General features: G+C 37.2%; 46 protein-coding genes and 1 tRNA gene (2 of these 47 cut by a window edge). 28 read left to right on the top strand and 19 right to left on the bottom strand.

The annotated features are described in order from the left end of the window. The 9 genes from BM084_RS05365 to BM084_RS05325 form a co-directional block, all read left to right on the top strand. A protein-coding gene (locus BM084_RS05365) for a ribulokinase (RefSeq protein WP_093303411.1) crosses the window boundary here: on the top strand, window positions 1-1,454 show its 3' portion. The gene continues 238 nt to the left of window position 1, outside the view; only the last 1,454 of its 1,692 coding nucleotides appear in the window; the start codon falls outside the window, past its left edge; the stop codon is at window positions 1,452-1,454. Next, a complete protein-coding gene (locus BM084_RS05360) occupies window positions 1,444-2,148 on the top strand; it encodes an L-ribulose-5-phosphate 4-epimerase (protein ID WP_075325813.1) in 705 nt (234 codons plus the stop codon). The genes BM084_RS05365 and BM084_RS05360 overlap by 11 nt, the downstream gene beginning before the upstream one ends. Before the next feature lie 77 nt (window positions 2,149-2,225). Then, window positions 2,226-3,734 (top strand): L-arabinose isomerase, encoded by a 1,509-nt coding sequence (araA, locus tag BM084_RS05355; RefSeq protein WP_093303409.1) that lies wholly within the window; start codon window positions 2,226-2,228, stop codon window positions 3,732-3,734. 23 nt (window positions 3,735-3,757) lie between these two features. Beyond that, window positions 3,758-4,942 (top strand): aldose epimerase family protein, encoded by a 1,185-nt coding sequence (locus tag BM084_RS05350; RefSeq protein WP_075325815.1) that lies wholly within the window; start codon window positions 3,758-3,760, stop codon window positions 4,940-4,942. A 3-nt stretch (window positions 4,943-4,945) separates the two neighbouring features. Beyond that, the gene (locus BM084_RS05345) at window positions 4,946-6,565 is read left to right on the top strand and encodes a sodium:solute symporter (protein ID WP_075325816.1); all 1,620 of its coding nucleotides are present in this window, start codon (window positions 4,946-4,948) and stop codon (window positions 6,563-6,565) included. A 155-nt stretch (window positions 6,566-6,720) separates the two neighbouring features. Next, window positions 6,721-7,668, top strand: a complete 948-nt coding sequence (locus BM084_RS05340) for an alpha/beta hydrolase (RefSeq protein ID WP_075325817.1) — start codon at window positions 6,721-6,723, stop codon at window positions 7,666-7,668. A 190-nt stretch (window positions 7,669-7,858) separates the two neighbouring features. Further along, complete coding sequence (locus BM084_RS05335) at window positions 7,859-9,436, top strand: NADP-dependent glyceraldehyde-3-phosphate dehydrogenase (protein WP_093303406.1); 1,578 nt, start codon at window positions 7,859-7,861, stop codon at window positions 9,434-9,436. Window positions 9,437-9,472: 36 nt separating this feature from the next. Further along, a complete protein-coding gene (locus BM084_RS05330; protein WP_075327901.1) occupies window positions 9,473-10,459 on the top strand; it encodes an aldo/keto reductase in 987 nt (328 codons plus the stop codon). 262 nt (window positions 10,460-10,721) lie between these two features. Further along, complete coding sequence (locus BM084_RS05325) at window positions 10,722-11,612, top strand: SMP-30/gluconolactonase/LRE family protein (RefSeq protein ID WP_245764337.1); 891 nt, start codon at window positions 10,722-10,724, stop codon at window positions 11,610-11,612. 17 nt (window positions 11,613-11,629) lie between these two features. Here the strand turns inward: BM084_RS05325 and BM084_RS05320 are convergent, their stop codons facing one another. From BM084_RS05320 to BM084_RS05295, 6 genes are all read right to left on the bottom strand, one after another. Then, window positions 11,630-12,964: a Gfo/Idh/MocA family protein gene (locus BM084_RS05320; protein ID WP_075325820.1), complete on the bottom strand. Its 1,335-nt coding sequence runs from the start codon at window positions 12,962-12,964 to the stop codon at window positions 11,630-11,632. A gap of 96 nt (window positions 12,965-13,060) precedes the next feature. Continuing rightward, the gene (locus BM084_RS05315; RefSeq protein ID WP_093303401.1) at window positions 13,061-15,913 is read right to left on the bottom strand and encodes a glycosyl hydrolase 115 family protein; all 2,853 of its coding nucleotides are present in this window, start codon (window positions 15,911-15,913) and stop codon (window positions 13,061-13,063) included. Window positions 15,914-15,915: 2 nt separating this feature from the next. Next, entirely contained in the window at window positions 15,916-17,070 is a 1,155-nt protein-coding gene (locus tag BM084_RS05310; RefSeq protein ID WP_093303399.1) for an endo-1,4-beta-xylanase, read from the bottom strand. A 158-nt stretch (window positions 17,071-17,228) separates the two neighbouring features. Next, the gene (uxuA, locus tag BM084_RS05305; protein WP_093303396.1) at window positions 17,229-18,398 is read right to left on the bottom strand and encodes a mannonate dehydratase; all 1,170 of its coding nucleotides are present in this window, start codon (window positions 18,396-18,398) and stop codon (window positions 17,229-17,231) included. Between the two features lies 1 nt (window position 18,399). After that, entirely contained in the window at window positions 18,400-19,143 is a 744-nt protein-coding gene (locus tag BM084_RS05300; protein WP_075325822.1) for an SDR family NAD(P)-dependent oxidoreductase, read from the bottom strand. A 17-nt stretch (window positions 19,144-19,160) separates the two neighbouring features. Beyond that, window positions 19,161-21,305 carry an alpha-glucuronidase family glycosyl hydrolase gene (locus tag BM084_RS05295; RefSeq protein WP_093303394.1) on the bottom strand — a complete coding sequence of 715 codons (2,145 nt, stop codon included), beginning with the start codon at window positions 21,303-21,305 and terminating at the stop codon, window positions 19,161-19,163. A gap of 169 nt (window positions 21,306-21,474) precedes the next feature. Between BM084_RS05295 and BM084_RS05290 the strand changes: the two genes are divergently transcribed. The 7 genes from BM084_RS05290 to BM084_RS05260 all read left to right on the top strand — a co-directional run bounded on the left by BM084_RS05290 (window position 21,475) and on the right by BM084_RS05260 (window position 29,620). Further along, window positions 21,475-23,676, top strand: coding sequence for a glycoside hydrolase family 3 C-terminal domain-containing protein (locus BM084_RS05290; RefSeq protein WP_093303391.1), 2,202 nt, complete (start codon window positions 21,475-21,477; stop codon window positions 23,674-23,676). 21 nt (window positions 23,677-23,697) lie between these two features. Beyond that, the gene (gene uxaC, locus BM084_RS05285; RefSeq protein ID WP_075325825.1) at window positions 23,698-25,113 is read left to right on the top strand and encodes a glucuronate isomerase; all 1,416 of its coding nucleotides are present in this window, start codon (window positions 23,698-23,700) and stop codon (window positions 25,111-25,113) included. A gap of 3 nt (window positions 25,114-25,116) precedes the next feature. Then, on the top strand, window positions 25,117-26,115 hold the full coding sequence (locus BM084_RS05280; RefSeq protein WP_075325826.1) for a sugar kinase: 999 nt from the start codon (window positions 25,117-25,119) through the stop codon (window positions 26,113-26,115). Window positions 26,116-26,215: 100 nt separating this feature from the next. Next, on the top strand, window positions 26,216-26,887 hold the full coding sequence (locus BM084_RS05275; protein WP_075325827.1) for a bifunctional 4-hydroxy-2-oxoglutarate aldolase/2-dehydro-3-deoxy-phosphogluconate aldolase: 672 nt from the start codon (window positions 26,216-26,218) through the stop codon (window positions 26,885-26,887). Continuing rightward, window positions 26,884-27,864, top strand: coding sequence for a TRAP transporter substrate-binding protein (locus BM084_RS05270; RefSeq protein WP_093303389.1), 981 nt, complete (start codon window positions 26,884-26,886; stop codon window positions 27,862-27,864). Before BM084_RS05275 ends, BM084_RS05270 begins: the two co-directional genes overlap by 4 nt. Then, the gene (locus tag BM084_RS05265) at window positions 27,857-28,333 is read left to right on the top strand and encodes a TRAP transporter small permease (RefSeq protein ID WP_075325829.1); all 477 of its coding nucleotides are present in this window, start codon (window positions 27,857-27,859) and stop codon (window positions 28,331-28,333) included. Before BM084_RS05270 ends, BM084_RS05265 begins: the two co-directional genes overlap by 8 nt. Continuing rightward, a complete protein-coding gene (locus tag BM084_RS05260) occupies window positions 28,334-29,620 on the top strand; it encodes a TRAP transporter large permease (protein WP_075325830.1) in 1,287 nt (428 codons plus the stop codon). It begins immediately after the preceding gene. 11 nt (window positions 29,621-29,631) lie between these two features. Here the strand turns inward: BM084_RS05260 and BM084_RS05255 are convergent, their stop codons facing one another. Further along, window positions 29,632-30,702: a LacI family DNA-binding transcriptional regulator gene (locus BM084_RS05255; RefSeq protein ID WP_093303386.1), complete on the bottom strand. Its 1,071-nt coding sequence runs from the start codon at window positions 30,700-30,702 to the stop codon at window positions 29,632-29,634. Window positions 30,703-30,821: 119 nt separating this feature from the next. Here BM084_RS05255 and BM084_RS05250 point away from each other — a divergent pair, with 119 nt between their 5' ends. Further along, window positions 30,822-32,480: a glycoside hydrolase family 43 protein gene (locus BM084_RS05250; RefSeq protein WP_093303384.1), complete on the top strand. Its 1,659-nt coding sequence runs from the start codon at window positions 30,822-30,824 to the stop codon at window positions 32,478-32,480. 157 nt (window positions 32,481-32,637) lie between these two features. Here the strand turns inward: BM084_RS05250 and BM084_RS05245 are convergent, their stop codons facing one another. The 4 genes from BM084_RS05245 to BM084_RS05230 all read right to left on the bottom strand — a co-directional run bounded on the left by BM084_RS05245 (window position 32,638) and on the right by BM084_RS05230 (window position 37,361). Next, window positions 32,638-33,741, bottom strand: a complete 1,104-nt coding sequence (locus BM084_RS05245; protein WP_075325833.1) for a glycoside hydrolase family 43 protein — start codon at window positions 33,739-33,741, stop codon at window positions 32,638-32,640. 427 nt (window positions 33,742-34,168) lie between these two features. Further along, window positions 34,169-34,834, bottom strand: a complete 666-nt coding sequence (locus BM084_RS05240; protein ID WP_075325834.1) for a response regulator — start codon at window positions 34,832-34,834, stop codon at window positions 34,169-34,171. A gap of 8 nt (window positions 34,835-34,842) precedes the next feature. Then, on the bottom strand, window positions 34,843-36,765 hold the full coding sequence (locus BM084_RS05235; RefSeq protein WP_093303381.1) for a tetratricopeptide repeat-containing sensor histidine kinase: 1,923 nt from the start codon (window positions 36,763-36,765) through the stop codon (window positions 34,843-34,845). Between the two features lie 523 nt (window positions 36,766-37,288). Beyond that, a tRNA-Phe gene (locus BM084_RS05230) sits at window positions 37,289-37,361 on the bottom strand. 107 nt (window positions 37,362-37,468) lie between these two features. Here BM084_RS05230 and BM084_RS05225 point away from each other — a divergent pair. The 7 genes from BM084_RS05225 to BM084_RS05195 all read left to right on the top strand — a co-directional run bounded on the left by BM084_RS05225 (window position 37,469) and on the right by BM084_RS05195 (window position 45,115). Continuing rightward, window positions 37,469-38,200, top strand: coding sequence for a type III pantothenate kinase (locus tag BM084_RS05225; RefSeq protein WP_093303379.1), 732 nt, complete (start codon window positions 37,469-37,471; stop codon window positions 38,198-38,200). Beyond that, on the top strand, window positions 38,197-39,450 hold the full coding sequence (locus BM084_RS05220) for a BamG family beta-barrel-assembly machinery protein (RefSeq protein WP_075325837.1): 1,254 nt from the start codon (window positions 38,197-38,199) through the stop codon (window positions 39,448-39,450). Before BM084_RS05225 ends, BM084_RS05220 begins: the two co-directional genes overlap by 4 nt. A gap of 21 nt (window positions 39,451-39,471) precedes the next feature. Further along, window positions 39,472-40,845: a tetratricopeptide repeat protein gene (locus BM084_RS05215; protein ID WP_075325838.1), complete on the top strand. Its 1,374-nt coding sequence runs from the start codon at window positions 39,472-39,474 to the stop codon at window positions 40,843-40,845. A 1-nt stretch (window position 40,846) separates the two neighbouring features. Further along, window positions 40,847-41,419 carry an LPS export ABC transporter periplasmic protein LptC gene (lptC, locus tag BM084_RS05210; protein ID WP_093303376.1) on the top strand — a complete coding sequence of 191 codons (573 nt, stop codon included), beginning with the start codon at window positions 40,847-40,849 and terminating at the stop codon, window positions 41,417-41,419. Further along, complete coding sequence (locus BM084_RS05205; RefSeq protein ID WP_075325840.1) at window positions 41,412-41,609, top strand: hypothetical protein; 198 nt, start codon at window positions 41,412-41,414, stop codon at window positions 41,607-41,609. The genes lptC and BM084_RS05205 overlap by 8 nt, the downstream gene beginning before the upstream one ends. Further along, window positions 41,609-42,898, top strand: coding sequence for a hemolysin family protein (locus tag BM084_RS05200; protein ID WP_075325841.1), 1,290 nt, complete (start codon window positions 41,609-41,611; stop codon window positions 42,896-42,898). Before BM084_RS05205 ends, BM084_RS05200 begins: the two co-directional genes overlap by 1 nt. Before the next feature lie 96 nt (window positions 42,899-42,994). Continuing rightward, window positions 42,995-45,115: a peptidylprolyl isomerase gene (locus tag BM084_RS05195; protein ID WP_093303374.1), complete on the top strand. Its 2,121-nt coding sequence runs from the start codon at window positions 42,995-42,997 to the stop codon at window positions 45,113-45,115. A 121-nt stretch (window positions 45,116-45,236) separates the two neighbouring features. Here the strand turns inward: BM084_RS05195 and BM084_RS05190 are convergent, their stop codons facing one another. Then, window positions 45,237-46,154 carry a GYDIA family GHMP kinase gene (locus BM084_RS05190; protein WP_075325843.1) on the bottom strand — a complete coding sequence of 306 codons (918 nt, stop codon included), beginning with the start codon at window positions 46,152-46,154 and terminating at the stop codon, window positions 45,237-45,239. After that, the gene (locus tag BM084_RS05185; protein ID WP_093303371.1) at window positions 46,151-47,470 is read right to left on the bottom strand and encodes a hydroxymethylglutaryl-CoA reductase, degradative; all 1,320 of its coding nucleotides are present in this window, start codon (window positions 47,468-47,470) and stop codon (window positions 46,151-46,153) included. Before BM084_RS05185 ends, BM084_RS05190 begins: the two co-directional genes overlap by 4 nt. Before the next feature lie 180 nt (window positions 47,471-47,650). Here BM084_RS05185 and BM084_RS05180 point away from each other — a divergent pair, with 180 nt between their 5' ends. The 3 genes from BM084_RS05180 (at window position 47,651) to BM084_RS05170 (ending at window position 52,359) form a co-directional block, all read left to right on the top strand. Continuing rightward, the gene (locus BM084_RS05180) at window positions 47,651-49,822 is read left to right on the top strand and encodes a S9 family peptidase (RefSeq protein WP_093303369.1); all 2,172 of its coding nucleotides are present in this window, start codon (window positions 47,651-47,653) and stop codon (window positions 49,820-49,822) included. A 5-nt stretch (window positions 49,823-49,827) separates the two neighbouring features. After that, on the top strand, window positions 49,828-51,744 hold the full coding sequence (locus BM084_RS05175) for a peptide MFS transporter (protein ID WP_075325846.1): 1,917 nt from the start codon (window positions 49,828-49,830) through the stop codon (window positions 51,742-51,744). A gap of 75 nt (window positions 51,745-51,819) precedes the next feature. Continuing rightward, the gene (locus BM084_RS05170) at window positions 51,820-52,359 is read left to right on the top strand and encodes a thioredoxin family protein (protein WP_075325847.1); all 540 of its coding nucleotides are present in this window, start codon (window positions 51,820-51,822) and stop codon (window positions 52,357-52,359) included. A gap of 80 nt (window positions 52,360-52,439) precedes the next feature. Here BM084_RS05170 and BM084_RS05165 read toward each other — a convergent pair whose 3' ends face one another. The 6 genes from BM084_RS05165 to surE form a co-directional block, all read right to left on the bottom strand. After that, window positions 52,440-52,796, bottom strand: a complete 357-nt coding sequence (locus tag BM084_RS05165) for a hypothetical protein (RefSeq protein ID WP_083634142.1) — start codon at window positions 52,794-52,796, stop codon at window positions 52,440-52,442. After that, window positions 52,759-54,486: a ComEC/Rec2 family competence protein gene (locus BM084_RS05160; RefSeq protein WP_093303366.1), complete on the bottom strand. Its 1,728-nt coding sequence runs from the start codon at window positions 54,484-54,486 to the stop codon at window positions 52,759-52,761. The genes BM084_RS05165 and BM084_RS05160 overlap by 38 nt, the downstream gene beginning before the upstream one ends. Before the next feature lie 48 nt (window positions 54,487-54,534). Then, window positions 54,535-55,074 carry a C40 family peptidase gene (locus BM084_RS05155; RefSeq protein WP_093303364.1) on the bottom strand — a complete coding sequence of 180 codons (540 nt, stop codon included), beginning with the start codon at window positions 55,072-55,074 and terminating at the stop codon, window positions 54,535-54,537. 3 nt (window positions 55,075-55,077) lie between these two features. Beyond that, window positions 55,078-56,193, bottom strand: coding sequence for a lipid-A-disaccharide synthase (gene lpxB, locus BM084_RS05150; protein WP_075325849.1), 1,116 nt, complete (start codon window positions 56,191-56,193; stop codon window positions 55,078-55,080). An 85-nt stretch (window positions 56,194-56,278) separates the two neighbouring features. Further along, window positions 56,279-56,560: a hypothetical protein gene (locus BM084_RS05145; RefSeq protein WP_093303361.1), complete on the bottom strand. Its 282-nt coding sequence runs from the start codon at window positions 56,558-56,560 to the stop codon at window positions 56,279-56,281. After that, on the bottom strand, window positions 56,553-57,335 hold the full coding sequence (gene surE, locus BM084_RS05140; RefSeq protein WP_075325851.1) for a 5'/3'-nucleotidase SurE: 783 nt from the start codon (window positions 57,333-57,335) through the stop codon (window positions 56,553-56,555). The genes BM084_RS05145 and surE overlap by 8 nt, the downstream gene beginning before the upstream one ends. A gap of 146 nt (window positions 57,336-57,481) precedes the next feature. On the opposite strand from surE, the gene BM084_RS05135 reads away from it, so the two are divergent. Continuing rightward, on the top strand, window positions 57,482-57,671 hold the 5' end (the start) of the coding sequence (locus tag BM084_RS05135) for a carboxy terminal-processing peptidase (protein WP_093303519.1). 1,946 nt of this gene lie beyond the right edge of the window; the window shows 190 of its 2,136 coding nt (coding positions 1-190); the start codon lies at window positions 57,482-57,484; the stop codon falls past the right edge of the window.

The raw sequence follows: 57,671 nt of genomic DNA, 5'->3' as shown, positions 1-57,671 counted from the left end.
TAAAAGGAATTTGTATTGATACTACCGGTTCTTCACCAATTGCTGTTACAAAGGAAGGTACTCCGCTGGCTTTTGAAGAAGGTTTGAAGGAGAACCCAAACGCAATGATGGTACTTTGGAAAGACCACACCGCCATTAACGAGGCCAATGAAATAAACGAATTGGCCAGGACCTGGGGCGGGGAAGATTTTACCAAATACGAAGGTGGAATTTATTCTTCTGAATGGTTTTGGGCAAAAATTGCGCATGTTATTCGTGAAGATGAAGCCGTGAAAAACGCCGCCTATTCCTGGATGGAGCATTGCGATCTATTGACGTTTATGCTTATTGCAAATCAGGATTTAGCTTCTTTTAAACGAAGCCGTTGCGCTGCAGGTCACAAAGCGATGTGGCATGAAAGCTGGGGCGGGCTTCCTCCTAAAGATTTTCTAAATAAACTGGATCCTTATTTAGGTGAATTACGGGAAAGGCTATACACCGAGACCTATACTTCAGATGAAGTTGCCGGAAATTTAAGTGCAGTCTGGGCCGAAAAGCTTGGACTTTCTACCGATTGTGTAGTCGCGGTTGGAACCTTCGATGCCCATTCCGGGGCGGTTGGTGCAAAAATAGATAAGCATACCTTAGTTCGCGTTATGGGAACTTCTACCTGTGATATTATCGTTTCAGAACAGGAAAATGTTGGAGATAAAACCGTTCGCGGAATCTGCGGACAGGTAGATGGATCGGTAATTCCTAAAATGATCGGCCTGGAAGCCGGACAATCAGCTTTTGGCGATGTTCTCGCCTGGTTTAAAGATGTGCTAAACTGGCCTTTGGAGAATTTGGTTTTCAATTCAGCTATTATTTCCGAAGAACAAAAAGCAAAACTTAGAGATGAAATTGATAAAGATTTCATTAAAAAACTTTCTGAAGCAGCCGAAGAAATTCCGCTTTCAGAAAGTATTCCTATTGCTTTAGACTGGATAAACGGGAGAAGAACTCCAGATGCTAACCAAGAGTTAAAAAGTGCGATTACCAAACTTTCACTGGGTTCAAAAGCACCTCATATTTTTAAAGCGCTTATCAATGCCATTTGCTTTGGTTCCAAACAAATTGTAGATCGTTTTGAAGAAGAAGGAGTAAAAATAAATAGCGTAATTGGTATTGGGGGAGTAGCAAGAAAATCGCCCTTTATTATGCAAACCCTAGCCAACGTTTTAAATATGCCCATAAAAGTTGCTTCTTCAGATGAAGCTCCTGCTCTTGGTGCTGCAGTTTATGCAGCCGTTGCTGCGGGGCTTTATCCAAATGTAATCGAGGCCAGTAAAAAACTGGGCAGTGATTTTGAAGCCGAATATCATCCTGAACCGGAAGCTTTGGAAACTTACGCCGGTTTAATGGAAGAATATAAAGAATTGGGCGCTTTTGTTGAAAATAATATTAACCGAAAATCTACCGTGAATGAGCTCTAAATATAAAGCACTAAAACAGGAATGTTACGAGGCCAATATGGAACTTGATGCTTTAAACCTGGTGATCTATACTTTCGGAAATGTAAGTGCCGTAGATCGTGAAAAAAAGGTTTTTGCAATTAAGCCAAGTGGCGTTCCCTATGAAGAATTAAAACCGGAAGACATTGTAATCCTGGATTTTGATAATACTGTGATTGAAGGTGAAATGCGGCCTTCTTCTGATACCAAAACCCACGCTTTTCTTTATAAAAACTGGGAAAACATTGGTGGGATAGCCCATACTCACGCTACATATTCTGTAGCATGGGCACAGGCGCAATTAGATATTCCTATTTTTGGAACTACACACGCCGATCATCTTACCGCCGATATTCCCTGCGCACCGCCAATGCGTGATGAACTAATAGAAGGGAATTACGAACATAATACCGGGATCCAGATTTTAGATTGTTTTAAAGATAAAAACCTTTCTTATGAAGAAGTACCTATGGTGTTAATTGGTAATCACGGTCCCTTTACCTGGGGAAAAGACGCCGCCAAAGCTGTGTACAATAGTAAGGTGTTGGAAGAGGTGGCAAAAATGGCATTGCTTACCAAACAAATTAATCCGGAAGCACCAAGAATGAAGGATTCCTTAATCAAAAAACATTACGAACGTAAACACGGCAAAAATGCCTATTACGGCCAAAATTAATATCTACCCTAATAATCACCTCACAGGCTTCAAAAACCTGTGGGGTTTTTTAAAAAACTAAATAATTCTGAATTCAAATGATAAATATAGAAGCAAAAGAAATATGGTTCGTCACCGGGAGCCAGCATTTATACGGCGATGAAACCTTAAACCAGGTTGCCGCCGATTCAAAGGCAATTGTAAACGGACTTAACGAGTCGAAACATCTTCCGCTGAAAATAGTATGGAAAGACACGGTAAAGACCGCAGATGAGATCACTGATATTTGTCAGGACGCCAATGCCAATAAAAATTGTATTGGAATCGTAGCCTGGATGCATACTTTTTCGCCTGCCAAAATGTGGATTAAGGGGCTAAGCTTACTTAAAAAGCCTCTTTGCCATTTACATACGCAATTTAATGCTGAAATTCCGTGGGGTAAAATTGATATGGATTATATGAATCTTCATCAGTCAGCGCACGGAGACAGGGAATTTGGTTTTATGATGAGCAGAATGCGTAAAAAGCGTAAAGTAATTGTTGGTCACTGGAAAACAGATCGCGTTCAGCAAAAACTTGGGATTTGGTCTCGAGTGGTTTTAGGTTGGGACGAACTGCAGCATCTAAAAGTAGCGCGTATTGGAGATAATATGCGCAATGTAGCCGTTACCGAAGGTGATAAAGTTGCTGCGGAAATGAAATTTGGAATGGCCGTAAACGGTTATGATTCTTCAGAAGTTGTAGCGCATATCGATAAAATTTCAGAAGAAAAAATAAATGAATTACTGAAGAAATATGAAGCTGATTATAACTTAAGCCAGGACCTGAAAGAGGGTGGTTCACAAAGAGATTCTTTGGTGGACGCCGCTAAAATTGAATTAGGATTAAGATCATTTTTAGACGAAGGTGGTTTCAAAGCTTTTACCGATACTTTTGAAAACCTTGGAAAGCTGAAACAACTTCCGGGTATTGCCGTACAACGGCTAATGGCAGATGGTTACGGTTTTGGCGCAGAAGGCGATTGGAAAACCGCAGCGCTTTTACGTGCTATGAAAGTTATGGCTGTTGGATTAGAAGAAGGGACTTCTTTTATGGAAGATTATACCTATCATTTCACCCCACAAAAATCTTATGTTTTAGGCTCGCATATGTTGGAAATTTGTCCTTCAATTGCTGATGCTAAGCCAACCTGTGAAGTTCATCCGCTTGGAATTGGTGGAAAAGAAGACCCCGTTAGATTGGTTTTCAACGCTCCAAAGGGCGATGCTTTAAATGCATCGTTAATAGATATGGGCAATAGGTTTAGGTTAATTGTAAACGAAGTGGAAGCGGTAGCGCCGGAAGCCGATTTACCAAATTTACCGGTAGCGCGTGTGCTTTGGGATGCAAAACCCAATCTTGAAGTTGCCGCTACTTCCTGGATTTTAGCCGGGGGAGCACATCACACGGTGTATACACAGGCATTAACCACTGAGTTTTTGGAAGATTTTGCCGATATAGCCGGGATTGAATTACTGGTTATTGATGACAAAACCAGTATTAGGGAATTTAAAGATAAAATAAACGCTAATGAGGCGTATTACCATATGTTTCAACACGGAATGTAATTTCTAACCTAACGCATCTAATTATGAAAATTTCAAAAAATAATCTTTTCGGCTTCGGGATAGTTTTTCTGTCCTTGTTTTTTATTCAGTGTAAAAATAGCGACAAGGAAGCTGAAACTAAAGAAAATGAAATGAATACCGAAAAAAGCCAAAAAACGGAAATGCAAAAAGAAGACTACGGTACCACATCTGATGGTGAAAAAGTAGCGCAATATACGCTCACCAATGAAAATGGAATGGAAGTAAAAATCATCACTTATGGTGGTAGAATTACTTCTTTAAAAGCTCCCAATAAGAACGACGAATTTGAGAATGTGGTTTTAGGATTTGATTCTTTAGAGCAATACACCAAGGACAATCCGTTTTTTGGAGCTTTAATTGGCCGTTTTGGAAATCGCATTGCAAATGGAAAATTCACCTTAGACGGAGAAGAGTATACCCTGGCTCAAAATGACGGGCAAAATCATCTGCATGGTGGTGAAAAAGGTTTTGATAAAGTGGTTTGGACTGTTGATGATGCCAGTGCAAATTCTCTTAGCCTTTCTTATATAAGTGAAGATATGGAAGAAGGTTATCCTGGAACCCTGAAAACTACGGTGGTTTACACTTTAACTGAGGATAACGCCCTGGAAGTAGATTATAATGCTACAACCGATAAGAAAACAGTATTGAATTTAACCCAGCACGCTTATTTTAACCTTTCAGGAGATTTTTCTGAAACTATTTTAGATCATAAAATTGAAATAAATGCTGATGAATTTTTACCGGTAAACGAAACTTTGATCCCAACAGGAGAATTAAAGGATGTGGCAGGAACTCCTTTTGATTTTCGCGAAGCGAAAACCGTGGAACAGCATATTGAAGGAAAAAATGAACAACTGGAACGTGGCCAGGGTTACGATCATTGCTGGGTGTTAAATGAGCAGGATAGTGGAATGCGCTTTGCAGCTTCCGCTTATCACGAGGAAAGTGGTAGAATGCTGGAGGTTCACACCAATGAACCGGGAATTCAGTTTTATTCTGGGAATTTTCTAGACGGGACACTTCCCCAGGCAGATGGCGAGGGAAACTACGGTCATAGAAGTGGCTTTTGTCTTGAAACGCAACATTACCCAGATTCTCCAAATCAGGAAGGTTTTCCTTCTGTAGTATTGGAGCCGGGAGAGACTTATTCTTCAAAAACCAGTTTTAAATTTTCAGTAAAATAAGTTATGAAAGCATTAGATATTTATGACTGGATTGCGATTAGCCTGTACTTTTTGGTGTTAGCAGGAATTGCCTTTTGGGTAATAAGAAAAAAACAGTCTAATACCGAAGATTATTTTCTTGCTGGGAGAAATGTGGGTTGGTTTGTTGTTGGAGCTTCTATTTTTGCATCCAATATTGGGTCAGAACACGTTGTTGGCCTTGCCGGTGCCGGTGCGGGGAATAAGCTGCCAATGCTTATTTATGAAATACAGGCCTGGGTAGTGCTTATTCTTGGCTGGGTATTTTTACCATTTTACGCCAGGAGTGGTGTTTTTACAATGCCCGAATTTCTCGAAAAACGATTTGATGCCAGGTCAAGATGGGTGTTATCTGTATTTTCTATAATCGCCTATGTACTTACAAAAATTTCGGTAACTATTTATGCGGGAGGTATTGTGGTTTCTGCTTTACTCGGAATCAATTTCTGGACCGGAGCACTTTCTACGGTAATCTTAACCGGTATTTATACCGTTTTAGGCGGAATGCGGGCAGTTGTTTATACGGAAACCCTGCAAGCTATTATTCTTGTGCTTGGTGCTGCCGCCCTTACGTTTATCGGCTTAGATGAAGTAGGAGGTTGGGCAAGTATGAAAGAAACCGTAACGCCCGAATATCTTAATATGTGGCGCTCTGCTTCAGATCCCGATTTTCCCTGGCCATCACTTTTAATTACCAGTACAATTGTTGGTATTTGGTATTGGTGTACAGACCAGTATATTGTACAACGTGCACTTACTGCAAAAAATATTAAAGAAGGAAGACGAGGAACTATTTTTGGCGCTTTACTAAAATTACTTCCGGTATTCTTATTCTTAATTCCGGGTATTATCGCCCTTACGCTTAAGATGCGTGGAGAATTACATTGGGATAGCCCAGATGAAGCTTTTCCTGTTTTGATGAGTAACTTATTACCTTCAGGATTACGCGGACTTGTAGCTGCCGGATTACTTGCTGCATTAATGAGTTCTTTAGCTTCAGTTTTTAATTCTTGTTCTACATTATTTACGGTAGATATTTATAAAAAATTGAGACCAAATACCCCGGAGAAAAAACTGGTGAGAACCGGGCAAATCGCAACTGTGATTATAGTGATCATCGGAATTATTTGGATCCCGATTATGGCGAATATTTCCGGAGTTTTATATGAATATTTACAGAAAGTACAATCATATATCGCACCTCCAATTACCGCTGTATTCTTACTGGGTATTTTCTATAAGCGTATAAACGCACAGGGTGCTTTTGTGACTTTAGTAGTTGGATTTATTGTAGGAGCTCTCAGGATTATCCTGGAATTATTTAAAGATTCCTTAGATCCAGACGGGTTCTTATTCCTGGTAGGAGATATTAACTTTTTAACTTTCGCGGCCTGGTTCTTCCTTTTCTGTGTAGTGCTAATTACCGTGGTAAGTTTCTTAACCAGTATTCCTTCAAAAATTAAAACCGATAATCTTACGTTCCAGACAATTTCTGAAGAAGAAAAGAAAAACAACAAAAACAGCTATAACTGGGTTGATATTGTAGTTTCTATTCTTGTAGTACTATTGGTTATTGGAGTGATGATTTTCTTTAACGGAAGATAACTGCTGAGTAAATAGTAGGCCTAAAATGGAACTTATATAGATATATTAAAATCGACCAGGTTGAGCAGGAAGTATTGGAGATGCGATTAATAATAAGTGAACCTTAAAATGTGAATTATATTTTTTTGAATAACTAACTTTAAAACTAATTTATTATGTCTAACACACCAATTAACTTAGCAAAGTCTGCCATTTGGTCGATTTTATTCCTCGTTGCTGCATCGGGAATGGCGCAAGACGGAACAATCTACCCTCTTGAAACTCCTCAAGAACCTAATGCTATTCCGTTAGAAACAGGTGGGGTTGAAGATCAACCCGCTTCAGAAACCTGGTTTCGCCAGTGGGGAGATCCCATGGCGAGAAATATAACCAAAGCGACTCTTACCCCATTTCTGCCCGATCCTGAAAAAGCCAACGGAACAACTGTAATTGTAGCTCCCGGTGGGGGCTTTAGGTGGCTTTCTTTAGGTAATGAAGGTTGGGAAGTTGCCGAAGCGCTTGCAGAACAGGGAATCACCGCTTTTGTACTAAAATATCGCTTACACCCAACTCCTAAATCTCTGGATGATTTTAGGGCGTCCATGGAAAGACCAGCCACTCCTCCAGCTGAATCTTCAGATGACACGCCGGAAACGCGCCTGGAAAGACCGCGTTCTAACCTTTCTAACCAACTCGAAGATGCCGAGGCTGCTTATGCTATGATCGTTGAGCGGGCTGAAGAATGGGGAGTTGATACAAACAATATAGGTATGATGGGATTTTCGGCCGGTGCCGGTCTTACCATGCATTCAACACTTAATTCCAAAACCATGGATCTGGCATTTATCGCTCCAATTTATGGAGGTTTAAATGAAGTAGAAGTTCCAGAAGATGCTCCTCCTATGTTCAACGTTATTGCTGCCGATGATTTTCTCTTCTACGGAGAATTTGGTTTAATCGAGTCCTGGCATAAGGCCGGAAAACCGGTGGAGTTTCATCTTTATCAAAATGGAGGCCATGGCTTCGGACTTGGAAATCCAGACCGTACCAGTAACCGCTGGTTTGATGCTTTTATTCACTGGTTGAAGGTTAATAAATTTCTTGTATCCAATACTGAAGAATAATGTGAGGTTTTTTTTGTGTAATTTTAAATGCTTGAAGACCTTTTCTTAACCAATTCTGGAGAAGAAAAAAAGTAATAAAACAACTATAACCGGGATGAAACTGTAGCTTTTGTCCCGGTAATTGTTTTTCTAAAAATCAGAAAATATTTTAAAACTAACTTTTATTAAACCAGCTTTTTAAACTTAAATTATGAAAATACCACAGGAATTTCAGATCACAAACTTGCTTCATCAACAACACTACCTTAGTAATGGGGAGTTGATTAAATGGAATGGCCAGACAGATGAGGTTTATTCCACTATTTCTTCCATAGAGAATTACAAACCAACTTTACTGGGTACTATTCCGCATATGGATAAAGATTCTGCGCTAGAAGTTTTAGATTCAGCTTGTAAAGCTTATGCAAAAGGGCAGGGCGATTGGCCTACTATGAAGGTTTCAGAGCGAATTTCCTGTATGCAGAATTTTGTGGCCGAAATGCAAACTAACCGGGAAGAAGTTGTAAAATATTTAATGTGGGAAATTGGTAAATCGCTCCCCGATTCTCGCAAAGAATTTGACCGCACAGTTGAATATATTAATGATACTATTGAAGATTATAAACAATTAGATCGTGATAGTGCGAAATTCTTTAAACGCGATGGTATTCACGCGCATATTCGCCGTGGTCCGCTTGGCGTGGTTTTATGTTTAGGACCGTATAACTATCCTTTAAATGAAACTTTTGCCTTGTTAATTCCCGCCCTTATTATGGGAAATACCGTAATTTTTAAACCGGCAAAAAATGGAGTTCTACTTATTTCTCCACTTCTTGAAGCATTCAAAAACAGTTTTCCACCTGGTGTGGTAAATGTAATTTATGGTCGTGGCAGGGAAGTAGCAGCACCTATAATGGCGGCAGGAAAAATTGATGTGTTAGCGCTTATTGGAAATAGTAAATCGGCTATCGCATTGCAGGATCAGCACCCATATAAAAACCGATTACGACTGGTTTTAGGTTTGGAAGCGAAAAATCCGGCCATTATTTTACCAGATGCCGACTTAGATCTGGCTATAGAAGAATGTATTTCGGGGTCTTTATCCTTTAACGGGCAACGATGTACCGCGCTTAAAATTATTTATGTTCACGAAGATGTCAGGGAGGAATTTAATAAGCGTTTTGCTAAAAAAGTAGATGCATTAAAATTCGGAAATCCCTGGGAAGATGGCGTAAAACTTACTCCTTTGCCTGAAGCCGATAAACCCGATTATATTAAAGAATTAATTGATGATGCCAGGGAAAAAGGTGCTGAAATCTTAAATGAAAAGGGCGGTGAAATTTCAGAAAATTATATCTATCCGGCAGTTCTTTTCCCGGTAAGCAAAAAAATGCGGGTTTACCAGGAAGAACAATTTGGTCCCGTGGTACCAATTAAACCTTTTACAGATATTCAGGAGATTTTAGATGAAATGGCTGATTCCAGCTATGGCCAGCAAGTTAGTTTATTTGGTAAGGATATTCAGGAAATCGCTCCGCTTATAGATACACTGGTAAATTTAGTGTGCCGGGTAAATCTTAATAGTTCCTGCCAGCGTGGGCCAGATGTTTTTCCTTTTACTGGAAGAAAAGATTCCGCGGTAAGTACGCTAAGTGTTCACGATGCCTTAAGATCTTTCTCAATTAGGACTTTTGTAGCTTCAAAAGATAATGATTACAATAATGAGATCTTACAGGAATTATTAAACTCAAAAACTTCCAATTTTGTAAGTACAGATTATATCTTGTAGTGAGGTTTTTGTAAATTGAAAGAAGAAAAAAATTATATGAATTATAGAAAATTAGGAAAAACAGGTTTTGAAATTTCAGAGATTTCCCTCGGAACCTGGCAAATAGGTGGAAAGTGGGGATCCGGTTTTAGTGATAAAACTGCTGAAAAAACCATTAATACCGCCATAGATAAAGGAATTAATTTTATTGATACGGCCGATGTTTACGAAGCCGGTTTAAGCGAAAAAGCTGTAGGCCGCGTGGTTAGATCCAGGTCTGAGCGTGTTTTTGTGGCTACTAAATGTGGAAGACAAATCAACCCGCATACGGCACAGAATTATACGCCTGAAGCACTGACCGCTTATGTAGAAGAAAGTCTTAAAAGAACCGGTTTTGAAGCGCTAGATCTAATCCAGTTGCACTGTCCACCCACCGATGTATATTATCGCCCCGAGATCTTTGAAACCTTTCAAAAATTAAAAGATCAGGGTAAAATATTGCATTTTGGTGTTAGTGTTGAAAAAGTTGAAGAAGCTTTAAAAGCGATTGAATATGATAATGTAGAAACCGTTCAAATTATATTTAATTTATTCAGGCAGCGACCTTCAGAGCTTTTCTTTGAACGAGCTAAAAAGAAGGATATCGGGATTATAGCCCGTGTGCCCCTTGCCAGCGGATTGTTAACCGGAAAGTTTGATAAAGATGCCAGTTTTGATAAAGAAGATCACCGGAATTTTAATCGAAATGGAGAAGCTTTCGATAAAGGAGAAACCTTTTCAGGAATAGACTTCGATCGCGGTCTAAAAGCCGTCGAAGAGCTTAAAAAGTTGTTCCCGGAAGTTCAAAATTTAGCTCCAATAGCTTTACAGTGGATTTTAAAATTCCCGGAAGTTAGTTGTACCATTCCCGGGGCTTCCAAAGAAGAACAATTGCTTTCAAATTTATCAATATATGATAGACCTGAACTTAGCAACGACAAAATTAAAGAAATGAATAAAATTTATGATGAATATCTAAAACAGGAAGTACATCACAGGTGGTAATTTTATTCCTGCAAAGTTTCTAAAACTTTATAGATTTATTTAGAATTTGGAAGGCCAGGGCTGAGGGTTCGTCAAGCTGAACTTGTTTCAGCTTCTAACTTGAAATAATTCTATGAAGCTTAGATTCTGAAATAAATTCAGAATGACGATAAATAACCTTGGAGAAAAGATTTCTACATAAATTTTGCCTTAAAATATAGCAGATTAAATTGCTTTTAAAAGCCTTTCTTTATCTTTAGAGAAAGGCTTTTTTATGGAAACTATGAAATTAAATTTGTTATCGTTTGTAATCCTCGGATTAGGATTTATTTCCTGTAGCTCACAAAAGAATTTGATTAAAGATGGGCAAAAACCCCAGCTTATTTCAAACGAGTTTGAGTTTACTGAGGGGCCAGCTTCAGATGCTGAGGGGAATGTATATTTTACCGATCAGCCGAACAACAGAATCCATAAATGGTCTGCAGAAGATGGTGCTGTTTCGGTTTTTATGGAAAATTCGGGCCGGGCAAACGGACTTTATTTTGATGATGCGGGAAATCTTCTAGCCGCTGCTGATAAAAATTCTGAAATGTGGAAAATTAATCCTGAACAAGAGGTTGAAGTTTTAGTTGATTCTTACCAGGGAAATCGGTTAAACGGTCCCAATGATTTATGGATTGGTCCGGATGGCGGACTTTACTTTACAGATCCTTATTATCAGAGGGATTACTGGGAACGTACCGAAAAGGAAATTGAAGAGGAGCGCGTTTATTATGTGAATCCGCAGGGCGAAATAAATATTGTAGTGGATGATCTGGTACAACCTAACGGAATTATTGGAACTCCTGATGGGAAAACCTTGTACATCGCCGATATAGGTGCTAATAAAACCTATTCTTATAAAATTAATCCTGATGGAAGCCTTTCAGATAAAAAACTTTTCACTGAATTAGGTTCAGATGGAATGACGATAGATAATAAGGGCAATATTTATCTTACCGGTAAGGGCGTGACAGTTTTCGATAAATCTGGAAATAAAATTCAGCATATTCCAATAGATAAAGATTGGACAGCCAATGTGACTTTTGGTGGTAAAGACCAACAAACCCTTTTTATCACTGCTCAACAGGCTCTTTACAGCCTGGAGATGAATGTAAAAGGGGTTCGCTGGTAATTTTGAGACGTGGATTTTTAAACTTTTGGGAGTTTCCAGCCGTTATGATAATTAGCTCTTACCAACGCATCTGCCTCAGCATCTTCGAATGATCCAGATTCAGCATTCCAGTACAGTTTTTTTCCGGTTTTATAGGCGATATTCCCCATATGAGCGGTTATTGCGGCAATACTTCCGGTTTCTACGCCGCAGGTGAGTTTTGAACTATCGTTTACTCGAATAGCTGATACAAAATTTTCGGCGTGATTTTCTAACGCATTTCCTTGTGGAGTAATTAGATCTATTCTTTTAGTTTTGGTCACCCATTCATCATTTTTATTTTCTCCTTCAGGAATAACTTCCCAGCCATCACGGTTTACTACTAAGGTGCCGTTATTTCCAATAAAAGCTATACCCTCGGTTCTTCCGTAGTTTCCGCCATCTATACCCGTGGCGTGCTCCCATAAGAGGTTAAAATCTTCAAATTCATAGACGGTTTGGAGAGTGTCCGGGGTTTCAGAAGCATCATTAGGATAAGCAAATTTTCCGCCTGAAGCTAAAATTGATTTTGGTGCTTTTGCTCCCATAGCATAAAGTGCGATGTCTATCTCGTGGACGCCCCAATCGGTCATTAAGCCACCGGCGTAATCCCAAAACCATCTAAAATTAAAATGAAATCTATTTTCGTTAAACGGCCTATCTGGCGCGGGGCCTAACCACATCTGGTAATCTACACCATCCGGTGGAGTAGAATTGGGTTTAACCGGAACCGGATTCATCCAACCCTGGTAAGCCCAGCATTTAACTAATCGAATTTGCCCAAGTTCACCCGATTGCACATATTTTATGGCATCGTCATAATGTTTTCCGCTTCGTTGCCATTGGCCAACCTGAACCATTTTATTATACTTCCTGCCTGCATCAAGCATTACGTTACATTCTTCAATACTGTTAGCCAGAGGTTTTTCTACATATACGTGTTTATCAGCCTGCAGGGCATCTACCATATTTAAACAATGCCAATGGTCTGGCGTGCCTATAATTACCGCATCAATATCTTTGTTTTCTAACATTTTACGATAATCTTTATACTGTGTTGGTGCCTTGCCGCTTATTTCTTTTATCTGGGCAGATCTTTCATCTAAAACACGCTGGTCTATATCTGCCAGGGCTATACAATTTATATTAGGTAATTTTAAATGTGCCTGTATATTGGCCCAGCCCATACCTTTGCAACCAATTACCCCAAAATTAACCGTATCATTTGCTGAAAAAATAGAAATAGGATTTGCTAAAAGTGATCCAGATAAACTTAAACCGGCTGTGGCCAATGCCGTTTGTTGCAAAAATTTTCGTCTTGGGAGGTTGCTCATCTTGTTTTTAGTTAAATGGTTTTACACTGATGAATATACTATTTTTTAATTGGCTGGAATCAGGTTTTTAAAGCTGAAAATCTTCTTCAATTTTGTTTATTTAGCAGTTTTGCTCTCTGGTGGGCCTAAATAAGATTCTCCTATTTCTCCTTTTCTAATAATTATTTTCTGAAGCGCAATTCCAGAATCTATAGCCCAAATTTTCAACGTATGATTTCCTTTTTCTTCTAGATTTAATTCTGAAGTTACCCTGGTAATATTATTCCCTACCGAAGTACCCCAATCATCTTTAGTATCCTGATGCAGATTAATAATCTGCGGTTCTTTATCGTCAATAGAATACGCAAATCTTAACCCTCCCTTATTATGAAAATCGAGTGTAGGAGAAAGCAGGAATTCTATTTTCATATTTCCTGTGCTTAAATTATGAAAATCATATGCCAGGTATGGATTATTTTCTGACCATTCTCCGTGGGTTGGGGTTTTAGCAAAAGCAGTCATTGTTGAGCGTGTTTTTCCTAAATTCGGCACTAAAGTCCATCCTTTTTCGTTATTGCCTTTTTCGCTATAGTTGGCAGCTTCTATAGCAATATAATTGTTGCTTTCTACAAAACCTTTTATGTTTCCAGGACTGATGTTATGGATTGGAACTTCAATTTTAACTGATTTTCTGCCCTGCTGAATACTAAAATTTCCTGTAGATTTTCCCTTTGGAACTTTGTTCCAATCAATACTAACTGAAATTCTCTTTTGATCTGAAACTGAACCAGATTCTTCTGAAACCTGAATCCATTTATCGTTTTTCTTTACTTTAAAATCGAAAGTTCCTTTTCCTTTATTAAAGATTTCAACATAATATTTTTGATCTGCTACAAAAGTAAATTCTGGCAGTCTTGCCGTTTCATTTGAAGCGGGCCAGGATTCTTTAGAACCTTCAATTGCAACACCCATTTCAGGTTTTTTAGCAACTTCAATGGTTTTAACCTCTGGCATAACCTGTTCTTCGGGTTGTTGCCAGTAAGTATAGCCAATATGATTTTGCGACATCATATGGTTCCATTTGCCATCGGCGATATTGTGATATTCTTCAGTTAATGCTGAATCTATGTTATATAATTCTTTTACTTTTTCAGCATAAGAATTTGCTATAGCACGACCTTGTTCTGCATACAATTGGTTTTTGGCGGTGTCCACATACAATTCATTTAAATTGGCCGATGCTTTTACCGGAAACAAAACCAATTGAAAATAGGCGTCTTTATATTCGGCAGGAAGTCTCTTGTATATTTCTTCTGCTTTTTTAACTAATTTATTATAATCTTTTACTACGTTTTCCGCTTCATTATAATGGATTAAACTATAAGTCTCCGGACTCAGCATTTCAGGTTTTCTGCGACTATTATACTTAGTGTATGTATCTAAGATTTCACCAATTTCCGAAGCATATTCCTCGCCGAATTGCTTTTTGGCCCAATCTTTCGAATAATCTTTAAGATCATTAGCATCTATAGCTTCCGGATCCCAGGCAAAATCTAAAAAGAAACTAATTGGAAATTCCATTGGTTTTAAATCGCCTACGTTTACCACCCATAATTCGGTAGCGTCGTATTGATACGCAAGATTCATTTGTTCCCAAACCCGCTCAATTTGCGTGGTATTTAGCCATTTATAATTCCGCGGCCCACCTACATAATCAAAATGATAGTAAATTCCGTAGCCGCCTTCCCGGGGTTCATCTTCCGGGTCTGGTAATTTTCGTATGTTTCCCCAATTATCATCAGCAAGGAGTAAAGTAACATCATCGGGAACGCGCATTCCCTGGTCGTAATAATCCTGGACTTCTTTATACAAAGCCCAAACCTGCGAGGTTTCACTTGCCGGTTTCCCGGTAACTTCTTCAATAATTTGGCGCTGATCTGCGACAATAGTTTCCAGTAATTCTATAGCGGTGCCCTCGGTCATTGGTTCGTCCCCGTCACCACGCATTCCTATGGTTACGAGATTTTCGTAATTCTGGTTTCTTTCAAAACCGTCTCTCCAAAAGTCGCGTAAACCTTCAGCATTAGTTTGGTAATCCCATTCACCGTTCCCATAATTTTCGCGATGCGTGCCCCATTCTTTTTGCGCCCTAACCATAGGCTCGTGATGAGATGTTCCCATTACAATCCCATATTTATCGGCTAAGACCGGATTTTTAGGATCGTCTTCATTAAAAGCTTTTCCCCACATGGCAGGCCATAAATAATTTCCTTTTAAACGCAGAATAAGTTTAAAAACCTGTTCATACATTTTGCTATTTATGCCACCAAATTTTTCCCGGGCCCAATTTCCAAGTCCAGGTTCTTCATCATTTATAAAAATTCCGCGGTATTTAACTTTTGGGGTTCCCGATGTATAGCTTCCTGGTTTTACATATAATTGCTCTACTTTTTTAACCGGAACATCTGCCCACCAGTGCCACGGAGAAACTCCCATTTTTTCTGAAAGATCAAACATTCCAAAAATAGTTCCTCGTTTATCGCTGCCAGCAATTACCAAAGCTTTTTCTACTCCCGGCGATGGATTTTCAACCACTTCAATTAAGAAGTTTTCCCATTTTCCTTCTATTTCAGAAACGTCCAACTTAGCGCTGGTAATTAACTCATCAATCAATTTACTTTTTCCAATAGTTCCAATAATTACCGGGTACTTTCCATTGATTTCTTCTGAATAAATTTCAGGCTCATTGCCGGTTACTATTTTGAAATCTGTTTGTAGATCTTCAGCAACTAAATGAACTCCCTCGTGATCTTCTGAGTCTAAAAATAGCCTTACAGAATTTAATGGAAAAGCCTTTTCAACCTTCTCAAAACTTACATAATCCTTTTGCGCAAAAGCAATTTGGAGAAAGCCGAAACAAAGAAAAAGAGAGCAAACTTTTTGCAAATTGATAATTGATGGTTTTGGCATTTTTAAGGAGTTTTGGTTTCGGGTTGGGTTTCAAATTCAACCACTTTTTCGTATGCTTTTTTACGTTCAAAATTTTCATCGAATAAAAGCGGATAATTCTTTCGTCCCGCAACAGGGTAGGTGTCTAGCCACGAATATCTGTCTGAAATATTCCAGAAAGTCACCCCGGTAATTACGTCTTTGTAATCTCTAAAAACCCTAAAAAACATATCGTAAACTTCAATTTGTTTTTGTTCCAGTTCTGGAGTAAATTCATCTGATTCACCTTCTTTAAGTTCGCGGCGTTCCTTTTCCCAGGGATAAAGTGAAACATCAAGTTCGGTAATTTGAATTTCCAGGCCTAATGCTGAATACAAATCTAGGGCTTCTCTTAATTCTTCTTCTGAAGGTCCGTGAATAGACCAGTGAGCCTGAATTCCCACACCATCAATTGGAGCATTATTTTCCTGGAGATATTTTAATAATTCAATAATCCGGTCTCTTTTTTCAGGAATAATCGCATTGTAATCATTATAAAATAGCTTCACATTTGGATCTGCTTCGTGAGCATATTCAAAGGCTTTTACCAGGAAATCTTTTCCAGCAATTTTAAGCCATTCTGATTCTCGATATACTTTCGTAGAATCATCTGCCACGGCTTCGTTTACAACATCCCAGGCATAAATAATATCTGAATAACGCGGAACAACCGAATCTATATGATTTTTCATTCGTTTTAACAGCTCTTCTTTATTTACTTTGCCGCCATTTTTGTTTTCAAAAATCCAACCGCCGGTTTGTTGATGCCAAACCAGGGCGTGTCCTCTCATTTTTAAATTGTTTTCTTTTGCAAATTCGGCGAGTAGATCGGCGTCTTCCCAATAGAATTTATCTTTTTCGGGATGAATAGGTCCCATTTTCATCACATTTTCTGGCGTGATACTGTTGTATTCCTTTTTGATCAATTCAGCCGATTTTCCTTTGACAGAATTTGGCGCAACCGCCACACCCATTGGGAAATAGTCTTCATAATAATCTTTAAGTCCCATTTCTGAAGAATCTTCTGTTTGAGCTTTAACTTCTTTTTCTTCAGAATCGGTATTAGATTTGCAAGCGGTAAACGTTGCAGCAATTGCCAGAATAAAAACCGATTTTTTAAATATTTTTAGTGAATTCATAGTTTCTAATGTGTATAAACGTTTGTGTAAATCCTGCAAGGTTTATAAAACCTTGTAGGTATGTCTCTTATTAAAACCTACGAGTTATAAAAAACCTCGCAGGATAGATATGTTCTCCGAAAATTCAGTTTTGTAGAAATATGGAAGCTTCATAGTAATTATTTAAATGATTCCTGTAATCCTAATTCGAGTCCGCGCAATTCAGCGAGCCCTTTTAACCTACCTATAAAAGAATAGCCGGCATAATAGTTTTTATTGACTTCTAAAGTATGCAGGTAGCCGTGGTCTGGACGCATTGGGATACTTTGATTACTTTTTTGCATTGTTTTTATAATGCGTTTCACCACTTCTAACATTGGAACATCACCATCCAGATGGTTAGATTCCATAAATACTCCGGTTACTTTCTTTTTTACATTTCTGAGGTGTAAAAAATGAATTCTTTCTTCAAATTCATCGTAAATCTCAAGAAGATCGTGAGCAGGATTTGCACCTAAAGACCCGGTGCAATAACAGAGTCCGTTGGATTTACTTTTTACGTTTTCAAAGATAAATTTCAGGTCTTCGTGGTTGCTCACTACACGTGGCAAGCCTAATACCGAAAACGGCGGATCGTCTGGATGAATAGCGAGGTTTACATTGCTTTCTTCAGCTGTTGGGGTAACTTTAGATAGAAATTTAACGAGGTTTTTGCGTAATTTTTCATCGTTAATATGTGAATATGATTCCAGGAGATCTTTAATAATTTCGGCTGTAAAATTTTCGGTACTTCCCGGTAATCCTAAAAGAATACTTTTAAAAAGTTCATCTTTTTCTTCAGAAGAAAGATTGTCACCTACTTTTTTGGCTGCAGTAATTTGCTCTTCGGTATAATCTTTTTCTGCATTTTTTCTTTTCAGTAGAAATAAGTCGAAATAGGCAAATTTTAAAGGATCGAATTTTAAAACTGCAGCACCTTCTTCATTTTCATGAAAATGATCTGTGCGAACCCAATCCAGAATTGGCATAAAATTATAAGCGACAACGCGAATACCGCATTTGCCAATATTTTGAAGGCTTACTTTATAATTTTCTATGTATTCTTTATAGTTTCCCGATTCTTTTTTTATGTCTTCATGCACCGGCAGGCTTTCTATCACGCTCCATTCCAGGCCGTGGCTTTCTATGAGATTTTTTCTTTCCAGAATAGCTTCTTTGGTCCAAATCTCACCTACGGGAATTTCGTGTAAAGCGGTAACTATTCCAGTTATACCGGCCTGTTTTAAATCTTTTAGCGATAGTACATCGTTAGGGCCGTACCATCGCATGGTTTGTTGCATTGCAATCATCCTAAAATCCTATTGAATTTCCACCGTCTACCGGTAGAATTGTTCCTGTAACAAATGATGATTCATTAGTAGCAAAATAGTAAACTGCATCAGCAATATCTGAAGGTTGCCCTAATTTACCCATTGGCGTTCTGGATAAAACCTTATTTTTTCTTTCAGGATCGTTGTTTAAAGCTTTTCGAGACATATTAGTCTCAATAAAACCGGGCGCCACCGCGTTTACACGAATTCCAAATTGCGCTAAATCTACAGCCATAGCACGCGTCATCCCATCAACTGCAGTTTTACTGGCAGAATAAGCAATAACTTTAGGAATACCATATTGGGCAGCCATCGAGCTAATATTGATGATACTACCCGAGTTTTGCTTCTTCATTATTTTTACCACTTCCCGACTAATTGCGAAAAGTCCCAAAACATTAGTGTGTAAAATATTCTGAAATTCTTCATTGGTTACTTCCAGGAATTCTTTTTTCATATTAATCCCGGCATTATTAACCAGAATATCAATACTTTCGGCTTCCTGCCCAATCTTTTCTATCGCTGCGGGAATTTGATCTAAATTATTAAGATCCAGAATAAAGGGTATGGCGTTTTCGCCTAATTCTTTACAGGCCTCTTCGGTCTTTTCTTTATTTCTTCCGTTTACGTAAGTTTTAATTCCTTTTTCACAGAATTTTTTGGCTGTTGCAAAACCTAGTCCAGCGTTTGCTCCCGTTACGATTGCTGTTAATTGTTTGGTCATTTTTATAAATTTTTGTGTTACCAGGAAGGATTTATACCTGGTGCATATGGACGTTCTATTGATTTATAATATTCTAAGTTATGTTCTGGTTCAGGTACTCCGGCAGGTAACTCCATTTCAGAGAATTTCTGAAAATAGCTCAGGCATGCATCTCGCCACCATTTTGCTTCTTTTAACTGAATTTCCAGTAACATGGAGGTTTTTTTAAATTCTGTTTCATTTACATATTGTTCCATTTTTTTCCAGGTAGCCTGCATTTCTACAACCTGTTCTACACCTTTTTGATAATGTAGAGCCATATTATCCCAAAGCGTTTTACCATTATCCATTTTGTAGTCCCAGGGAAGATGATGAAACCACAGTAAGTATTTTTCAGGCGTGGTTTCAGGATTGCTATATTTTTCTTCAATAGGTTTAGCGTATTGGGCAAGTGCATTACTGCCAAAACTGGTTCTATCAAACCCTATCCCATTTTTATCAGCTTTATGATAATATACGGGGTTCCATTCTGGCCGGCCAAGATCGTCTACCCAGGGCCCCGGACCGTAATGGTGACTGGTGGCCATAATATGGTGTAGTCCCAAAGGTGTCATGTAATTTACTACCGCTTCGCGAGATTCTATTAAGAGATCGGTCATAGGTTTTATAAAGTCTTCTTCATTAGAAAAATTTATTTTTAACCATTCTTCTGCGATAACTTTAGAATCCATATAAGGATCCCAGGCCAATCTCCCAAAGCCATACCAGTTTGCCTGCCCAAAGGGGTGTCCTGTCCAGTTCTTTTCAGTACCAATATTGGCAACCCCAGCTATTCCGGTTAATTTTTTATTTGAATTTGTGCCGTCAATTACTTTGGCTACCGTAGAGTTTTCACCATCGGCATAAGTGTCTTCGTCTAAAACTTCCTCAAACAGTTTTGGAAGAAAAACCAGGTGAGAGCTGAAGCCTAAATATTCCTGAGTTATTTGAAATTCCATCATTAAAGGAGTATCTGGCATTGCCCCAAATATTGGGTGGAATGGTTCTCTAGGTTGAAAATCTATAGCACCATTTTTAACCTGTACCAAAACATTATCTGCAAATTTTCCATCATAAGGAATAAACTGGTCGTAAGCTTGTTTTGCGCGATCGTCAGGATCTTCTTCAGAATAAACAAAGGCTCGCCACATTATGATTCCGTTATGGGGAGCAACCGCTTCGGCCAACATATTGGCGCCGTCTACGTGGGTTCTATTATACTGAAAAGGTCCTGGTTGGCCTTCCGAATCAGCTTTAACTAGAAAACCTCCAAAATCGGGGATTTCAGCATATATTTCATCAGCAATGTTTTTCCACCACTGCTTCACATCTTCATTTAAAGGATCGGCAGTATCAAGATCGCCTAATTCAATTGGGGCAGAAAATCTTGCCGTTAGGTAAACCTGGATTCCGTAAGGTCGAAAAACTTTGGCCAGGGCTTTTACTTTTTCAATATAATGAGGGGTTAGAATTAGCGCGTTAGAATTTACATTGGTCAAGACCGTACCGTTAATTCCTATTGCAGCATTAGCTCGGGCGTAATCTTTATATTCGGGTTTTATAAGTTCGGGTAAAAGATGCCAATCCCAAATTGAAAAACCGGCGTACCCACGTTCTACCGTGCGGTCTAAATTATCCCAGTGATTTAAAACACGCTTCTGGATTTCCGGTTTTTCTTCAATTTTTAAATCTGAAATATCATTTTTTTGCTGCATTTCGCGAAGCAAGCCGTAAGTTCCATAAAGAAGCGCTATCTCAGAATTTCCACTTACTACAATAGTCTTTCCATTATTAAGAGAAGTGATTTTATAACCTTCTTCTCCCAGGTTTTCAGTATTGACAATGTTTCTTATTGCCGTTGGCAGTTTACTTTGTATTCCAATAATTAATTTTGAATCATTACTGAGTTTTGAATTTTCAAAAGCAAAACCTTCTCGAGCTAGTTGTAACTCTTCCTTTATAGCCTGAATTGTAGAAGAATTACCAATTAATTCCACATTATTTAGAAAAGGTGCATATTTTTTTTCAACACCAGGATCCTGTATTTCTATATAATCTAACCAGAGTTCATAACCTTTCTGGGCTTGAATATTGACTGCGAAAAGGCATAAAAAGGCCAGGGAAATAAATTTCTTTAAATTCATTATAATATTATCAAACGATTGTGAGCTGAAAATTAGACAAAAAAAGCTTGCCGACAAAATTTTGTATGCAATCGGTTGTGTTTATGATAAATTTATGTTTAATTTGTTAAGACATTTTTAAGAAAAAATCGTTTATTTAATGATTTATAAACTTTAAACTCATAAAATTATGAATTATAAAGTATTGGGAGCCTTTCTGTTGGTTTTTGTTTTCGGAAATCTAGGGTCAATTAATGCCCAGGAGAAAGGCATGGATTATGGTTTTAGGAACGAGTCATTAAGTGTAGATGAAAGAGTTGCTGATTTAATCAATCGATTGACTTTAGAAGAAAAGGCGATGCAAATGATGCACGATAGCCCGGCAATAGAGAGATTAAGTATCTCTGAATATAATTGGTGGAATGAAGCATTGCACGGAATTGGTCGTTCTGGTGTCGCCACGGTTTTTCCTCAGGCTATTGGGATGGGTGCTACTTTTGATGAAGATTTAATTTTTAAAGTTTCTTCGGCAATTTCAGATGAGGCCCGGGGAAATCATAATACCGCCGTTGAAAATGGATATAGAAGACAATACAGCGGACTAACATTTTGGACTCCGAATATTAATATTTTTCGTGATCCGCGGTGGGGAAGAGGACAGGAAACTTACGGGGAAGATCCTTTTCTTACTGCAAAATTGGGGGTGGCATTCGTAAAAGGCCTGCAGGGAGATGATGATAAATACCTTAAGACGGCAGCTGCAGCAAAACATTATGCGGTGCATAGCGGTCCAGAGAAATTAAGGCACGAATTTAATGCAATAGCCTCACAAAAAGATTTATGGGAAACTTACCTGCCAGCTTTTGAAGCTCTTGTAAATGCTGAGGTAGAGACTATTATGTGCGCTTATAATGCTACTAACGGGGAACCTTGTTGTGCAAATGAATATTTACTTACCGATGTGCTACGGGATAAGTGGGGTTTTAAAGGCCATGTGGTAAGCGATTGCTGGGCATTGGAAGATTTTTATGGAGGTCACAATGTTGTGGGAACTCCTGAAGAAGCTGCGGCTCTCGGCATAAAAAGCGGCGTTAACCTTAACTGTGGTAGCGTTTATCCTTCTTTGGTAGAAGCGGTAAATCAAGGCTTGGTGACCGAAAAAGAAATAGACAAGCAACTTGCCATTTTGATGAAAACCAAGTTTAAACTTGGTCTTTTTGATTCCCCTACAAATAATCCTTATTCTAAACTTTCTGCAAAAGATATTAATACAAGGGAGCACAGGGCATTGGCCAGGGAGACTGCCCAAAAGTCTATCGTGATGCTTAAAAATGATGATGTACTTCCTTTGAAAAATGACCTGGCGAAATACTTTATTACCGGGCCAAATGCTACAAGTATTGAGATTTTATTAGGTAATTATCATGGTGTTAATCCTAATTTAGTAACTATTATTGAAGGAATTGCCGGGGCTATAGAACCTCAAAGTCAGTTGCAATACCGGCAGGGGACTTTGTTAGATCGTCCAAATGCTAACCCGCAGGATTGGGCTTCGCCGAATGCTGGAAATAGCGATGCTACTATTGCCGTGTTAGGGATTTCCGGCGTATTAGAAGGTGAAGAAGGGGAGTCTATAGCTTCAGAAACTTTTGGAGATAGGTTGGATTATAATCTTCCTGAAAATCAGCTGGATTATTTACGAAAATTGAATGAAGCTGCCGGCGATAACCCGGTAATTGCTGTAATTACGGGGGGAAGCCCAATGAACCTGGAAGAAGTACACGAACTAGCAGACGCGGTATTAATGGTTTGGTATCCCGGCCAGGAAGGTGGTAATGCGGTTGCAGATATTATTTTTGGAGAGGTTTCTCCATCAGGCAGATTGCCAATTACTTTTCCAAAATCCCTGGACGATTTGCCTCCTTACGAAGATTACACGATGAAAGGAAGAACCTATAAATATATGGATGCAGAACCAATGTATCCTTTTGGTTATGGGTTGAGCTATTCAGATTTTGAATTTTCTGATATAAAATTATCTAAAGAAAAAATTCGAAAAGGGCAAAACCTGGAAGCTAGTTTAGAAGTATCTAATGTGGGAGATCGTGAAGCTGAAGAAGTGGTACAACTGTATGTTTCAGATTTAGAAACTTCTGTAGATGCGCCTAAATATCAACTTTACGGAATTAAAAGAGTAAATTTAAAAGCAGGAAGTTCCAAAGAAATAAAATTTGAAATTACCCCAGAGATGATGGAACTTGTAAACCATGATGGGGAAAGTGTAATCGAAAAAGGAGAATTTAAAATTTATATAGGAAGTTCCAGCCCTTCTGCCAGGAGCCTGGAATTAGGTGCAGCCCAGTTTAAAGAAGCCGTTTTTACCCTAAGATAACAACCGAAAAGAGTGAATTAAATGACGAATTTTATTGAAGAAGATTTTCTTCTGGAAAATAGCTTTGCTAAAGAGCTTTACGAGCGCTATGCTAAAGATATGCCTATTATAGATTATCACTGCCATTTGCCAGTTGAAGACATAGCTGAAGACAGGCAATTTAAAAACCTTACTGAAATCTGGATTGCCGGAGATCATTATAAATGGCGTGCTATGCGGGCGCTTGGTATTGAAGAAAAATATATTACGGGAAATAGCAGCGATGAGGAGAAATTTCAGAAATGGGCAGAAACCATTCCTTATACCATGCGAAATCCGCTTTATCATTGGACGCATTTAGAATTGCAACGCTATTTTGGTATTACCGATTTATTGACTGAGAAAAATGCCAAAAAGATCTACAATCAATGTAATTCTTTGCTTGCTACCCAGGCTTATTCTACCAGGAATTTGCTAAAGAAAATGAATGTAAAAGTGGTTTGCACCACAGATGATCCTGCTGATGATTTAAAGCATCATAAAAAGATCGCGGAAGATGGTTTTGAAGTAAAAGTGCTTCCCACTTTTAGGCCAGATGGTTTATTGAATATTGAAAATGATGATTTTGCAGCGTATTTAAAAAGAATAGGAAATCAAACTAAAATAGATATTAAAGATTTTGATTCCCTTATTAAAGCAGTAGCAAGTAGAATAGAATATTTTCATCAACACGGGTGCAGGCTTTCAGACCACGGCTTGGAAAGAATGCTGGCTGAAGATTTTTCTAAGGATGAAATAGATAATTTACTCAAGAAAAAATTAGCAGGAGAAAACCTTACTGTGAAAGAGTCTGATAAATATCAATCCGCTTTATTATTAAAATTAGGTAGTTTGTATGCTGCAAAGAACTGGACCATGCAATTACACCTGGGCCCGGTGCGAGATACCAATTCCAAATTACTCAACCAGATTGGTAAAGATGCAGGAGTAGATAGTATTGGAGATTTAAACCAGGCTAAGCCGCTGGCAAAATTTTTAGATACACTAAATAGAAATGAAGATTTGCCTAAAACCATTCTTTATAACGTGAATCCTTCAGATAATGAAGTGATGGCTACGATGGCCGGGAATTTTATGAGTGATTCCCGGAAGGGAAAAATTCAGCATGGCTCTGCCTGGTGGTTTTTAGATCAAAAAGATGGAATGGAAAAACAGTTGAATTCATTATCAAATATGGGTTTAATTAGCTGTTTTGTCGGAATGTTAACTGATAGTAGAAGTTTCTTATCTGTACCAAGGCACGAATATTTTAGACGCGTTTTATGTAATTTATTCGGAAAAGATATTGAAAACAAAGAACTTCCTGAAGATATAGAATGGATAGGTAAAATAATTCAGGATATATGTTATTACAATGCAGAATCGTATTTTGAATTTCCTGAAATGAACAAAAAGTAATTTATGAAAAAGCTGGTGAGCCTAGGGGAATTATTGATGCGCCTGTCTTGCGAAGATGCGCTAAGGTTTTCGCAGGTAAATAATTTTAAAGTTGTTTACGGCGGGAGTGAGGCAAATGTGCTTATAACTGCAGCAAACTTTGGTTTAAAAACCGAATTTTTAAGTGTCTTACCCGAAAACGATTTAGGGAAATCAGCCATAAATGATTTACGAAATAATAATGTGGGTTTAAATCACATAAAATTTGACGGAAAGCGATTAGGATTATATTTTTTGGAAACCGGGGCTATCAATCGTCCTGGGAAAATAATTTATGACCGGGAAAATTCAGCTTTTTCACAAATAGAACCCGAATGGTTTGATTGGGATGAGATTTTTGAAGATTGTAACTGGTTTCACTGGTCAGGCATTACTCCGGCAATTTCGGCAAAAGCTGCAAAAGTTTGTTTGCATGCAGTTGAGGTGGCCAAAAGTAAGGGGATTAAAATTTCCGGAGATCTTAATTTCCGCGGAAATCTTTGGCAATACGAAGGTGCAAATTCTGAAGGAACCATGACCAAACTAGTGGAACAAAGCGATGTTTTGCTTGCGGGAGCTTATGCCTGTAGTCAGTTTTTCAATATAAAAGATTTTCAGAATAATCACGAACTTTCTAAAGCCTTACAACAAAAATTTCCTTCCTTACAAAGAATCGCCATTACAAATCGTAAAGAATTAAACGCCTCTCATCATAAATGGTCGGCAGATATGTTTACAGGAGCAGAACTATTATCATCTACAGAATATGATATTTATCCAATAGTAGATCGTGTGGGGGCAGGAGATAGTTTTATGGGAGCACTTATTTATGGGCTTCAGCATTTTGAAGATCAAAAAACACTTGATTTTGCCACGGCGGCTTCCTGTTTAAAACATTCTATAGTGGGAGATTTTAATAGGGTAAGTAAAGAAGAAGTATTAGAATTAATTGAGGGTGATGGTTCAGGACGAATTATAAGATGAAATTATGAAACCGGCATGATGCTGGAGGTAATAATGTAGCACATATTGAATTCTTATAAACAAGTGACAATTTTACCCTTTGGGCATAAATTTTAAAAATATGAAAAAAATATCCAGACCAGAAATTGCGATAAAAATGAAAGAATTGGGGCTAGTACCTTTATTCTATCACCAGGACCAGGAATTAGTTAAGCAAGTGCTTAAAGCAGTATATCAAGGAGGAGCACGTTTTTTTGAATTTACACACAGGGGAGAATTTGCTCACGAAGTCTTTGCAAATCTCGTGAAATTTTCAAGAAAAGAATGTCCCGAAATGATTCTTGGCGTAGGTTCTGTAGTAGACGCCAGTACAGCCAGTCTTTATATGAATTTAGGTGCAGAATTCGTAGTGAGCCCGGTAATTAGAGAAGATGTTGCTAAAGTTTGTAACCGTAGAAAAGTGTTATACCTACCCGGTTGCGGTAGTCTAACCGAAATAAGCCAGGCTGAAGAATTAGGCTGCGAAGTAGTAAAATTGTTTCCGGCGGCTGTTTTAGGACCCGGTTTTGTAAAGGCTATAAAAGGCCCGCAACCCTGGACTTCAATTATGCCAAGTGGCGGAGTTAATCTTGAAGAAGAAAATATAACAGCATGGTTTAACGCTGGAGTTACTTGCGTTGGAATGGGGTCAGCACTTATTCCAAAGAATATGGTTGAAAATTCTGATTTTGAATCTATAAAAAACAATGTGGCCAAAGTGCTAAAAATAATTACTGAAATAAGATCTAAATGAGATCAGTTTTCAAACTTTTTATTGTCTTAATTCTTTTTGCTTCCTGTAGCCAGAAAGATGAAGTAAAATCTTTAAAACTTTCCCACGGGTTGAGTCTTGATCATCCTGTTCACCAGGCTTTAGCATTTTTTGCTCAGCGTGTTAAAGAAAAATCTAATGGAGAATTAATAATAGAGGTTTACCCCGGCGGGCAGTTAGGTTCAGAAAGGCAGAGTTTGGAACTTTTGCAACTGGGCGGTTTGGCTATGACCAAAGTGTCATCTGCCGTGATGGAAAATTTTTCCCCTAAACTTCGCGTTTTTGGTTATCCTTATATTTTTAAAGACCGCGAGCATCGTTATAAGCTTTATGATAGCGAGCTTGGAAATGAACTTCTTTTAGACGGCGAGAAATATTGGTTAAGGGGCTTAACCTATTTTGATGCGGGCAGCCGTTCATTTTATACAAAAGACACTCCTATTGAAACTCCGGAAGATTTAAAAGGTTTGAAAATTAGGGTAATGCAAAGTCCTACGGCAATTAATCTTGTGAAAACCCTTGGAGGTTCCCCAACACCGGTTTCCTGGGGAGAACTTTATACTTCACTACAGCAAGGAGTAGTAGAAGGAGCAGAAAATAATTTGCCCAGCTTTTACACGTCAAGACATTACGAAATTTGTAAAAATTTTTCATTAGATGAGCATTCGGCTGTACCCGATATTTTGGTGATAAGTACGCAGATTTATAACAAGCTTTCTTCCGAAGAAAAGAGATGGATCCAGGAAGCTGCTCAGGAAGCTTCAGTAAAGCAAAGGGAATTATGGGAGATTGCCGAAATAGAGGCATTGACGGCAATTAAGAAAGAAGAGGTGAAAGTCACTTACCCTGATAAAGAATTATTCAAAGAAAAAAGTAGCCATATAATTAAAGATTTAGAGAAAACAGAACCTGAATTATATAAAACCATTCAAGAAATTAAAAACTTAGGAAATGAGTAGAAAGCTTAATTGGTTTTTAGAATGGTTGGTTGTTTGCCTGGTAACGGTAATGTTGTTTAGCGTGTTATGGGGTGTTTGTAGTCGTTACCTCCTGGCAGATCAAAGCTCGTGGACAGATGAGCTGGCGCGTTTTATGCTAATTTGGGTTAGCCTTTTTGGGGCTGTTTATATTTCGGGTAGAAATACGCATATCACTATAGATTTACTTCCAAAATCGTTTAGTATCAGGACAAAATTAAAACTCGATCTCCTGGTGCAATTAATAATTATGCTTTTTACCGCTGCAGTTTTTATAATTGGCGGTGGTAGGTATGTGTATGTTTCCTTTAAGCTCGAACAAACTTCTGCAGCTTTAGGTTTACCTATGGGATTTGTATACCTGGTTTTACCTATTTCAGGCCTGATGATAATTTATTTTAAATGGATGCAAATGCGGCAAACCTTGCAGGAATTAAAAGCAAATCGGTAAATGGAAATATTTGTTTTAATATTTAGCTTTATAGTTTTGGTGGGAATTCGCGTTCCCATTGCCTGGAGCATTGGGATAGCTTCGGTACTAACATTGTTATTTAGTGTAGATACTATTCCTGCTTTTACTACTATTTCTCAAAGAGTGGCTACTGGTTTAGATAGTTTTTCCTTACTTGCTATTCCTTTTTTTATACTTGCCGGCCACATTATGAATAGTGGTGGAATAGCCAAAAGATTAATTGAATTTGCAAAATCCCTGGTGGGAGCTTTACCCGGTGGTTTGGCGCACGTAAACATTGTAGCTGCAATGATGTTTGGTGCAATTGCAGGTTCTGCCGGTGCTGCCGCTGCCGCTATAGGTAGTTTTATGTCTGAAAGGATGGAAAAAGAAGGTTATACCAAAGAATATGGTGTTGCTGTAAATGTAACTTCGGCCACCACGGGACTTTTAATTCCACCGAGTAATATTTTTATAATTTATTCTCTTGCCAGTGGTGGGGTGAGTATAGGGGCATTATTTTTAGCCGGTTATCTTCCCGGAATTCTTACTGGTTTAATTTTAATGGCCATTGCTTTAGTTTGGGCAAAAAAGAAAGGTTTCCCTACAGGAAAAAGAAGTTCGTTTAAACATATTCTGCGGTCTTTTTTTGATGCCCTTCCAAGTCTGCTTTTATTAATAATTATTATTGGAGGAATTGTTGGCGGAATTTTTACTGCTACTGAAGCTTCCTCTGTAGCTGTTGTCTATTGCCTCATTCTGGCTTTTCTATACAAAGAATTGAATTTCTCTAAACTTAAAACCGTACTGGTAGAATCAGTAGGGACCATTTCTTTGGTAATGCTGCTTATTGCGATGTCTATTGCAATGTCCTGGGTAATGTCTTACGAAAACATTCCGCAGGAAGTAACTTCAGCTTTATTAGGTTTTAGTGATAATCCTTTTGTAGTGATTATTTTAATAAACCTGATATTATTATTTGTGGGAATTTTTATGGATATGACTCCGGCGGTATTAATTTTCACCCCAATATTTCTTCCGGTTGCAGTAGCTATGGGAATAGATCCGGTACATTTTGGAGTAATAATGATCCTAAATTTATGTATAGGCCTTTGTACGCCGCCAGTAGGTTCCGTTTTATTTATAGGGGTAGGAGTTGCAAATACTACTATTCAAAAAGTGGTAAAACCTTTGCTACCACTTTTTGTGGGAATGTTGATTTCCTTAATATTGGTGATAATTTTCCCGTTTTTGAGCCTTTGGCTTCCTGAATTATTCGGATTCTAATTAAAATCTTTTTACTTTCTTTTACTGGAATTTCTTATAATAATTTCGGTATCTAACATTGTAATTTCTGAAACAGCAGCGTCAAGTTTGCGCGTGGAGTGTTCTAAAATTCTTTTTGTTGATATTTCTCCCATTTTTTGGGCGGGATGCGAAACGGTAGATAGCGTAGGTTCTACGATTCTGGAAATAGGATCATCGTTAAAGCCAATTATAGCGAGTTCCTCAGGAATTTTAACTCCTTTTTCTTTAGCATATAAAATTGCACTTACTGCAGCAGTATCGATAGCAGAAAAAATACCATCTGGAGGATTATCAAGTTTTAATAACTTTTCGGTTGCCTTCTTTCCTTCTTCAAAACTAAGGGTTTTCATATCCATTATGAGTTCTTCGTCAACCTGAAGTCCAGAGTCTATAAGAGCATCCACGTATCCTTTCTTTCTTAAATTATAAACATTAACGTGTTGAGCTCCAGCGAAATGTGCAATTCTTTTACATCCCTGTTCTATTAAGTGTTTTGTAGCCCTGTATCCAGCAGCGTGATTATCAATAATCACACGGTAAGAATTGAAATTTTCAGGTACCCGGTCTACAAATACTATAGGTATATTTTGTTTCACATATTGGTCAAAATGGCTGGTGTCTCTAGTTTCCATTCCTAAAGAAACAATTAAGCCTCCAACTCTAGCGTCGTATAAAGCTTTTACATTATCAACTTCATTTTTGTATTTATCATCAGATTGTGTGATAATTACATTATAGCCTGCTTTTCTGGCGGTTTTTTCAATTCCTGTAATCAAAGAAGCCTGAAATGGATGATTTATCTTAGGAATTGTTATCCCGATGGTTCTGGAAGTGTTATTTCTTAAACTGGCAGCTAAGGCATTAGGGCGGTAATTAAATTCTTCTGCAGTTTTTTGAATCTTTTTTATGGTTTTCTTTCCAATACTTTTATGGTTGTTTAAAGCTCTTGAAATAGTGGAAGGAGAATAGTTTAGCTCTTTTGCTAAATCATAAATTGTAACTTCTTTCTTTTTCATCAAATAGACACTAAAATTAGGTTGTGCAACAATATTACGAAACATTTTTTTATGGTTGCATAAAAATTATAGATTTCCGGTTGAATTCCTATTTTTTAATCATACTTAATTCTTTTAATATGAAAATAAACATATATTTGAGCTAACAATCGATTGCATTTATTATGAGGAAATTATTATTTAGTTTATTGTTATTATTCATCGTATTGGGCAGGGGGGCTGCACAGGAAAATTTTTTAAACCCTATCCTGGCCGGGTGGTATCCTGACCCCGCCATAACCGATGATGGAGAGGGAAACTTTTATATGGTACATTCTACCTTTGCCTTTTACCCCGGCATTCCTGTTTTTCATAGTACAGATTTAGTTAATTGGAAACAAGTGGGAAATGTGATACACAGGCCAGAGCAGGTAGATCTGCATGGTTTTGGTACTTCCCGGGCAGTTTTTGCACCCGATATTAGTTACGATAAGGGTACTTACTATTTAACCTGTACCATTGTTGATGGGAAAGGTAATTTTGTAATGACTGCAGAAGATCCTGCTGGCCCGTGGTCCGATCCGGTTTGGCTTCCGGAAGTTAGTGGAATAGATCCCGGATTATTCTTTGACGATAACGGTAAATCTTACCTGGTTTATAACAGTGAACCGCCAAATAACCTGGCTAAATACGAAGGACACCGTACCATTAGAATGATTGAGTTTGATAAAGAAAATCTAAAAACTATTGGTGAGAACCGAATTTTAGTAGATGGCGGGGTAGATATTTCTACTGAACCCGTTTGGGCTGAAGGTCCCAGGATTTATAAACTAAACGGCTATTATTATTTAATGACAGCTGAAGGTGGAACCGCGGTGAACCATTCTGAAATGATTTACCGAAACACCAATATTGATGATGAGTTTATTCCTTTTGAAGAAAATCCGATTCTAACCCAGCGTCATCTTGATCCAAATAGAGAAAATCCTATTACTTCTGCGGGCCATGCCGATATTGTACAACATCCAAATGGTGATTGGTACGGAGTTTTCCTTGCTGTGAGACCATATGAAGGCGATTTATATAATACGGGAAGGGAAACTTTCTTAACTCCGGTAAAATGGGAAAACGACTGGCCTATTTTCGATTTAGGGGGCGAAGAGATTAAATATTCTTATCCACTGCCAGAGGGAGTTGAACTTAAAAAGAATTTAATTCCGTTAAACGGTAACTTTTCTTTTAAAGAAACATTTGATAAAAAGGAGTTGCCGCTAAACTGGATGATGCTTAGAAACCCAAAAACTAACTGGTATGATCTAAAAAATGGAGCGGAAGGAATTATCCTTAAAACCCGTCCTGAAACTGTAGAAGGCGAGGCTAATCCTAGTTTCCTTGGTCATAGGCAGCAACATATAATTGGTGAAGTTTCTATTTCAGTTGAATTTGACGCAAAGGCTGAAAATGAGAAAGCCGGTTTGCTCGCTTTTCAAAAGGAAACCCATTATTATTACGCAGCGCTTTCTAAAAAGAATGAACAACCTGTTGTGCAATTATATAAGTCGAATGAATTAATAGAAAGCATTTCTTTAGACAATACAATATCTGAAGTTGAATTTAAACTGAAGTTTGAAGAAGATGAATATACTTTCTACTACAAAACCGAAGGTGAATGGCAGCAATTGGGAGAAACACAGGATGGGAAATTTCTTAGTACCCAGGTAGCCGGCGGATTTGTAGGTGTTAACTTAGGGCTGTACACCACTTCTAATGGAAAACCAGGTGATAATGAAGCCTTATTTAATTGGTTTCATTATTCTGGAAATGATGAAGTGTATAGGGACTAATAGTTATAGTTTTAAGGATATATTAAAACCGGTGCATCCAGGCATCGGTTTTTTAGTTTAGATTATTTCAGAAAGATATTCTTCGTTAAAATATGGAATAAAAAAAAAGCTGCTGATAGTTTGAATATCAGCAGCTTTTCAATAATAACAGCTTTCTTTAGTCTAATTCAGTATAAGACTGCATTGTTTTTATTTTACCATTTTCATCGTGTTCAATTTCCATCATTTTCATACTTCTTAAGTAGGTTTTCCCGTCTGAAAGTGAACTATCGTGGTAGAATAAATACCATTTTCCTTCGTATTCAACTATAGAATGGTGATTTGTCCAACCTACAACTGGTTCTAAAATTACTCCCTGATAAGTGAAAGGGCCATAAGGGCTATCGCCAATGGCGTACGCAATATTGTGGGTGTCTCCGGTAGAGTAAGAGAAATAATATTTACCATTATATTGGTGAACCCAGGCTGCTTCAAAGAATCTACGGTCGTTGTCACCTGTGGTAATAGGCTCTCCGTTTTCATCTAATATTTCAACATCTTTTGGTTCTTCAGCAAAACTCAATAGATCATCGCTCATTTTTGCGATTTTAGGGCTAAGTGCTGGTTCATCATCAGCAGGATATTCGTCTTCTTCAACAAATTCTCCCGTTTGCCAACGTTGTAACTGGCCACCCCAAATTCCCCCAAAATACATATAATATTCACCATCGGTATCTTTGTAAACCGCGGGATCTATACTATAGCTGCCTTCAATTGGTTTTTCTTCCGGGGTAAAAGGACCCTCTGGCTTATCAGATGTGGCTACTCCAATTCTAAAAATATCGTCTTTATCTTTTGCAGGGAAGAAAAGGTAGTATTTACCATCTTTTTCGGCCGCATCAGGTGCCCACATTTGACGTTTTGCCCAGGCTACGTCTTCTACGTGAAGAACTTCACCATGATCGGTTACTTCGCCATCAGGGTCTTCCATAGAATACACGTGATAATCTTTCATGTTAAAATGGTTTCCGTCGTCCATTTCAGGTTCTCCGGAATCCCAATCATGTGAAGGGTAAATAAATATTTTATCTTCAAATACGTGAGCGGAAGGGTCTGCAGTAAAATGATCGGTAATTAAAGGCTCTGAGTGATATTTAATAGTATCTTGTTGTGCTATAGAATCTTCAGATGTCTCATCTTTCTCCTCCTGTTTGTTGTTATCCTTACAACCAAAGGCGATAAGCGCCGGTAATAAAATTGGAAGGCTTTGTTTTAATTTCATTTTAAAATTGGTTTTAATGTTTCGGGTAAAAATATAAAAAAATCAATCGTATTCGTAAGTTAAATTAGATAATATCCCCTGTAAAATAGTTTTTTAAGCAAAATATGAGCTTTCAGAATAGGTTTTTTAACACAAACGGTTGCGTAATTAATTTAAAGTACCCTGAATTCTTAATGTAGACTTATTTTTTCCTCATTGCTGCTAAAGTTGCTTATCAAAATTTGGGATAATAATGTATATTTAAACTGCTACAAGTTTGCTAATAAACCCATTAGCCAGTAGTTTAGTAAGTGTATGTTTGAGCCATCTGGTAGCAACGTGCACCGGATGGTTTTTTATTTGAAATAAGCTTGTGGAGTGGGGGAATCTTTTGGAAAGTAGGGAGTATTTTAAATTATCCTATGCTTTTTTATAAAGAGAGATTCTTTTAAATCAATTTAAGGTCTTTCATTATCCCAATGAGATGAGGATTGGTGTTTGCTTTAAATTCTTCGCGTAGCTCTTTTAAACGCTTTTCTATAGCGCTTCTACTGCTGGGTTTAATATTTTTTTTCTTCAACTCTCTTTCAATTTCATCCTGAGTGTAACCGTTGGAAAGATACTTTACAATACTTATCTCAAATTCGTTAAGGCTAAGCAGGTTTTTCTGTTTTAGGGCTTTTTCAATAGAAGGAGAATTGTATTTTTTGTTTTTACTTACAGCTTTAATCGCTTCCTTCAGATCTTTAAGTCCGTTACGGTCTTTACAAACATAAGCATCAATATTACCGGAATTCCATAAATCACGAACGGTTTGAGGATGATCTTCAATAGAGTTTACAATAACCTTTAGGTTGGGGTCTTCGTTTTTTAAGATTGAAATAAGCTCCTGGCCCGAAGTTATTTTTTCATCTCTATAATCCTGTTTAAAAGAGAGGTCGCAAATAAGTAAATCAAAGTGATTGTTGTCCTGGATAGCTCTTTTTGCCTTTAACCACGCCTGGTCACAATATTGAACATGAACAACTTCTGTAATTCCCAGATCTTTTAAAACAAGGGAAACAGCCTGGTTAATACTATCCATATCTTCTGCAACAAGGATCTTTTTAAACATAAGAAAATCTATAGCGGAATACAGATTATAATTTTTAATCCTTTTCCTTTTTCAGTTTCAAAAGTAAGTTTTCCATTTATGGAAAAAATACGGTTTTCCACATTTTGCAAACCATTTCCGGTTTTGATAGCTTGCATAGAACTCCCTTTCCCATTATCTGAATAATCTATTTTAAGCTTTTTTTCTTCTTCATTAAAAATCAAAGCAACAAGACTGGCGTTGCTGTGTTTCTTCATATTCACCATTATTTCCTGTAATACCCTGTAGATTATAAGTTTTTTTTCGGCTTTAATCTTACTCCAGATAATATTCTTTTCTCCGCTTATAATTAGCCGTGTATTTTCAGGACAAATGCTGGAGAGCGATGCAATTAGATGGTTTCGATATCCGGCACCGGTGGTGATATTGCTATTCTCCCTGGAGATATTTCTTGTGCGGTTGTAGATTTGCTCCAGTTTATCCATCGTTTCATTTGGAGCTATAGTCTCCATGCTGCTCATTACATTATAAACATCGTTCGCTAGTTCGTCGTGAATTACCTTTGAAATTCGGGTTTCAGTATTATAAATTTCTGTTATTTTTTCTTTTTTGTGCTTTTGCCTATTATAATAAATGATAAAAATAGCTATCCCAATTACTAAAATGGCAAAAAAGAGCAGCATGTAATTTCTTAGTTTTATTTCCTGGTTTTCCACTGCTTGTACTGCTGCAGAAGCTTCTAAACCTGATATTTGCTGCTGTTTCCTTTCTTCGTCGAACTTAATTTTGGCAAAAATATTTTTTGCCTGTAAATTTAATTTGTTCAAACTATCGTTTAACCGAATATATTCCGAAACGTAATTTGTTTCATCGCCTTTATCGGAATTTAAGTTAATAAGCCTTTTTAGTGCATCTATTTGTGCTTGAAGCTTATTGTTTTTCTTACCGGTTTCTAACCATTTTTTAGCATAATCTATAGCTTTTATTTTATCTCGATTCTCATAAAACTGCGCTAAATTCTCATAGCTTGCTGTGATGCCTATATTATCATTTTGTTCTTTACGCCACCGTAGCGCCAGTAATAATTCTGATGAAATATCCTTTTCTGAATCCTGTAACCATTTATTAAAAGCGAAGTTATCAAGGTAGCGCGCTCTAGATTTATAGTCCTGTTCTGAAACTTTGGAAAGAATCTTTTCAAAAATAAACTCTGCTTTTTCATAATCTTCCTGATCCTCATAAACCAATGCAATATTATTTTGGTATGTGAGACTATCTTCCAGGTTTGTGGCATAGTGAAGTGCATTTTGATATTCTTTTAAAGCATCTTTATAAAAACCCTGGTTGCGATACGCAATAGCAATTATATTATAAGCACTACTGAGATATTGGGCATCTTTTTCTTTGTTAAGATAGCGTAAAGCTTCTGTAGCCGATTCCTGGCTGCCGGTATAATCTTGCATTCGACCTTGAGCAACGGCTATTTCGAGAGTTCTGCGTGCAGCTTTAATACTATCTCCTATTTGAAAATATCTTTTTCGGGATTCGAACGCGTTTTTAAAAACTCCTTCCTGATTTTCCAAATACCGATTAACAACCGCTTTTCGGTAGAAAGACAGGGCAATCCAGTTTGTGTCTTTTTGAAAATTTGCAACACGCTCAAGGCTATCGGCAAAAAAGAGGGCGCTGTCATATTCTTTTAATCGGTTGTGATAATAAATTTTATAGTCTAGCAATAAAGGCAATAAAGTATCAGATTTTTGTTGAACTTTTTGGAGCCCTTCATTCAAAAGAAATATTTTCCGCGGAATAGAATCGGTGGCTTGGGCTTTTTCAAGGAAATAAGAAACTGAATCTGCCGGATGTTTATTCTCCTGGGTATCCACCTCTTTATTTTGGCAGCCTAAGAGTAAAATGGCCAGACTTAAAAATAAGCAGTAATAGTGCTTCATATGCTCAAATTATGAAAAGCTTACGGCCCAGGGCTGAAATCAAATATTTAATTTTTAAAAATATAAAATAAGTAATCCGGAAATTCCGAATTTGAACAGATAGAAAAATTGGAATTTTCACAAAAATAAACAGAGAATTTTTTTATTTGTTTAATAGAAAGAAGAAATTGTATATTTGCCAGCCCTCTTTTAAACCCTCCGGCTATTTTTAAAAGAGATAAACATTAGTAAATGAATTAAGTGTTTACTTATAAAAATAAATTTGGGTTTTAAAACCCAGTACTAAAGAGGATAATTGAACTTTAGTGTTAAAATTAAGTTGTGTTGTTTGCCTTGTTAATTCAGGGCGTGTAGTTAGCCAGTAATATCCTATGTTGTGTGGATTTGGCTAACCAATGAGAAGCTTTTTTCCGTGTATTCGGAAAGAGGCTTTTTTATTTTTAGGGAATTTTAGAATTTTAGGAAACAACCGAGACTAAAATTAAAAAAGCCCGAAAACACTATGTGTATCGGGCTTTTAAGGTGGTGCCTCCAGGAATCGAACCAGGGACACAAGGATTTTCAGTCCTTTGCTCTACCAACTGAGCTAAGGCACCAGTTGCTTATTGTTGTAAGCGGGTGCAAATATATATTCATTTTTATAATCTCGCAAAGGAAAATTTAAAAAAATGCTTTTGTAATTTAGCTGGCACAACTAATTATTATGAATTTAATTATTGATATTGGTAATTCTGCCGTAAAAAGTGCTGTATTTCAGGATGCTAAAATTTTGAGGTCTTATGTGTTTCCATTTGAAAATTTTTCAGAGAATTTTCAGAAAATTAAAAAAGACTACCCGCAAATAGCTTTTTCAATGCTTTCTTCAGTGATAAAAGATACTTTTGAGATCGAAAAAATACTGAAAAGAGAGACTAAACTTTTTGTTCTGGGAGAAAATACCAGGCTTCCGTTTAAAAATAATTATGCCTCTCCTCAAACTTTAGGGAAAGACCGTTTAGCACTTGTGGCAGCCGGTTCTTTAAAATATCAAAACATAAACCTTCTAATTATAGATGCAGGTACCTGTATTACTTTTGATTTTAAAAACGATAAAAATGAATATTTAGGTGGCGCTATTTCGCCGGGTTTACAAATGCGACTAAAAGCCCTTCATAATTTTACCGCCAAACTTCCGTTAGTTAAATTGGAAGAAAATATTACATTAATTGGTGATTCTACTAAAAATAGTATTCTATCTGGAGTATTAAACGGTGTAGCAGCCGAGCTTGATGGAATAATTGATCGGTACAAGGCTGATTATAAATATTTAACAATTATTTTAACAGGAGGGGATAGTCAAATTTTGTCAAAGCGGGTAAAAAATGGCATATTTGCCAACCCGAATTTTCTTTTAGAGGGATTAAACTACATTTTAGAATTTAACAAGACTCAATGATTAAACGATTTATAGTAATCGTAGCTGTTTTTTTTACAGTTGTTGCTACAGCTCAGGAGAATGTATCTTCACCCTATTCTTACTACGGAATTGGCCTTAACACTTTTAAAGGAACTGTAGAAAACAGATCTATGGGTGGCTTAAGTATGTTTTCAGATAGTATTCACCTTAACCTTAGAAACCCTGCAGGCTATGGTAGATTAAGAAGAACAACTTACGCCCTGGGAGGTTCCCACGAGCAATTAACCTTAAACTCAGATGCTGCAGAAGATAAAGCAAAAGTTTCTTCTTTAGATTATTTAGCAATTGGTATACCGGTGGGAGGAAATTTAGGTTTTGCTTTTGGCGTTTTACCTTATACCTCGGTAGGATATCAAATTCTGGATATTCGGGAAGATGTGGCTAGCAGGCTGGAAGGTCGTGGCGGGATGAATAAAGTTTTTCTTTCGGCAGGATATCAGGTAATTCCTTCTTTAAGCTTTGGGCTAGATGTTAATTATAACTTCGGAAACCTTCAAAATCGTAGAACGCTTATTAGAGATGAGGTTCAATTAGGTTCTCGTGATGTAAGCAGGTCAGATTTACTGGGTTTTAGCTATAATTTTGGTGCCGATTTTCAACAGCGATTAAAAAACGGACTTAAACTACACGCAGCGGCAACGTATTCACCAACTACAACTATAGATGCTGAAAATTCCAGACAATTAGCCACTATTGCTTTTTCGCCAAACGGGGGAGAGTCTGTAGTAGAGGAACGCGATCTAAATGTAGCAGACTCAGAGTTAACCCTGCCCGCTAAATATACAATTGGTTTAGGATTGGGAAGGCCCAATAAATGGTTCTTTGGTGGGGAATATGTAAGTACAGATGATAATTCATTTTTAAGTGTAAATGGTGCTGGCGGTGCAAATGCAAATTTTGCAAATGCGGCCCAGTATAAGTTTGGTGGGTATTTTATTCCACAATATAATTCAATCACCAACTATTTTAATCGTATTGTATACCGTGCAGGATTCAGGTTTGAAGAAACAGGTTTAAATATCAATAACCAGGACATTAATGAGTTTGGCATCACTTTTGGAGTTGGACTACCTGTAGGACCAGGATTTTCTAATATAAACCTTGGATTTGAGTATGGACAGCGCGGTACCACAGATTCAGGTTTAATTCAGGAAGATTTCTTCAGGCTTTCAGTAGGGCTTTCCCTTACCGAAGCCAGGAGATGGTTTGAAAGAAGAAAATTTAATTAACCACAATAATAAAACAAGAAAATGAAAGCGAGATTTATAGCATTAATTACGGGAGCCGTTTTAGGTTCAAGTGTTCTAAGCGCACAGTCTAATGATTGTGCAACAATGGCTGCCCTGGCTTATGACGATGCCAAAGCCAAGAATTATGAGGCCGCTTACGAACCTTTAATGAAAGTAAGAGAAGAGTGTCCAAAATATAGTTTGGCTACTTTTCAATATGGTGAACGTGCTCTTAACTATAAAATTGAGAACGCTGAAGGTGCCGAAAAAGAACAATATATAGAAGAGCTTATTAGCCTTTGGGAAGAACGTTTGGAATTGTTTCCAAATAAAACTTCTAAAGGAAAAATCTATTCTGATATCGCTCAGTTAAGATATGACAATAAAATAGGTACTAAAGAAGAATTATATAACGCTTTTGATAAAGTGTATACCGAAGATCGAGAGAACTTTACCAGCCCAAAAGGTTTGTATGCTTATTTTGATCTAATGGTAGAAATGCAAGATGCAGGAGATAGAGAACTTCAGGATGTTTTTGATAATTACGATAAAGTAATGGAGAAGATTGAAGAAGAAGAAAATGATGCTGCAGAAAGATTGGCTCCTTTATTAAAAAAGCAGGAGGAAGGTGAAGAACTTACTTCAAAAGAGAAGAAGCAAATTGAATATGCTGAGATTAACCTGAAAAACTACAACCTTGTAAAAGGAAGTATTAATGCTAAATTAGGTGCTAGAGCAGATTGTGATAATTTAATTCCTCTTTACAAAAAAGATTTTGAAGCTAAGAAATCTGATGTTTCATGGTTGCAGAATGCTAACGCGAGATTATCTGCTAAAGATTGTACTGAAGATCCATTATTCTTCCAGGTTTCTGAAGCATTACACCAGTTAGAGCCTTCTGCAAACTCTGCTTACTCTCTAGGTCAGTTAGCTGAAGCCGATGGCGATAGGGCTAAAGCTTTAGAGTACTATAACGAAGCTGCAGAGTTAGAAGAAGATCCTAACGACCAGGCTAGAATTTACTATAGAATTGCTACTAACTATAAAGAAAGAGGTAGCTTTTCTCAAGCTAGAAATTACTATAGAAAAGCACTGGAAGCTAAGCCATCTTTAGGGAATGCATATTTACAAATTTCGAATATGATTGCTCAAAGTGCTAACAATTGTGGTGAAACTACTTTTGATAAAAGAGCTGTTTACTGGTTGGCTGCAGATTATGCTGCCAGAGCTGCAAGGGTAGACCCTTCTATTGCATCTAATGCAAATCAAACTGCTACTGCTTACAGAGGTAGAGCACCTCAAAAATCTGATGTATTTCAAGGCGGAAGAAGTGCGGGTGAAGCAATACAAATAGGATGTTGGATTGGGGAGACCGTGCGTATCCCACAAATGTAATATGAGATTAACATATAGGGAAATAATAACAGGCATTGTCACGCTAACCGGCGTGACAATGCTTTTTTCATGCCAGGGTAATCTTAATGAGATTAGGGCTCTGGAAATTGAGGGTGATGCACCGCAAGCTATTGCCGAAGGTATTAATCTAAAGTATACCGATTCTGGTAGGATGGTGGCTAATTTAAAAAGCCCTAGGATGATGGATTTTACAAACAAAGAATTTCCTTACCGCGAATTTCCCGAAGGTTTGGAACTGGAGATTTTTGACGAAAATAACGAGAAAAGTACGGTTACTTCAGACTACGGAATTATTTACGATGGTACCAACCTTATAGATTTACAGGGAAATGTGGTGATCTTTACAGCCGATAGTATGCGGCTGGAAGCTTCACAGTTGTTCTGGGATCAAAATATTAACTGGATTTTTACCGATAAACCTAATACCATTAAATTTCCAAATGGAGCGCTTAACGAAGGGGAGGGTTTTGATGCTAATCAAAATTTCGGTAATTTTCGCTCCAGAACTAATGTGGGAGTGCAAATTATAAAAGACAATAAATCAGATGAGTAAATATTTTAAATACTTTGAATACGCTTATTTGTTTATAGCGGTTTTCTTTCTGTACGAGAGTATTCGCATTTGGAATACCGAGCGTAGTAGGGCATATTTATTCATCTTTTTCGTGGTAATATCTATCTTTATGTTCTTCTTTAAAAGAAGATTTAGACGAAAAATAGAAGAGCGTAACAAGCAGGAATAATGGAAGTTGAAATTCTTATCATTGTCCTTTCCTTAATTTTATCTGCTTTCTTTTCCGGGATGGAAATCGCTTATATTTCTTCAAATAAAATCTATATAGAAATAGAAAAGCGCCAAAACGATTTTCTGGCGACCATTCTAAAAAGATTGACCAAAAAACCTTCAAAATTTATCGCTACCATGCTGGTAGGGAATAATATTGCCCTGGTGGTGTACGGTTTTTTTATGGGAGATTTACTTATGATTTGGCTTGAAGGGCTCCAACCTGTAAATAACGCTTTTCTAGAATATCTTATCGTAGATCTAAACTTATTTACCCAAACCGTAATTTCTACACTCGTAATTTTGCTTACTGCCGAGTTTCTTCCAAAGGTGTTTTTTCAAATCTACGCAAATACCATGTTGAAGTTTTTCGCAGTGCCGGCTTATATTTTTTACCTGGTTTTTAGCTTTATTTCCTCTTTCGTAATATGGATTTCTGATGTTATTCTAAAAAGATTTTTTAAAACCGAAGGAGACGAGGTACAACTCGCTTTTAGCAAAGTTGAGCTGGGAAATTTTATAAACGAGCAGATGGAAACCGTAGAAGATGATGATGAAGTAGATTCTGAAATCCAGATCTTTCAAAATGCACTTCAGTTTTCAGATATTAGAGCGCGGGAGGTGATGGTGCCAAGAACCGAAATCATTGCGGTAGACCAACACCAGGCGCCAAAAGATCTTGTAAATACTTTTACCGAAACCGGGCTTTCCAAACTCCTAATTTATAACGAAACCATAGACGATGTAATTGGTTATGTTCACTCCTTCGAACTTTTTAAAAAGCCCGAATCTATAAAATCTATATTGTTACCGGTGGTTTTTGTTCCCGAAACCATGTGGGTAAAAGATGTATTAAATAATCTTACTAAAAAACGAAAAAGTATAGCCGTGGTTATAGATGAGTATGGTGGTACAAGCGGGATGATTACTGTAGAAGATATAGTAGAAGAACTTTTTGGTGAAATTGAAGACGAGCATGATCCCGTTGTACTTACCGAAGAAGATTTAGGAGAAAATCATTATAAATTTTCAGCCCGTTTAGAAGTAGATTATCTAAATGAAAACTATAAATTCAGTATTCCTGAAGGAGAAAATTATGAAACCCTTGGAGGTTATATTGTGAATCACACCGAAGAAATTCCGCAGCAAAACGAAGAATTAGAGGTGGATAATTTTTCATTTAAAATCCTGGAAGTTTCCAATACCAAAATAGAATTGGTAGAGTTAAAAATAAAACCCGCAGATTAATTAGCGATTAGTTAATATTTTGCTAATTATAAGTTTTATAATTAGGTTAAAAACATTATTTTCGCCCACTATATTTCGATAAAATAACAACTACAAATGGCAGTATTAAATAAAATCAGACAACGTTCTGTTTTCTTAATCATCATCATTGCATTGGCACTTTTTTCTTTTGTGCTTGCAGATGTGATTCGTAACGGCGGTTTTTCTTCGCAAAAAGACCAGAATACCATCGCAACTATTAATGATGAAGAGGTGAGTAGGGAAGATTTTGCCCGGCAGGTAGAAGCTTACCAGCGTAACATGGGCTCCAATGCGAGCACTGCCCAGGCAGTAAATCAGGTTTGGGAACAAACCCTTCGTGAAACCATTCTTAAAGAAGAAATGGAAAAGCTTGGTATAAGAGCCGGTAAAGCTCAAATTAGAGAAGTAATGCGTATGCAAATGGGGAATAATCCTGCTTTTAGAAACGAAGCCGGGATGTTTGATGAGAACCGTGTACGTGAATATATTGCCAGTATTAGATCTACCCAGCCTCAAGCTTACGAGCAGTGGTTGCAAATGGAGAGCAATATGGGCGATATGGCCCGCCAGAATATGTATTTCTCTATGGTAACTGCAGGAATTGGTGCAACACTTACCGAGGCCGAGCAAGCTTATCGATTTGAGAATAACAGCGTAGACCTTCGCTTTGTACAATTGCCTTATTCTTCTATTCCAGATGAGGAAGTAGAGGTAAGTAAAGATGAGATTAGAAATTATATAAAAGAAAATCCGTCACAATTTGAAACCGAAGCTTCAAGAAATATTAGATATGTTTATTTTGAAGAAAAAGCTTCAAATGAAGATGTGCAGGAAGCTGAAGATGCTTTAACTTCTTTACTGGACAGCCGTGTAGAATATAATGCGGTAACCAGCAGTAACGATACACTTCCAGGTTTCAATAATACTCAGGATTACGAAGATTTCGTAGAATCAAATTCAGACCTTCCTTACCAGGACAGGTTTATGTTTAAAAACGAATTACCTTCAGAATTTGCCGATGAGCTTTTTAATTTAGAAGAAGGAGAAACTTTTGGACCATATCAGCATAATGGATATTTCAAAATTTCAAAATTAGTTGAAACAAAGCAAATTCCAGATTCAACAAAAGCAAGTCATATTCTTGTAGCTTACCAGGGGCAACAGTTTGCTCCAGATGTTACCAGGAGTAAAGAAGAAGCTGAAGCTTTAGCCGATAGTCTTGTAAATGTGATAAGAGGAAACAAAGAAAAGTTTGCTGAGCTGGCTGCTGAATTCTCTTCAGACCGTTCGAATAGCGAAGACGGAGGAGATCTTGGATATTTTGGTCCTGGAACTATGGTGCCAGAATTTGACAGCTATGTATTTGAAAATAATGCTGGAGATGTTGGTGTTGTAGAAACCGATTTTGGTTACCACGTTATTCATATTGAAGAGCAAACCGAAAGAGAAAAAGCAGTAAAAATTGCGACTATCGCGAGAGAGTTAGAGGCTTCAGAACGTTCCAGAAACAACCTGTTCAACGAAACTACTAAGTTTGAAATCGCGGCAGGTGAAGGAGATTTCACAGAAGTTGCTAAAGAGGGCAATTATAACGTGAGAACCGTTAATAATGTGAAAGCCCTGGATGAAAACATTCCTGGTGTAGGAAACCAAAGAAGAATTGTGCAATGGGCTTTTGAAGATGATGCAAGCGTTGGAGACATAAGACGTTTTGATATTCCTTCAGGATATGTTGTGGCGCAACTTACTGCTAAGAATAAAGAAGGATTGATGACGGCTGAAAACGCTTCGTCTAAAGTAATTCCTATTCTTACTAAGCAAAAGAAAGCTGAAATCCTTAAAGAGAAAATTAATAGCAAGGATCTTCAGGAAATTGCTTCTGCCAACAATACTATGGTACAAACGGCCAATGCTGTAAACCTTTCAAGCCCAACTTTACCGGGAGCAGGAAGAGAGCCTGAAGTTGTAGGTTCGGTTTTCGCTTTAGAGCCCGGATCTGTAAGTAATCCAATTGCCGGAGAAAAAGGAGTTTATGTAGTAGAGCTTGAAAGTAAAAATGAAGCTCCTGCTATGAATTCTTACCGCGGAATTGCCGAACAGGAAACTACCAGCAGAAGACAAAACGCGTCCCAAAGACTTTTTGAGGCCTTGCGTAAAAAAGCAGATATTGAAGATAATAGAGCTAGATTCTATTAGTAGAATAAGCCATTAAATATAAAGCCCTGGTAAATTTTACCGGGGCTTTTTTATGTATAATTGTTTTTGAACAAATTTCCCGAAGAAAATTCGAGAGTTTAAGGTCTTTTAAAGTCGGTTTTTACAGAACAATATCTTCAAAAGCGAAAATAGTAGAGAAACCTTTATGGTTGAAATATTTAAAAACTTCTTCTCTTTTACCGGTAACCATTACAAAGTCGCCGCCCCATCCACCAAGGCTTTTAACAACTCCCAGGAAATCTGGAAAGCGCTCCTGTTTTACTTTTGGAGTTTGCAAAGCTTTTGAAAGTAATGTCTCGTGAATATTAATTAAAAGATCAAATTCGGTAAGACTGCTGCAGTTTATAAATTGCTCGGTAAGCGAGGAAATTTTTTCTGTAAGTCCGGTTTTATTTGCTTCGGGTAGCGCTTTATAATGTGCGATAGCCTCGCGGCTATTTTTTTTCTCATTTAAGTATACAAAAAAAATATTTTCTGCAAATTCAGGATAAAAATTAGCCTTTAAAACCGAAGGGCCATTTTCAGTAATTTGATAAGTTACCGGTTGATTGTTTTGCGCCGCAGCGATATCATACCCACTGCCTCCAAAAGTGTTTTTAAGCAGCTTGTAGGCATCGATTTCAAACCAGGAAGCAATGTTGTTAATTAAAGTTGAAGACGTCCCTAAACCCCAGTTTCTATTAAAATTCAATCGGGTGGTAATCTCAATCCCTATTTTTTCTTCTGAAAATATTTTAGGGTTTAATTGGTGTGCAACATTCAGTATTTGTACAAGTTTCTTTCCGATATTTTCTTCGCCCTGAATTAGTTCAATTTCTCCATTTTTAAAACCAAACTCGCCCTGAAACCAGAGTTTTTCGTTTTCATCAAAACTATTCCATTCAATATTCTTGCCTTCAGAAGTTTTTACTTCCAGCGACTGACCAAATTTTGTGGGTATGGCCAGTGCTTTTGCACCGTCCAAAACAGCATATTCTCCTGTGATTAAAAGTTTTCCGTTACTGTAAAACTCTTTCATGAATTTCGTAATTTTTTTAATTCTTCTACCGCGCTGCTATGGGTCACCGTATTGTTAGTGAAGTATTGAATAAGGATTTTCTTCTCGGCTTCAGTAGCTTTATGTTGATTTAAAATATTCATTAAATGCATTTTCATATGGCCTTGCTGAATTCCGGTAGTAGTAAGAGAATTAATTGCCGCAAAGTTTTGTGCCAGGCCGGCAACGGCTACAACTTTCATCAATTCCCTGGCGGTAGGCTGCTGTAAAATATCTAAAGCAAGTTTTACTAAGGGATGTAAACTTGTTAATCCGCCAACAGTTCCAAGTGCTAAAGGAATTTCAATCCAGAATTTAAAAATACCATTTTCAATACTGGCGTGAGTTAAACTTGAGTATTTTCCTTTACGTGAGGCATAAGCGTGAATACCGGCTTCTACAGCTCTAAAATCGTTTCCGGTAGCCAAAACTACAGCATCAATCCCATTCATAATTCCTTTATTATGGGTCACCGCACGATAAGGTTCTACTTCGGCAATATTCACGGCCTGTATAAATTTCTTTGCGAAATCTTCGGCGTTTAAATCTTTGTTTTCATTGAGCTCTTCTACCGGGCAGGAAACTTCAGCTCTCACTAAACATTCCGGCACATAGTTAGAAAGAATGCTCATTATAATTTCAATATTCCTTTCTTCCAAAGAAAAATCTTCATATTGCTGAGCTTCATTTTCAAAAACTTCTGCGAATTTTTCCAGGCAGGAATTTATAAAATTCGCTCCCATGGAATCTTTAGTTTCAAACTCGCAATGCAGCTGATGATAATTAGTGATTTCAGCAGTTTTATCTCTCAATTTTATATCTAAAACTCCACCGCCGCGTTTTTCCATATTACGGGTAATAGGTTTTACCGCTTCCAAAAGTTTAGGTTTGGTGGCTTGAAAGAACTGTTTTAGTTTTTCCTTATTTCCAAAGAAATTAAAATGAACCTGGCCTATTTTTTTGGTATCAATTACTTCAGCTTTAAATCCGCCTCGGGTTCTCCAGAATTTAGCGGCTTTACTCGCCGCTGCGATTACCGAGCTTTCTTCAATAGACATAGGAATTGCGAGCAAATCTCCGTTAATCAGGAAATTAGGCGCCAGGCCAAAAGGCAGGTAGAAATTTGAAAGGGTATTTTCGGTAAATTCGTCGTGAAGTTGTTGTAACCTGGAATCTTCGTTCCAGTATTGTCTAAGAATAGCAACATCTTCGGGGCGGTCTTTCAGGTAGGTTTCAGCCAACCAGTCTATTTTTTCCTTCTTTGTAAGTTTGGAAAATCCGCTGATAGGTTTTATCATTTTCAAGCTAATTTATAGATCGCAAAGATACAATTGTTATTTAAGGGAAGCAGGTTTTAGGTTTTTAGAAAATACGGGGGAATATTTCTTTAACAAATCCTTAGTATTTAACACTCAAATCCTACTTTTTTTGCTGAAAATTTAGTAAACTTGGCAATCAAAATTCATTCTATAAATTTTATGAAGTTCTCCAAAATACTGGTTGGGTTGTTAATAGCGGCAACCTCAACAATTTACGCGCAGGATAAGGAAATTAGCCTCGAAGAAATCTACGACGGCACCTTTAGACAGGAACGTTTACAATCCCTACAATCTTTAGATAATGGTAAAGAATACCTGGTTTTAAATCGCGATCGCGAGGCAAATACCACGAGCATAGATGTGTATTCTTATAAAAGTGGCGAGAAAGTTAGAAGCCTCTTAAATAGTAAAGATCTTAGTGAAATTTCAGGTTTCCAGGGATTTGAGCTTAGTGAAAAGGAAGATAAGATTTTGCTTTCTACCAATATGGAGCAAATTTACCGCCGTTCTTCTCGCGGAATTTATTATATCTATGATGTAGAAGATAAAACGCTTACCAAATTAAGCGATAATAAAGTTCAGGAGCCAACTTTTTCTCCAGATGCTTCTAAAGTAGCTTACGTTTTTGAAAATAATATTTACACTTACGATATCGCTACTGGCGAAGAAACCCAGGTGACTACAGATGGTGAGAAAAACAAGCTGATAAATGGAGTTACCGATTGGGTGTATGAAGAAGAATTTGCTTTTGTAAGAGCTTTCGATTGGAATAAAACCGGAACTCATTTAGCTTACCTTAAGTTTGATGAAACCGAAGTTCCTGAATTTTCAATGGATATTTTTGGGCAGGATCTTTACCCAAGTCAGCAGGTTTTTAAATATCCTAAAGCCGGAGAAACAAATTCTGAAGTATCCCTTTATACTTATGAATTAGCTGCTAAAGAAAGTGAAAAAGTTGAACTTGGAGATTATGAAGATTTTTATATTCCAAGAATTAAATGGACGCAGGATCCTGAGATTTTAAGCGTACAGGTTTTAAACAGGCACCAAAATAATCTGGATCTTATTTTCGTAGATGCTGAAGATAATGAAGCTGAAGTGGTGATGAATGAGACTGATGAAGCTTATATAGATATCACTAACAACCTTACTTTTCTTGAAGACAACAGTTTTATTTGGACTAGCGAAAAGGACGGTTGGAACCATATTTATCTGTATGATGAAGATGGTGAGCTAGAAAAACAGGTTACCGAAGGAAACTGGGAAGTAACTGACTATTATGGTTACGATAAAGATTCTAAGAAGATCTTTTATCAAAGTACAGAAAACGGAAGCGTTAATCGCGATGTATATTCTATAAAGATTAACGGTAAAAACAAAACCCGTTTAACTGAAAAAGAAGGAATGAATAGCGGAGATTTTAGCGCAGACTATACCTATTTCATCAATTCTTACACAAGCACCGAAACTCCTTATGAGTTCACCTTACATAATGCGAAAAACGGTAAACTGGTAAGAAAGATTAAAGATAATTCGGCTTTACTGGAAAAAGAAGCCGCTTATAATTTCGCTCCAAAAGAACTAAGCACTATTGAGGTGAATGGTAATGAGCTTAATATGTGGATGATTAAGCCAAACGATTTTGACGAGAATAAAGAATATCCATTATTAATGTTTCAATATTCAGGGCCAGGTTCACAGTCGGTTTCAAATTCTTACTTCGGCACAAACGATTACTGGTATCAGCTACTCGCTAACGAGGGATATATTATAGCAACCGTAGATGGGCGTGGTACAGGATTTAAAGGTGCAGACTTTAAAAAGGTTACTCAAAATGAATTGGGTAAATATGAAGTTGAAGATCAAATTGCCGCTGCCCAAAAACTTGGCGCAAGAGATTATATAGATGAAAACCGAATTGGAATTTGGGGCTGGAGTTATGGAGGTTTTATGTCTTCTAACGCCATTTTAAAAGGAAACGATACTTTCTCTATGGCAATAGCTGTAGCACCGGTAATTAGCTGGAGATTTTACGATACCATCTATACAGAAAGATATATGACTACGCCTCAGGAAAACCCTTCAGGGTATGATGAGAATTCACCTATAAACCACGCAGAAAAATTAAAAGGAGATTATCTTTTAATTCACGGTGGGGGAGACGATAATGTACACCTTCAAAATACCATGAGAATGGTGGAAGCTCTAGTACAGGCTAATAAGCAATTTGACTGGGCTATTTATCCAGATAGAAACCACGGAATTTACGGCGGAAATACAAGGTTACATCTATACACAATGATGACCGATTTTATAAAAGAAAAACTATAATCTAAATGGCAACAGTAACAAACAGAGCGCCTCAAAAAGAACTTTTTGGGCATCCGGTAGGACTTTATATTTTATTTTTCACCGAAATGTGGGAACGCTTTTCCTATTATGGAATGCGTGCTATTCTGGTTTTATATCTAGTAAGTGCCACAACCGGTGGAAACGCAGGTCTTGGATGGACAGGTGGAGAAGCTATTGCCCTTTATGGTTGGTATACTATGCTTGTTTATGTAGCCTCCATTCCCGGGGGAATTATAGCAGATAAACTTCTGGGCCAAAAGAAAACAGTTCTCTGGGGAGGAATAATCCTGGTAGCTGGTCACGGTATTTTGGCTGTAGAAGAAATGTGGGCATTTTATAGCGGACTAGCTTTAATTATTATTGGAGTTGGAATGCTGAAACCAAATATCTCAACAATGGTTGGAGGTTTATATAAACCCGGCGATATAAGAAGAGATAAAGGTTTTACCATCTTTTATATTGGGATTAACCTTGGTGCTTTTCTTTCCAGTTTAATTGTTGGTTATGTTGGTGAAAATATTGGCTGGCACTATGGTTTTGGTCTTGCCGGTATTGCTATGGCATTTGGACTCATAGTTTACTTATGGGGACAAAAATATTTGCTGAATGTTGGAAACCTATTATCTAAGGTTGAACGTAGTGAAGGAGCCTCTCTTAGCAATATGTTTAGTGAACTATTAAAGTCTCCACTACAACTTGCTATTACTTCAATTTTAATGATAGGTTCCATATATGTTCTTATTATGATGTCCGTTCCGTTTGGACTGCTGTATATATTCTTAACACTTGTAATCGCTTTGATGCTTATGGTGTACAAAGATCTTACTACGCAAGTTATGAAAGACAGGTATGTAGTAATGATCTTATCATTTTTACTTGTAGTTGTTTTCTGGGGAGCTTTTGAGCAAGCTGGAGGATTAATGAATATTTACGCGGCCGATAAAACTGATAGAACACTTTCGTTTAGCTTACCACTAATTGGAAATGAAGTGCCAGCCACCTGGTTTCAGTCCTTAAATGCCATGTTTATCATTATTTTTGGAGTAATAGTTGCAAATTTCTGGGCTAAAAGAAAATTGAAGAACAAAGAAGCTTCTTCAATCTTTAAAATGGCTACAGGGGTGATTATTATGGGGCTTGGCTTTCTATTTATGGCCATAGCTGCAAAAGAATATACCGCTTTTGAAAGTAAATCGGCTATGTATTGGTTAGTGCTTGCTTACTTGCTGCATACCATTGGAGAATTATGTTCTTCTCCGGTAGCGCTTTCTTTTATTACTAAGCTGGCACCGGTAAAATATGCCTCTCTTATGATGGGGGTTTATTTTGCTGCTACAGGACTTGGAAATAAAATGGCGGGACTTATTGGTGAATTCTCCCAGGGAGAACCCGCTACCGTTCAATTGAGCACAGAAGGCAGTGATGTAGCTAATAGATTGCAATTAAACGATACCATACTTCAAAATAAAAACGACTTTACGTTTAATGGTTTTGTTTACCTGGACAATAATGAGCTTGCGGTAACTAATATGGAAACTAAGGCACCGGTATTGGGGCTTATGAATTTTGAGAATAAAGATCAAAAGTCTGAGATCATAGCAAACCTCAAAGAAGAGGGTGTAACCGCCCAGGATCCCTATCATGTAATGCTTAATTTTAGGCAGGAGGAAGATAAAGTTGGATATTACGGAGATTTTGTGATCGAAGAAGTTCAAACCCAGTTGGAATTCAGAACTTTTATTGGAATTACTATATTCACAACCGTATTTGGACTAATTGTGATTTTTATGTTGAAACCTTTAAAGCGATTAACGCACGGTGCTGAAGACAACGAGCGGGAAATGCTGGAGCAGGAGCAATATGAAATTGCAGATACAGAAAGGGATAAGAAAAATTCTTAAAACAGTATTTGAAACAAAAAACGTTCTTTAATTTTAGGAACGTTTTTTGTTTTACAAACATTCTAAAAGCGATACATGATTAGAATAATTACCATATTTTTTCTGTTTATAGGAATTAATAGTCAAGCTCAGGAGATTAACTGGATGAGTATGAACGAGGCACTGGCAGCACAGGAAAAAGAACCAAAAAAGATATTTATGGATGCCTATACCGTATGGTGCGGCCCCTGTAAAATGTTAGATAAAAATACATTTACCAATTACGATGTAATCGAGTTTGTAAATGAAAATTATTACCCGGTAAAGTTTAATGCTGAAGGGCCTGAGGAAATTGATTTTAAAGGTCAGCTATTTAAAAATCCGCAATACGATCCTGAAAAGAAGACAAGAAGAAATTCTCCTCATCAATTGGCAAGGGCTTTAAAGATTACCGGCTATCCAAGCCTTGTTTTCTTTGATGAAGAAGCCAATTTAATTGCTCCTATTCCAGGGTATAGAACTCCACAACAGTTGGAGCTTTATTTAAAACTCTTTGCGGAAGATGAATATAAAAAAATGACTTCAAAAGAAGCTTTTGCAGATTACCAGGAGAATTTTGAAGGTTCTTTTGAGTAAAATATTTCGCTTCCGAGACTTTCACATCGTTTTAAGTCTCGATTACCGAGTAAAATTTAAGTGTTAGTTGATAGTGGGCCTTATGGTTCAGTAGAGATGCGAAAAGCCCCGTTTTTACCTGTATGGTGAAAACGGGTTTTTTGTTTTTTGGCGGTTTCTACCCAACGGGATACATAACTATGGTAGTTGCTTCCGTCGGCAACAATTATTTTTGGATTTAAACATCCAATTAGCCGTTCTAAATTGATTTTAGGAGAATTCCGAAGTAACACCAGGTCAGGCTTAAAATTGTTTAACTTGTAAACTCTAGTGCTATCGACAATTAAAACCATAGTTTCAGAAAATGCTAAAATATTCTGGATTTGCTTTTCTTCAATTTGATTGATATTCCGTCCGGTTTTATAATCTTTTAAACGGATTTTCCTCTTGAATTTCATTAGCTAAATTATGATATAAAATTAGCTTTTTATCTTTTTGAATACCTATCATAGTTTTTCTCGGCTTATGAAATACTATACTTTCTGAAGTTGAATTCTGCATTTTGCTATAGAGCATGCTGTTTTGAAATATTAGAATTCCGCAGAGAAAGAAAACAAGATTTCTGAAGCTTTTTTGATAGAGTAAAAGAATAAAAGAGATAATCAATAAATAGGCACTGAGGTTTTGCCAAATATTAAAGTGAATATCGGTAAACACAAACTCTTCTTTTCCCGCCACCCAGGATATAAATTGATTCATTAAACTGATGAGTTTTCCATAAGTTTCAGCGATAAAATTTGGCAGTAAATTCAGTAAAGAAAGTAGAATTACCAAAATGCTCAGTCCTAAAATAATTCCCAGTACCGGTAGCACAACCAAATTGGAAAGGAAAAATAAGCCCGGAAACTGATGAAAATAAAATAAACTTAAAGGTAAAACTCCAATTTGCGCTGCTATACTTACGCTTAATAATCCCCAGAAGTACTTTGTGATTTTAAATTTTGGTTGCCAGAGCTTAAATAATTTAGGCTGAATGGTAACAATTGCAAAAACCGCAAGATAACTCAGTTGAAAACCCACCTGAAATATGAAATAGGGATTTACAAGCAGTAAAATAAACAGCGAAATAAATAAACTGTTTAAAACACTGGTTTTTCGCCGCATTTGCATCCCGATAGGGATAAAAGAAAACATCGTTACGGCTCGAACCACTGATGGCGAAAGCCCGGCCAAAATTGCAAAGCCCCACATCAATATTATTAAAAGAATGGTTTTGAATATTAATCCGTTTTTGAAGTAATTGAAGGGTTTAAAAAGCCAGTTTAAAATGAGTAAAATAATCCCCACGTGAAGTCCCGAAACCGCTAGATTGTGAATGGCACCCGCGGCGGCATATTCTTCGTAGATTTCCTTTGAAATATCCTGTCTTTGCCCCAGCAATAAAGCCTGTATTATTGCAAGCTCATTTTTTTCTATTTTGGTTTCAGGGAGTTTTTTAATAATTTTTTCTCTCAATTTCGAGGCATAACTAACCGCAGATTCTTCCTTTTCGTTTATAATCTTTATTTCAGAATCGCCAACTTGTAACTGCTTTTCTACCCGTTGTTTCTGCATATAGTTTCGGTAATTGAAGCGATATGGATTTAGCGGTTCGGCAATATTTTTTAGTTTATAAGGAACAAGTAGTTTCATTCCCGGGACCAATTCTTTATTTATTGAATCTTTTGAAATACTCAATAGAATCTTTCCTTTTACTGCCCTTGAATTTTCCGTAGAAAAAATCTTTTCAACTTCAGCGAGATAGGGTTCGTTGTAAAGGTTTGGTTTAAGACTTTCGGTAATGCGAATTTGCATTATTCCAGCTTCAGAATCTTCAAGATGTATATAATGATTTGCCTGGTTATTGGGCTGGTGAAGAAAAGCTGTTGCAACTCCCAGGGTGAAAATTAAACTCCAGGTAATTATTCCGAAGAAAATATCATCAAATATTTGTTTACGTGCCCTTACAAAACCTGCAATGAAAAGAAGAAATAAACAACCAAAAAATGTAAAAAAAGCAGTGCCGGGAATTTTAAATGAAAATCCGGTGATTATTCCCAGGAATAGGAATAGAGAAAGTTTAATTATGGTGAAATTCAAAAATTGCATCCCTATTGTTTTTTGTAGGGCGGCAATTACTTTTGAAGATACTAAAAATTATAAAATTCGGCGAGCCATTACAAAAGTATCATTCCAATAAGGTTCTGAAAGTGAAGAAATAATAACTCCGCGAGAGGTGGAGGAGTGGATAAAATAAATATTGTCCCGTTCCTTTTCTACTACTAAACCAACGTGGTTAATTACTTTTCTGTTTTTGTTGGTTTCAAAAAACAATAAATCGCCGGGGGTTACCTCTTTTATATAAAGCCGTTCGCCTTCTAAAGACATGGCGCGGGAAGTTCTGGGAACAGCGATATCTTCTTCTAAAAACGCTGTAAATATGAGTCCGGAGCAATCCATTCCTCGTTTGGTAGTGCCGCCATACTTATAGCGCGTGCCTTCAAAAGTTTTGGCTTTAGATATGATGTTATAAACTTTTTTGTTTGCAGGTTCAATTTCAGTATTTCTTGAATCAGAAACTCTTTCAGAACGATTATCATCACTTTTAGTGGTAATAATCTTGGAGCGTGAGCTTCCGCAGGAAATAAGGCTTAGGATAAAAAAGCCTAAAAAAAGTGACTTAAAAACTTTCTGCATAGTTCAATTTTTAATCGCTTCTACAATAAGTTGAGCTGTTTTCTCGCTGGCGCCTTTTCCGCCCAGTTTTCTCTCCAGTTCAAAATAATCTTTAAAGATTCTCTTACGATTTTCTTCGTCCAGTATTTTCTTAAACTCTTTTTTTAGCGTTTTCGTATTAAAATCGTCCTGAATTAATTCTTTTACAACCTCCCGTTTCATAATAAGATTTACCAAAGAAATATAATCAAGGTTTACTATTCGGCGAGCAATTTGGTAAGAAATATAGTTGCCTTTATAGCAAACCACTTCAGGAATTTTAAATAATGCGGTTTCTAAGGTTGCCGTGCCCGAGGTTACCATAGCAGCGTGCGAGAGGCTAAGTATATCGTAAGTTCTGTTCATTATTAATTTTATATTTTTTTGCTTAATAAAGGGAGCGTAGAACTCTGCATCCTGGCTGGGAGCACCGGCAATTACAAATTGATATTCAGGGAAATTTGGGGTAATACTTAACATAACCTCCAGCATTTTTGAAATTTCCTGTTTTCGGCTTCCGGGTAATACTGCAATTATTGGCCTATCGTCTAATTGATATTCTTCTTTTACTGCCTTTACATCGGGAAGATCTTTTTGGCCAATGGCATCAATAAGCGGGTGGCCTACAAAATGAACGGGGAAATTATGTTTTTCTTCATAAAATTCTTTTTCAAAAGGCAGGATTACGTACATATAATCTATATCGCGCTTTATTGCCTGAATTCGGTTTTCTTTCCAGGCCCAAATTTGCGGAGAAATGTAGAAATGTGTCTGGTAACCCTCCTTTTTTGCCCATTTAGCAATTCTTAAATTGAAGCCGGGATAATCTATAAAAATAATGGCGTCTGGATTAAAAGCGCTAATATCTTTTTTGCAAAACGAAATATTACTTAAAATGGTTTTTAAGTTAAAAAGTACTTCGGCAAAACCCATAAAAGCAAGTTCCCGGTAATGTTTTACCAGTTCACCTCCCTGCGCCTGCATAAGATCACCACCCCAAAACCTAAATTCAGCTTCGGGATCGGTTTGTTTTAAAGCGCGCATTAGATTAGAAGCGTGAAGATCTCCAGAAGCTTCTCCTGCTATTATGTAATATTTCATATTTATAAAATTTATCCCAGTTTTGGCATTGAACACAAACTTATAATTATTACCAATTTTCGGGTTCAGTAGCAGCTGATTTCATTTAAACTATTTTTGTAATGAAAATGGTAATTGCTGCTATAATACTAGCCAAAAGTACACCTCTTGCGTGATAGATTTGTTTTTTTCTAAGGAAGACGAAAAAGGGTAGAAAATTTAAAATAGCTCCCAGAGCAATGAGCTTGCCAATATAACCTTCAGCAATTGCATCGTCTAGCGTTTCGTCTATTCCCATTTCTGAAAAAAGTAGGATATAAAGAAAAATGCCACAAATATTGGCAGAAATTCCGGTTAAGAATCCTATAAAAATATTTTGCTTAATCATTAAGTTCCCAATTATTTAAATCGTCTAAAAAGTGATGGGCCGTGAGATCAAATTGTACGGGAACTACCGATACATACCCTTTTTCAAGCGCCCATTCATCGGTGTCTTCGCCTTTATCTTTATTCACAAATTTCCCCGTAAGCCAGTAATATTCACGTCCCTGCGGATTGGTTCTTTTATCAAATTCTTCTTCCCATTGTGCGTTGGCCTGCCGGCAAACTTTCATTCCTTTAATTTCTGAAGCGGGAAGTTTTGGAATATTTACATTTAAAACTACCCCTTTTGGAAGTCCGTTTTTAATAACATTTCTGGTAATGGCTTTTACATATTTCCTGGCAGGTTCAAAATCGGCATTTAACGAGTAATCTAATAATGAAAATCCAATAGCGGGAATTCCTTCTACACCAGCTTCTACAGCAGCACTCATAGTCCCCGAATAAATTACGTTTATAGAAGAATTTGAACCATGGTTAATTCCGCTTACACAAAGATCTGGTTTCCTGTGCAAGATTTCCTGGGTAGCAATTTTCACACAGTCTGCGGGAGTGCCCGAGCAGCTGTATTCTTTATGCTTATAATTTTCCTTAATAGTAACCTGTTCGCAAAATAAAGTATCGCTAATGGTTATAGCGTGTCCCATTCCGCTTTGTGGGCTATCTGGTGCCACTACTACTACATCACCCAGTTCTTTCATTACCTCAATTAAAGTCCTTATTCCGGGAGCGGTAATACCATCGTCATTAGTAACCAGTATTAATGGTTTTTTCTTTGTCATAGCCTATTTTTTATAGGAGCTAAAATAGTAATTTCAAGAAGAAACCTTATCTTAGTAGTTTAACAAATTATTATTACCTGTTAGCTTTATTGGCACAATTTTTAATGTATTTTGGGGAGCTGTTAATGATGAAATTTATGTTATTTATGAAAAAGAATTTTAAAATCCTGGTGGTAGTGCTTTTAATGGCTGCTACTTCCTGTAGTTTTACTACTAAAAAATTCGACGATCCTAATAAAGACAAACTTCTTATAGATCTTATTACCTATGTGCTTAATGAAGGGCACTATGATGCAAGAGAGATTAATGATGAATTTTCTGAAGGGGTTTACGATA

Origin of the sequence: Salegentibacter agarivorans, assembly GCF_900113135.1 — a bacterium.
In the GTDB taxonomy this organism is placed as follows: Bacteria; Bacteroidota; Bacteroidia; order Flavobacteriales; family Flavobacteriaceae; genus Salegentibacter; species Salegentibacter agarivorans.
The sequence above is the reverse complement of the archived record's forward strand: the minus strand, read 5'-3'. Positions and strand labels throughout refer to the sequence as shown.

Bases quoted from the DNA above. Each gene is read 5' to 3' on its own strand.
- BM084_RS05290 (WP_093303391.1), top strand. From the start codon at position 21,475: ATGAATTATAAAGTATTGGGAGCCTTTCTGTTGGTTTTTGTTTTCGGA.
- BM084_RS05185 (WP_093303371.1), bottom strand. From the start codon at position 47,470: ATGATAAAACCTATCAGCGGATTTTCCAAACTTACAAAGAAGGAAAAA.
- lpxB (WP_075325849.1), bottom strand. From the start codon at position 56,193: ATGAAATATTACATAATAGCAGGAGAAGCTTCTGGAGATCTTCACGCT.
- lptC (WP_093303376.1), top strand. From the start codon at position 40,847: ATGAGATTAACATATAGGGAAATAATAACAGGCATTGTCACGCTAACC.
- BM084_RS05195 (WP_093303374.1), top strand. From the start codon at position 42,995: ATGGCAGTATTAAATAAAATCAGACAACGTTCTGTTTTCTTAATCATC.
- BM084_RS05270 (WP_093303389.1), top strand. From the start codon at position 26,884: ATGAGATCAGTTTTCAAACTTTTTATTGTCTTAATTCTTTTTGCTTCC.
- BM084_RS05165 (WP_083634142.1), bottom strand. From the start codon at position 52,796: ATGAAATTCAAGAGGAAAATCCGTTTAAAAGATTATAAAACCGGACGG.
- BM084_RS05245 (WP_075325833.1), bottom strand. From the start codon at position 33,741: ATGAAATTAAAACAAAGCCTTCCAATTTTATTACCGGCGCTTATCGCC.
- BM084_RS05345 (WP_075325816.1), top strand. From the start codon at position 4,946: ATGAAAGCATTAGATATTTATGACTGGATTGCGATTAGCCTGTACTTT.
- BM084_RS05255 (WP_093303386.1), bottom strand. From the start codon at position 30,702: ATGTTTCGTAATATTGTTGCACAACCTAATTTTAGTGTCTATTTGATG.
- BM084_RS05205 (WP_075325840.1), top strand. From the start codon at position 41,412: ATGAGTAAATATTTTAAATACTTTGAATACGCTTATTTGTTTATAGCG.
- uxaC (WP_075325825.1), top strand. From the start codon at position 23,698: ATGACGAATTTTATTGAAGAAGATTTTCTTCTGGAAAATAGCTTTGCT.
- BM084_RS05170 (WP_075325847.1), top strand. From the start codon at position 51,820: ATGATTAGAATAATTACCATATTTTTTCTGTTTATAGGAATTAATAGT.
- BM084_RS05190 (WP_075325843.1), bottom strand. From the start codon at position 46,154: ATGAAAGAGTTTTACAGTAACGGAAAACTTTTAATCACAGGAGAATAT.
- BM084_RS05215 (WP_075325838.1), top strand. From the start codon at position 39,472: ATGAAAGCGAGATTTATAGCATTAATTACGGGAGCCGTTTTAGGTTCA.
- BM084_RS05300 (WP_075325822.1), bottom strand. From the start codon at position 19,143: ATGACCAAACAATTAACAGCAATCGTAACGGGAGCAAACGCTGGACTA.
- BM084_RS05340 (WP_075325817.1), top strand. From the start codon at position 6,721: ATGTCTAACACACCAATTAACTTAGCAAAGTCTGCCATTTGGTCGATT.
- BM084_RS05320 (WP_075325820.1), bottom strand. From the start codon at position 12,964: ATGAGCAACCTCCCAAGACGAAAATTTTTGCAACAAACGGCATTGGCC.
- BM084_RS05240 (WP_075325834.1), bottom strand. From the start codon at position 34,834: ATGTTTAAAAAGATCCTTGTTGCAGAAGATATGGATAGTATTAACCAG.
- BM084_RS05265 (WP_075325829.1), top strand. From the start codon at position 27,857: ATGAGTAGAAAGCTTAATTGGTTTTTAGAATGGTTGGTTGTTTGCCTG.
- BM084_RS05180 (WP_093303369.1), top strand. From the start codon at position 47,651: ATGAAGTTCTCCAAAATACTGGTTGGGTTGTTAATAGCGGCAACCTCA.
- araA (WP_093303409.1), top strand. From the start codon at position 2,226: ATGATAAATATAGAAGCAAAAGAAATATGGTTCGTCACCGGGAGCCAG.
- BM084_RS05175 (WP_075325846.1), top strand. From the start codon at position 49,828: ATGGCAACAGTAACAAACAGAGCGCCTCAAAAAGAACTTTTTGGGCAT.
- BM084_RS05330 (WP_075327901.1), top strand. From the start codon at position 9,473: ATGAATTATAGAAAATTAGGAAAAACAGGTTTTGAAATTTCAGAGATT.
- BM084_RS05155 (WP_093303364.1), bottom strand. From the start codon at position 55,074: ATGCAGAAAGTTTTTAAGTCACTTTTTTTAGGCTTTTTTATCCTAAGC.
- BM084_RS05310 (WP_093303399.1), bottom strand. From the start codon at position 17,070: ATGAATTCACTAAAAATATTTAAAAAATCGGTTTTTATTCTGGCAATT.
- BM084_RS05280 (WP_075325826.1), top strand. From the start codon at position 25,117: ATGAAAAAGCTGGTGAGCCTAGGGGAATTATTGATGCGCCTGTCTTGC.
- BM084_RS05260 (WP_075325830.1), top strand. From the start codon at position 28,334: ATGGAAATATTTGTTTTAATATTTAGCTTTATAGTTTTGGTGGGAATT.
- BM084_RS05220 (WP_075325837.1), top strand. From the start codon at position 38,197: ATGATTAAACGATTTATAGTAATCGTAGCTGTTTTTTTTACAGTTGTT.
- BM084_RS05315 (WP_093303401.1), bottom strand. From the start codon at position 15,913: ATGCCAAAACCATCAATTATCAATTTGCAAAAAGTTTGCTCTCTTTTT.
- BM084_RS05225 (WP_093303379.1), top strand. From the start codon at position 37,469: ATGAATTTAATTATTGATATTGGTAATTCTGCCGTAAAAAGTGCTGTA.
- BM084_RS05160 (WP_093303366.1), bottom strand. From the start codon at position 54,486: ATGCAATTTTTGAATTTCACCATAATTAAACTTTCTCTATTCCTATTC.
- BM084_RS05200 (WP_075325841.1), top strand. From the start codon at position 41,609: ATGGAAGTTGAAATTCTTATCATTGTCCTTTCCTTAATTTTATCTGCT.
- BM084_RS05250 (WP_093303384.1), top strand. From the start codon at position 30,822: ATGAGGAAATTATTATTTAGTTTATTGTTATTATTCATCGTATTGGGC.
- BM084_RS05145 (WP_093303361.1), bottom strand. From the start codon at position 56,560: ATGATTAAGCAAAATATTTTTATAGGATTCTTAACCGGAATTTCTGCC.
- BM084_RS05325 (WP_245764337.1), top strand. From the start codon at position 10,722: ATGAAATTAAATTTGTTATCGTTTGTAATCCTCGGATTAGGATTTATT.
- BM084_RS05235 (WP_093303381.1), bottom strand. From the start codon at position 36,765: ATGAAGCACTATTACTGCTTATTTTTAAGTCTGGCCATTTTACTCTTA.
- BM084_RS05295 (WP_093303394.1), bottom strand. From the start codon at position 21,305: ATGAATTTAAAGAAATTTATTTCCCTGGCCTTTTTATGCCTTTTCGCA.
- BM084_RS05335 (WP_093303406.1), top strand. From the start codon at position 7,859: ATGAAAATACCACAGGAATTTCAGATCACAAACTTGCTTCATCAACAA.
- BM084_RS05360 (WP_075325813.1), top strand. From the start codon at position 1,444: ATGAGCTCTAAATATAAAGCACTAAAACAGGAATGTTACGAGGCCAAT.
- BM084_RS05350 (WP_075325815.1), top strand. From the start codon at position 3,758: ATGAAAATTTCAAAAAATAATCTTTTCGGCTTCGGGATAGTTTTTCTG.
- uxuA (WP_093303396.1), bottom strand. From the start codon at position 18,398: ATGATTGCAATGCAACAAACCATGCGATGGTACGGCCCTAACGATGTA.
- surE (WP_075325851.1), bottom strand. From the start codon at position 57,335: ATGACAAAGAAAAAACCATTAATACTGGTTACTAATGACGATGGTATT.
- BM084_RS05275 (WP_075325827.1), top strand. From the start codon at position 26,216: ATGAAAAAAATATCCAGACCAGAAATTGCGATAAAAATGAAAGAATTG.